The sequence below is a fragment of the Pseudomonas sp. DCB_AW genome (assembly GCF_026240895.1).
GTDB lineage: Bacteria > Pseudomonadota > Gammaproteobacteria > Pseudomonadales > Pseudomonadaceae > Aquipseudomonas > Aquipseudomonas kermanshahensis.
The window spans coordinates 109012-166423 of sequence record NZ_JAPFCE010000004.1 but is presented as its reverse complement, the minus strand read 5'-3'; the positions used below and the strand labels follow the sequence as shown (position 1 = coordinate 166423).

Below are 57412 nucleotides of genomic sequence, written 5' to 3'. Positions count from 1 at the left end.
GGCGTTGTTGTTGCCATGCTGGGTGCGGCTGAATTCGTCGCCAGCGACTATCATCGGCGTGCCCTGGGCGAACAGCAGGGTGGCGAAGAAGTTGCGCATCTGGCGCATGCGCAGGGCGTTGATTTCAGGGTCTTCGGTAGGCCCTTCGGCGCCGCAGTTCCAGGACAGGTTGTTGTCGGTGCCGTCCTGGTTATTCTCGTCGTTGTCCTCGTTGTGCTTGCCGTTGTACGACACCAGGTCGCGCAAGGTGAAGCCATCGTGGGCGGTGACGAAATTGACCGAGGCATAGGGGCGCCGACCACGGTTGTTGAACATGTCCCCTGACGCGGTCATGCGCGAGGCGAAGTCGGCCAACTGGCCTTCGTCACCTTTCCAGAATGCCCGCACGGTGTCGCGGAAGCGGTCGTTCCACTCTGCCCAGCCCGGCGCGAAGTTACCCACCTGATAGCCGCCAGGGCCGCAGTCCCAAGGTTCGGCAATCAGTTTGACCTGGCTCAGCATCGGGTCCTGGCGGCACGCGACGAGGAAGCCGTGGCGTTCGCTGTAGCCGTCGTGGTAGCGGCCGAGGATGGTTGCCAGGTCGAAGCGGAAGCCATCCACATGCATCTCGCCGGCCCAGTAGCGCAGCGAGTCGGTGACCAGCTGCAGCACGCACGGGTGGCTCAGGTCGAGGGTATTGCCGGTGCCGGAGTCGTTGATGTAATAACGCTTGTCGTCGGGCATCAGCCGGTAGTAGGAGGCGTTGTCGATGCCGCGCATGGACAGCGTCGGGCCCCGCTCGTTGCCCTCGGCGGTGTGGTTGTAGACCACATCCAGGATCACCTCCAGCCCGGCGTCATGCAGGTGCGCGACCATCTCCTTGAACTCGGCGATCTTGCCGCTGGCGAGGTAACGGGGGTGCGGTGCGAAGAAGGCGATGCTGTTGTAGCCCCAGTAATTGTTCAGGCCTTTGTCCAGCAGGTGCTGGTCGTTGACGAAGGCATGGATCGGCAGCAGCTCGATACTGGAAACGCCCAGCTCTTTGATGTGCTTGAGCAGCTCGTCGTTGGCCAGGCCAGCGAAGGTGCCGCGCAGTTCTTCCGGCACCGCCGGGTGGCGCATGCTGATGCCGCGGGTGTGGGCTTCGTAGAGGATGGTGCGCTCCCAGGGCACCTGCACACGCTGATCGCGGCCCCAGGTGAAGGCCGGGTCGATGACTTTGCATTTGGGCACGAAGGGCGCGCTGTCGCGTTCATCGAACGACAGGTCACCGTCGGGGTGGCCGATGGTGTAGCCGAACAGTGCCTCGGACCATTTCAGGCTGCCGACCAGTTGTTTGGCGTACGGGTCGATCAGCAGCTTGTTGGGGTTGAAACGGTGGCCGTTCTCGGGCTCGTAAGGGCCGTAGACGCGGTAGCCGTAGACCAGCCCCGGGTGCGCGTCGGGCAGGTAGCCGTGGTAGATCTCGTCGGTGTATTCCGGCAGCTCGATGCGTTCGATTTCCTGCTCGCCGGTGGAGTCGAACAGGCACAGCTCGACCTTGGTGGCGTTGGCCGAGAACAGGGCGAAGTTGACCCCAAGCCCGTCCCAGGTGGCGCCGAGGGGGAAGGGCATGCCTTCGCGAATGCGCGAGGGGGCGACCGAGCGGGTTTTCTTCGGGGTACGGGGGCTCATGGCAGTCCTCGAGTGACCGTGGTGGAAGGGGGCTTTGGTTCTGTGTGGTTCTGTGCTGGCCTCTTCGCGGGCAAGCCCGCTCCCACAGGACCACCACTACACATGAGGCTGTTATGGTCCTGTGGGAGCGGGTTTACCCGCGAAGAGGCCGGTGCAGGTTTAACCGGCAGAGGGCTTTTTCACCGCTCTTGGCTTTTTCGCAGCGGCTGGTTTTACCCCAGGCAACGCGGCCACCTTGGGCTCGGCGGGGGCCTTCGGCTTGGCTGCGGCTTTCTTGCGCGGTGCTGCCTTGGGGGCAAGTGCTTCAGCTTCGGCAAGCTTGCGCGCCATCTCCCAGTGGCGTTCCTCCTCACCCACAGGCTTACCTTCCGATTCCCAGATCTGGTAGGCAAATTCACGGATACGTTTCTCATCGACACTCATCATGACGCTCCTGATGCTCAAGATTGTTGTATCAACACATTGACCGGAAATTCCGACAGTACGGCGCTCAACAGCAGCTCCTTTGTAGGGCTGACCGCAGCACTGGGGAAAAGTCCCGTCGAGTTGGCAGGCGACAAGGCAAACGGCAGTATCAGCCGGGTGTCGTCCCAGTTATGGGCCGGGATCAACGGTGTAGGGGCGCCGCCGAGTAGGCTGCTGGCCAGGCGTGGCGCAATGACAATGGCGCGTTCGTCGTCACCCAGGCGGGCAAACGCCAGCACCTTGTCGGCATGCCGACCCTGCACGGTCAGCGGCAGGTAAGCGCCACGCCGGAACAGCTCGGCATGCGCCTGGCGGCAGTCCAGCACCCGCGCGATCAAGGCCTGCTTGATGCGGCCGTCGCGCCAGTGCGCCAGCAGCTCGGCGGGGGTAGTGGCGTCGTCCAGGGTGCGGCGCCTGAGCGCGTAATCGACGGGGCGGCGGTTGTCCGGGTCGACCAGGCTGAAGTCCCAGTATTCGTTACCCTGGTACAGGTCGGGCACGCCGGGCACGGTCATGCGCAACAGCGTCTGGACCAACCCATTGAGTGCGCCAGGGCAGGCGATGAGCTGGGCGGCATCGGCCACGGACTTGCGCAACTGCTGGTTCTCCTCATCCAGCAGCAGGCCGTCGATGTAGCTGGCGCAGGCGGCCTCGTAGGCCTCGTTCGGGGCATTCCAGCTGCTGCGCAACTTGGCTTCACGCAGGGCCTTTTGTTGCCATTGCCGCAGGCGCTCGGCGTACTGGCGCAGGGCGCCGTCATCGTGCGGGTCCAGGTCCAGCGGCCAACTGCCCAGCAGCGTCTGCAGCAGCATCAGCTCATCGCCAGGGCTGGGGGCCAGGCCGTCGTCCAGTTGCGCCCGCAGCGGCGCCGCCAACTCGCGCCAGTGCTCCACGCGGCTGGCCAGCCACGGGCCGCGTTCGCTGAGCACGGCCAGGCGGGCGCGGGTGTCTTCGCCGCGCTTGTGGTCGTGGGTGGCGGTGGCCAGCAGGCTGTCGGGGAAGTCGCGCAGGCGCCGCTGGGCTTCGTTGTGGAACACTTCGCTGCCTGCGCTGAAACGCTCGGCCTCGAAGCCCACATCGTTGCGCGACAGCAACCGGGCGCTGCGGTAGAACGCCGTGTCTTCCACGGCCTTGGCGGCGCTGGGCGCGGTCAATTGCTGGAAGCGCACACAGGCATGGCGCAAGTGCTTGCGTGGCCGGCCCGGTGGCAGGCGGCGCCAGGGCTGGCCACCGAGCCATTGTTCGAGCTGGTCGAGCAGCGGCCAGTCCGCTTCGCTGAGGTCTTGGCGGGCATTGGCCAAGGCTTGCTGGAAGAAGGCTTCATCTTCTGCAGGGCGGCCGCAGGCGTTGAAGTAGGTGCGGTACACCGGGTAGTGCGCGACCAGCGCCTGCAACGCCCGGCGGATTGCGCCTAGGGTCAGGTCGCGGGTCATCAGGTCGTCGCGGGCCACCTGCAGCAGGGCCTGGGCCACCGATTCGCAGTCACCGGCCAGGCTGGCATTGAGCACCAGGTGGCGTGCCAGGCGCACTTCCTCGGGGAAGTCTGGGCGCTCGCTGACGTTGGCCCACAATTCGGTTAACGGCGCCTCGCCGGCCGGGTCGTGCTGCAACAGCGAGACCTGGTTCATGAACTCGTAGCCGGTGGTGCCGTCGGTATGCCAGTCCTGGTGCAGGTGCTCGTCAGCGCCGAGGATTTTTTCCACGTAGAGGGGGAAGTGTTCCAGCGCCGCGTTCAGCGGCCGCTGCGCCAACAGGCTGTCGACCCGGCGGCGCAGTTTGCGGCAATAGCCGCGGGGGTCGGCCAGGCCGTCGATATGGTCGATGCGCAGGCCATCCACCAGGCCGCGCTCGATCAGCTCGAACAGCTTGGCGTGGGTGGCCTCGAACACCGCTGCGCGCTCGACCCGCAGGCCGCCCAGCTCGTTGATGTCGAAGAAGCGCCGCCAGTTGATGTCGTCGGCGGCAGTGCGCCAGCTGGCCAGGCGATAGGTCTGGCGTTCAAGCAGCAGGTGCAGGCGTTTGAGGCCCGCTTCGCTGCGGCTATCGAACGCGATCAGGGCCGATTCGAGGTCGGCGCCGTCGTTTACCAGGCGTGCCAGCTCAGCCTGCAAGGGCAGGGCATCGTTCAGCGGTTGGGCACTGTCGCTCAGCGCGGTGAAATGCGCAGCCAACGCCTGCAAGGCCGGCTCAGGGCTTTGCGCAAGGATCCAGCCATAGTCGATTGGGCAGATCGGGAAGCGATGGTCGTAATGGGCAACTTCCAGCACGCCGTGCTGCTTGTCGAAGGTCAGCGGGATCTCGCCTTGCTTCAAGGCTGCGCCGTAGTCGCTGCCGAGGAAGGGCAGCAGTAACTGGCCGGCCAGCAGCGGGTCGCTGGAGTGCCACTGAATGTCGAAAAACTCCGCATACGGGCTGCGCCGGCCCCAGGCCAGCAGGCTTTGCCACCAGGGGTTGTCGGCACCGCCCACGGCCATGTGGTTGGACACCGTGTCGAGGATCAGCCCCATGCCGTGCTGGCGCAGGGCAGCGACCAGGCGCTGCAGCGCCGCCTCGCCGCCGAGCTCCGGGTTGACCTGGGTCGGGTCGACCACGTCGTAGCCATGGCGTGAGCCGGCGCGGGCTTTGAGGATCGGCGAGGCATACAGGTGGCTGATGCCCAACTGGGCGAAGTACGGCACCAGCGGCACCGCGTGGTCGAGGGTGAAGTCGCTGTGAAATTGCAGGCGTAAGGTCGCGGTCAGGGGTTTCATCGGTCACGCTCCCAGGCTTGTTCGCGGGCCTGGGCCAGCAGTTCCAGACGCCGTGCGGCATCTTCGTCGTCGAGCAGTTCGCGCACCGGCAGGGCAAAGCGCCGGCGCCAGTTGGGGTGGCCTGCGGTGGTGCCAGGCAGGTTGGGTTGCTCGTCGCAGCCCAGCAGGTCTTCGAGGGGCACCAGCACCAGCGGGGCGCGGGTGTGGCCGACGTAGCGGATGGCGGCGTCGATCACGGCGTCGTTATCGGGTAGCGGGCCGTAGTTGGTCTCCAGGGTACGGCGCAGGCCGTTGTGTTCTTTTTGGCGGTCGTGACGCCACTGCAATTCGGTGGCGGCATCGATCAAGTGCAGGCGATGGAACCAGTCGATGTCGCGGTTTTCCAGCCAGCCGGCCAGCGGCGCCAGGTCATGGGTGCCGGTGGTGGCCAGGGCGCTGTCGGGCCAGTCGAGAATGGGCTTGAAGTGGCCAGGTTGGGTCTGTTCGAAAGGCAGCACGCGCATGCCCAGCACGGCCTTGTCGGCCAGCTGTTCGCGCAGGCCTTCGGGCACGGTGCCGAGGTCTTCGCCGAGGATGACCGCCTGGTGCCGAACCGATTCCAGCGCCAGCAGGCGCAGCAGGTCGTCGAGCGGGTAATTCAGGTAAGCGCCTTCGCTGGGTTTGGCGCCACGCGGGATCAACCACAGCCGGCGCAGGCCCATGACGTGGTCGATGCGCAGGCCACCGGCGTGGGCGAGGTTGGCCCGCAGCATCTCGATGAACGCGCGGTAGCCGTTGCGTTTGAGGCCTTCGGGCGAGAAGGCGCAAATGCCCCAGTCCTGCCCCGAACGGTTGAGAATGTCGGGCGGCGCGCCGACCTTGAGGTTGGCCAGCAACTCGTCCTGGCGGCTCCAGGCCTGGCTGCCGGCGCCGTCGGCACCCACCGCCAAGTCGGCGATCAGGCCGACCGACATGCCATTGCCACGTGCGGCCTCCTGGGCGCGCTGCAGGCTACGTTCGGTCAGCCACTGGCAAAAGGCGTGGAACTCGACCTTGGCCGGGTAGGCGTTGGCGAAGGCCTCGACTTCGGGGTGGTAGGGGTCGTGCCAGGCGCGGGGCCAATTGCGCCAGTCAGCACCCAGGCCATGCTCCACCGCTTGCGCTTGCAACACTTCGAAGCGGCAATGGTGTTCCAGGGCTTGGCCAGCGGCCGTGCGGTAGCTGTCGAAGTCCTTGCGCAGCGGGTGGTCGCCCTGGCTGAAGTCCTGGTACAGGACTTCGAGCAGGCGCAGGCGAGCAGCAGCGGCGCGCGGCCAGTCGACCAGCGGCTGCTGCTCCAGGTCTTCGAGCACCTGTTCCAAGCCGCAGGCTTCGATCGCCATGCGCACGGCGCGCTCGCCGAACAGGGCGGCTGGGCTGGCATAGAGGGTATTGAGCAACAGGCGGCTGGAGGGCGAGTAGGGGCTGTAGTGCTCCTGGTCGATGGCCGACAGCGCGTGAATCGGGCTGATCGCCAAGGCATCGGCGCCGCGCTCGGCGGCGGTGCGCGCCAGTTGTTCCAGTGCCAGGCAGTCGCCATAGCCACCATCGCCAGTGCGCCGCAGGCTGTACAGCTGCACGGCCAGGCCCCAACAGCGTGGGGGCGGTTGGGCCACGCTGTCGGCCAGGCTGTAGCAGCGTGAAGGCGCCACGGCCACGGTGCAGGTGCGGCCGTCGATTTCCAGTGCGTGGTAGCCGAGGGGCAGCTCGGCAGGCAGGCGCCCCTGGTTGTCCAGGGTGAGGGTGCGCTGGCTGTTGTCTTCCAAGGTGCAACGCACGGTGCTGTTGGCGCTGAAGTAGCGGCCCAGCGCCAGGGGTTGGCCAAGCTCGACGGTCAACAAGGGCGGCAGGTGTTCGCTGTCTTCGGCGGCCTCCACGGCGCGCAGGCTGGCTTGGATGGCGTTTTCGTCAGCGGCGGGGTGGCCGAGGCCTTCGAGGACATTGCGCAGTACGTCATCGCTGACTTGCTGCGGCCGGGCATTGGCATCGATCCAGTCGCGGCTAAGACCGACGCGGGCCGCCAAACGGTGCAGGGCGGTTTCGCTCATGGGCGCTCCTGGCCAGGGGAAAGCAGGCTGACCACGCAGCTGTACGCGGCCAGGGACGTATCGGGGTGGCGGGTGTCACTGCTGTCGAACAGCCGGCTTTCGGCGGGCGGCAGCGCGACGGCTTGGGGGCTTGCAGACAGGTTGAGGTCAATGCGCAAGGTGTTGCCGTCGCCCAACTGCCAGCGTGCGGTCAGCGCTTTGTCGCCGTGCACGTCAGCGCCCAGCGCACGGCTGCCCGGCAAGTACGGGATAACGTGGCGGCGGCGCAGGTCGAGCAACTGATGATAGAGGCCATGCCAACCGGCAATGACGTCCTTGTTTTGCGGCCGTGACGAGGCGAAGGTCTGTGCGGCATTGGGGTCGGGGATGCGTTCACGCTGCTCGGGGTCGGCGAAGGCGGCGAAGTGGGCGAATTCGCCCCGCCGGCCTTCGCGCACCGCATCGGCCAATTCGTCATGGAAGTCGGTAAAGAACAGGAAGGGGCTGCAACTGCCATCATCCTCACCCATGAACAACAACGGGATCATCGGCGCCAGCAGCAACAGGCCGGTGGCTGCCCGCAAAGCCTGCGGCGGGCAGAGGCGGGTCAGGCGCTCACCCAGTGCGCGATTGCCGATCTGGTCGTGGTTTTGCAAGAACAGCACGAATGCGCTGGGCTCGAGATGCCCGCTTGGCTCGCCACGCGGTGTGCCATGGCGGTTGGCCTGGCCCTGGAACACGAAGCCTTCCGACAGGCAGCGGGCCAACTGGTCGATGGGGCGCTGTTTGTAGTCGGCGTAGTAGCCTTCGGTCTCTCCGGTGAGCAGCACGTGCAGGGCGTTGTGGCCATCGTCGTTCCACTGGGCATCGAAACCCTGTTCCAGCAAAAAGGCTTGGTTGTGCTCGTTTTCCAGCACCAGCCAGATATGCCGGCCGGGCGCCACGGCAGCACGCACCCGTTGCGCCAGCTCGACCAGAAAGTCCGGCTGGTCGATGGCATGCACCGCATCCAGGCGCAGGCCGTCGCAGCGGTAGTCGCACAGCCACATCAAGGCGTTCTGGATGAAAAACTCACGCACTTCTGCGCGGCGGAAGTCGATCGCCGCGCCCCACGGCGTTTGCCGGTCTTCGCGAAAGAACGGGCTGGCGTACTGGTGCAGGTAATTGCCATCCGGGCCAAAGTGGTTGTAGACCACGTCCACCAACACCATCAACCCTTCGCCGTGCGCCTGGTCGACCAGCGCGCACAGTTGCTGCGGGGTGCCGTAAGTGTTTTGTGGCGCGAACGGCAGCACGCCGTCGTAACCCCAATTGCGTTCGCCTGGGAACTGCCCCAACGGCATCAGCTCGATAGCGCTGATGCCGATTTCGGCCAGGCGCGGCAACTGCCGGGCAACCCCGGTGTAACCGTCCAGCACGCCGACGTGCAATTCCTGGATGACCGCCTCATGCCACGGCCGGCCCTGCCAGGGGTGCTGCCAGGCATAGCTGGCAACATCCACCACCTCACTGGGCCCTTTCACCCCTTCAGGCTGGTAGCGCGAAGCGGGGTCGGCAACCAGCAATGTGCCGTCGACCCGGTAACGATACCGATCACCGGCCTGACACGGGGCAACCCCCGTGTACCAGCCATCATTGTCGGGCAGCAGTGCTACAGCAGGCTGCTGCTCCAGTTCCACGCTCACGCTGCGCGCATCCGGCGCCCAGAGGGCGAAGCGCGCCGACGTGGCGTCCAGCAAGTGTGCGCCATGCCTGTGCATCTTCGGTTCTCCGCTCAGTAATGGCTGACCTGTGCCTGCTTGACCAAGTCCTCGTAAAGGCGGGCGTAGGGTTCCACCGCCTGGCACCAGTTGAACGGCTGGGTCATCGACAGGCAGCGCATGGCGTTGAGCAGGTCTTTCTTGCCGTAGACATAGAAGGCGCGGCTGAGCGCCTCGCGGTAGCTCTCGACGGTCGATTCGTTGAACAGGAAGCCGGTGACACCGCACTCGATGGTATCGGCCAGGCCACCGGTATTACGCGCCACCGGCAGCGAACCAAAGCGCTGCGCGTACATCTGGCTGAGGCCGCATGGCTCATACCGCGAGGGCATCAGCAGGAAATCACTGCCGGCAAACATGCGCCGGGCATCGGTTTCGTTGAAGCCGATGCGCACGCCGATGCGGCCTGGGTGACGCAGCGCCAGTTCGCGCATGGCCTGTTCTTCTTCCGGCTCGCCACGGCCGATAATCGCGATCTGCCCGCCTTGCTCGACGATGTAGTCGGCCACGCCCAGGGTCAGGTCCAGGCCTTTCTGGTAGACCAGGCGCGAGACCACGGCAAACAACGGCCCTTCGGAAGGTTCCAGTTCGAACAACTGGCGCACCGCTTCGGCGTTACGCGCCTTGCCGGCCCAGTCGTTGATGCTGAAGTTGTGTTGCAGGTGTTTGTCGGTGGCCGAATCCCAGCTTTCGTCGATGCCGTTGGGGATGCCACCCAGCAGGCCTTGCTGGGCCTTGGCCGAGAGGAAACCATCCAGGCCGCAGCCAAACTCCGGCGTGGTGATTTCCCGGGCATAGGTAGCGCTGACCGTGGTGATGTGGCTGGAGTAGGCCAGGCCCGCTTTAAGGAACGACAACTTGCCGTAGAACTCCATGCCTTCTTGCTGCATGGCATGCTCGGGGATAGCCAGTTCCGGGCTGCAGCCACGGCTATAGACGCCCTGGTAGGCCAGGTTGTGAATGGTGAACAACGTCGGCGTGTTCAGCCCGCGCCAATGCATGTAGGCCGGGGCCAGGCCGGCGGGCCAGTCGTGGGCGTGCACCACTTCGGGCTTCCAGTGGATCATGCCTTCGCCTGCGGCAATTTCGGCGGCGGCCAAGCCCAGGCGGGCGAAGCGGATGTGGTTATCGGGCCAGTCGCGACCATTGTTGGCACCATAGGGAGTGCCGTCACGCTGGTACAACTCAGGGCAGATCAACACATAGATGACCAGGCCGTCAGCCAGGTCCATGCGCCCGATCTTGCACGGCGGCAGCGCCGCATGGCCGCCCAGTTCGCCGACAATGTGAATCGGGTTGTCGCTTTCCATCACCTGGCGGTAGCCGGGGATCAGTACCCGTACATCATGCAAATGCGCCAAGGCGCGGGGCAGGGCGGCGGAGACATCGCCCAGGCCGCCGGTCTTGACCAGGTCGGCGATCTCCGAGGTGACGAACAGAATCTTGCGTTTGTTCGGGTTGTGCTGGCGCTGGGCGCCGGGTGCCTTGCCTGTCGTGGCGAAATCCGGGGTAAGCGGCTCGCGGTTGTCCGGGTTGAATGAATCTACGTGAGGCTCGACAGCGGCACTGATCATACTTCTCTCCGTCCCTATGCTTGGCCGGGTGCTGGCACCCGTGGTGTTATCTCGTGTTGGTTCTCTCTAATACAAAACTGTGTAGTGCTATCCATGCCCCTGAGTCGTGCGCACAGGCTCAACGCGATCAGCATTCCGGCCGACGGCGATTGGACTGATTGGGGTTGGCGGGCCCTGGCTGGGGAAGCCCCCTTTGCACGTGCCCTACTTAATTCCTGACCCACCGCCGTTTGTGAAAGTTCGACTTTTCTACGTCACTCTTCCTCTGAGCAAATGGCGGGCCGAAAGCTGAGTGTAGGAGAGAAGAAGTAAAAAAGGTGACCCACTGGTCACTTTCGTTATGGCTGATTTAGACGCAAACGTTGGCGAATGTGACTGGATGTGAACAGAGTGGTCGAGGGTGGGGCAGGCGGGGAGGGCGGCGCGTCATCATGGGGCGGGTGCGTGTTTTTTCGCCCTCTAATGGGGCGGGTAAAACACGCACGTTGCAGGTGTCTTGCTAACGCGACCTCAGCGTTGTGGCAACAGTGAGGAATGGTGGTGGCTGATCAGCCAGGCCTGGCCGTCCCAGCGGTAGGTGAAGGTGTAGCGCGCTGGTACCTGCTTGCCGTTGGCGGCAAAGTCGAAGGTGTACAGCCCTGCCAGGGTCATCTTGTTGCAACCAGGGGTCAGGTGAAGCGTGTCCAGCGTGCCACTTGGCCGATCAGCAAGAAAGTGCTGAAAGTAGTCGATTCGCGCGTCGGGGGTCAGCCGAGGCACCTTCGACACCGTGGGCAGCAATACCGCATCGTCGCTGTACAGTTTGGCGACGGCCGCCGCATCGCCAGTCTGCAGGCTGGCATTCCATTGCTCGAACAAGGCGCGGGATTCGGTCTCAGTCAGCGTCTGGCATTGTTGTGGCGGGTTTGTTTGTGGCGTGCTCGCCTGCGCCGGCAGGCAGGCGATGAGCAGGGCGGCAGGGAGCAAATAGGCAACGGGGGACATACGCGTATCCATCGGCGGATGCAGGCTCCGGAGCGGGCCTGCGGCGGATGCTACGGTAAGGAGGGCGTGCCCCCGTCAACGAGTAGAAAGTTCGTCAGCGGCTGACGGATTTTTCGCCAATATTGGCTTGTTCCAGCATTTGGCTGAGTTGCGCGACACGTTGTTGCAGCTGATCGCGTTCTTGCTTCAGGCGGGCCAGTTCATCACGGCGCACTGAGACGTAGAGTGTCTGGATGGGAGTCGCTGGCATCAAAGTACCCATTGCACACCTCGCAATTGGTGGAGACATTTTCAAGCGTAGTCGCTTCATGCGGGGCGCATTCTGAATTCTTTCACCGCCCTTGGGAACTTTTTTGTTTATCGTGGTCTTGCCGTTCGTCGCTGAACCCTTCGGCGGTACGCTGGACTAATCTGAAACGCTGAACTGTAGTCGTCATCTATTTCGCAAGGGGAGCATCGGCTCATGCAACTGGGAATCGTCGGGCTGGGCCGCATGGGCGGCAATATTGCAAGGCGCCTGATGCGCGCCGGCCACCGCACCGTGGTGCACGACCGCAACCGTGACGCTATCGTGGGGCTGGAGGGCGAGGGAGCCCAAGGTGCGCACGACCTCGGTGCACTGGTACAGAAACTCAAGGCACCGCGCGCGGTGTGGGTGATGCTGCCGGCCGGGGAGCCTACCGAGCAGACCATCGCGCAACTGGCCGAACTACTGGAACCGGGCGATGCGATCATCGACGGTGGCAACACTTTCTATAAAGACGACATGCGCCGTGCGGGCGAACTGGCCAAACGTGGCCTGCATTACCTGGACGTCGGTACCTCAGGTGGTGTGTGGGGGCTGGACCGTGGCTACTGCATGATGATCGGTGGCGAAAAGGACGTTTTTGAACGCCTGGAGCCGCTGTTCAAGGCGTTGGCACCCGGCGTCGGCGACATCCCGCGCACCCATGGCCGCGAAGGCGAGCACCAGCGCGCCGAGCATGGCTACATTCACGCAGGCCCGCCCGGCGCCGGTCACTACGTGAAAATGGTCCACAACGGCATCGAATACGGCCTGATGCAGGCCTACGCCGAAGGCTTCGATTTGCTGCGCAGCAAAGGCGGCAACGAGCTGCCGGAAGAACAACGTTTCGACCTCAACGTGGCCGAAATCGCTGAAGTCTGGCGTCGTGGCAGTGTGGTGACCTCGTGGCTGCTCGACCTCACCGCTGACGCCTTGGTGGCCGACCCGCAGTTGGCGCAGTTCAGTGGTTCGGTGTCGGACAGTGGCGAAGGCCGCTGGACCATCGACGCCGCCGTTGAGCAAGCCGTGCCAGTGCCAGTGCTGTCTAGCGCGCTGTTCGCCCGCTTCCGCTCGCGCCAGCAGCAGGGTACTTACGGTGACAAGATCCTCTCGGCCATGCGCCTGGGCTTCGGTGGCCATGTCGAGAAGAAAGGCGAATGACTAAACAGACGATCCCTGCTGCACCGCCTTGTACCTTGTTCCTGTTTGGCGCCAATGGCGACCTGGTCAAGCGCCTGCTGATGCCGGCGCTGTACAACCTTAGCCGCGACGGGTTGCTGGACCGCAACCTGCGCATTGTCGGCGTCGACCACAATGCGGCCACTGCCGAAGCGTTCGCCGACCGCCTGCACGCGTTCATGCTGGAGCGGGACAAGGGCAGTGAGGGGGGCGCCAAGTGCCTGGACGAAAAGCTCTGGGCGCGCCTGGCCAAACAGCTGGACTACCAGACCGGCGACTTCCTGGACCCGGCCACTTACCAGGCCATCGCCAAGCGCATCGACGCGACCCGGCATGGCAACGCGATTTTCTACCTGGCAACATCACCACGCTTCTTCCCCGAAGTGGCCCAACGCCTGGGCCAGGCTGGCTTGCTCGATGAGTCCGGCGGGGGCTTCCGTCGGGTCGTGGTGGAGAAACCTTTCGGGACCGACCTTGCCAGCGCCGAGGCACTCAACGCCTGTTTGCTGAAGGTGATGGGCGAGCGGCAGATCTACCGCATCGATCATTACCTGGGTAAAGAGACGGTGCAGAACATCCTGGTCAGCCGCTTCTCCAACGGCCTGTTCGAGTCGTTCTGGAACAACCACTACATCGATCATGTGCAAATTACCGCCGCCGAGACCGTTGGCGTCGAGACCCGGGGTGCGTTCTATGACAACACCGGGGCCCTGCGCGACATGGTCCCCAACCACTTGTTCCAGTTGCTGGCGATGGTCGCCATGGAGCCGCCGGCCGCCTTTGGCGCCGATGCGGTACGTGGTGAAAAGGCCAAGGTGATCGGTGCCATTCGCCCGTGGTCGACGAAGATGGCGCTGAAGAACTCCGTGCGTGGTCAGTACAGCGCTGGCAAGCAGGGGCGCAAGCGCTTGGCCGGTTACCGTCAGGAGGCCAACGTAGCGGAAAACAGCCAGACCGAAACCTACGTGGCGCTGAAGGTGATGATCGACAACTGGCGCTGGGCCGGCGTGCCGTTCTACCTGCGTACCGGCAAGCGCATGAGCGTACGCGACACCGAGATCGCCATCTGCTTCAAGCCTGCGCCGTATGCGCAGTTTCGCGAGTCGGAGCTGGAACGGCCCAAACCCAACTATCTGAAAATCCAGATCCAGCCCAATGAGGGCATGTGGTTCGACTTGCAGGCCAAGCGCCCAGGGCCGGAGCTGGTGATGGAGAATGTCGAGCTGGGTTTTGCCTACAAAGACTTCTTCAAGATGACCCCGGCGACGGGCTACGAGACGCTGATCTACGACTGCCTGACCGGCGATCAGACGTTGTTCCAGCGCGCCGACAACATCGAGAACGGCTGGCGCGCGGTGCAGCCGTTTCTCGATGCCTGGGCCAAGGAAGGGGAGGTGCATGAATACCCGGCGGGTGAGGATGGGCCCGAGGCAGGCAATGAACTGCTGACCCGGGACAAGCGGGAATGGCACCGCCTGGGGTGACCTGATCAAGCGGTGTTGCCTGTGCCGGCCTCTTCGCGGGCAAGCCCGCTCCCACAGTCTTGAGCACTGTGCAGAACCTGTAGGAGCGGGCTTGCCCGCGAAGAGGCCAGTACAGGCAACAGACCCGGCTCAATTGAAGGAGATCCAATGCCCGCAGCTATCGAAGACTACGCCCTGCTCGGCAATTGCCGCAGCGCCGCCCTGGTCAGCCGGGATGGCTCGCTCGACTGGTTGTGCCTGCCGCGCTTCGACGCCCCGGCGGTATTCGCAGCGCTGTTAGGCAACGATGAAAACGGCCGTTGGCGCCTGGCCCCCTGCGACCCAGTCGAACACACCAGCCGGCAATACCTGGACGACACCCTGGTGCTGGAAACCACCTGGGTCACCGCCTCAGGCCGGGCCCGCGTGCTGGACTTGATGCCTTTGGGCGAGGCCAACTCGGTCATCCGCATCGTCGAAGGCCTGGCTGGCGAAACCAACTTCGAAATGGACCTGGTGATGCGTTTCGACTACGGCCGCAGCGTGCCGTGGGTGGAGCGGCTCGACCCCTTGACCCTCAGCGCCGTCGCCGGCCCAGACCGGCTGATCCTCAGCAGCACCGTGCCCCCGCATGCCCGCGACCACCACACCGTCGCTCGTTTTCGCGTGCGTGCCGGTGAACGCCAGGTCTTCAGCCTGCGCCACCAGCCCTCGCACCTGCCTGTTCAGCCCGATTGCGATGTCGACACCGCGCTGGGGCAAACCATCGACCAATGGCAGGCCTTTGCCGCCCGCTGCCCGGAGGTCGGCCCCTATACCGCCCTGGTGCGTCGTTCGCTGCTCACGCTCAAGGCGATGACCTACGCGCCCACCGGCGGGATCGTTGCCGCGGTTACCACGTCGCTGCCCGAACGTATCGGCGGTGAACGCAACTGGGACTACCGCTTCTGCTGGCTGCGCGACGCCACCATGACCTTGTTGGCGTTCATGAACCTTGGCTACTTCGACGAAGCCCAGGCCTGGCGTGAATGGCTGCTGCGTTCAGTCGCCGGCAACCCCGAGCAGATGCAGATCATGTACGGCCTGGCCGGCGAGCGCGACCTGCAGGAATACACCTTGCCGTGGTTGGCCGGTTACGAGCACTCCGAGCCGGTGCGGGTGGGCAACGCGGCGTCGGGGCAGCGGCAGCTGGATATCTACGGCGAACTGGCCGATGCCATGAGCCAGGCAATCAAAGGCGGTTTGCCCCGCCACCCACGCAGCGCCGCGATTGCCCGGTTGATCCTGCCGTATGTCGAGCGCATCTGGCGCGAGCCCGATGAAGGTATCTGGGAAGTGCGCGGCGGCAGGCAGCATTTCGTGCACTCCAAGGTGATGGCCTGGGTGGCATTCGACCGAGCCGCAGGGTTGGCCGACACCACCGAAGAAGACCGCGCGCGCGGGCGGCATTACCGCCAGGTGGCGGATGAGATCCATCGGGAAGTGTGTGAGAACGGGCTGGACCCCAGCGGCACATTTTTCGTGCAGGCCTATGGCGCCATCGAGTTGGACGCCAGCCTGCTGCACATCGCCTTGACCGGTTTTTTGCCAGCGGATGACCCTCGTTTTCTGCGTACCCTGCAGGAAATCGAGCAGCGTCTGCTGAAAAATGGCCTGCTGTTGCGCTATGACACCGACAGCTGCAGTGATGGCCTGACCCCGGGCGAGGGCACCTTCCTGGTGTGTTCGTTCTGGCTCGCCGACGTCTATGTCCTGCTGGGCCGGCAAGCGCAGGCGCAAGCCTTGTACGAACGGCTGAGCGGCCTGTGCAACGACCTGGGTTTGCTGGCCGAACAGTACGACCCGGCCGGCAAGCGAATGTTGGGCAACTTCCCACAGGCGTTCAGCCATATCGGCATCATCAACACGGCACTGAACCTGCACCGTGCGCAGTGCCCGGCGCGGGACCGGGCGCGGTGTGGATAGTGTGCTACCTGCATGTGTTCTGGTCTCAATCAGTGTGTGATGCATAGGGTCACGCTATGCCTGTCCCCAAATGGACGCGGCGAGCTACCCATGATCATCAGTCAGTCAGTGTTTCGGGTAACTGGCGGCTGATTTTTCGTTTTGTGGGTTCGGATGTCGAACTGGTTGATTACCTTGATTATCACTGAACAGGAGGGCTGATCATGCCTTTGCACAATCCGCCACACCCCGGCGAAACCTTGCGTGAGGACGTTCTGCCGGCGTTGGGCCTGACGGTGAAAGCCTTTGCGTCGCACCTGGGGTTCTCGCGTGAAGCGCTTTCTCGGGTGTTGCATGGTCGTGCCGCAATGTCTCCAGACCTCGCATTACGCCTGGAAATGGCCGGTATCAGTACGGCCAGGCTCTGGCTTGCCATCCAGGCCGATTACGACATTAGGCAAGCGCGTCACCGTCAGCAGCCCGTGGTCACGCGATTGTTCCAGACTGCCTGATTCGATTGGGCGAAACGACCGGAGTAGACTGGGGCAATTACCTCTCTCAGCAAGGACTATGCATGAGCGTTCGTGGCCACGATCGGCAGATCGACAACATCGAATTCAACGTCGGCGATATCGCACGGAGCAAGGCTTTTTACGGCAGCGTGTTTGGCTGGCGTTTCACCGATTACGGGCCCAGTTACACGGAGTTCAGCGATGGTCGCCTGACCGGGGGCTTTACCACGGGTGAGCCGGTGCGCCCGGGTGGCCCGCTGGTCATCCTGTATGCGGACGATCTGCAGGCAACGCAGCAGCGGATCGAGGCGGCGGGGGCGGTGATCAGCCGGGCGACGTTTGCGTTCCCGGGGGGGCGCCGGTTCCATTTCGTGGACCCGGACGGCTATGAGCTGGCGGTGTGGACGGCCCAACCTTAATGGCCAACCACAAAATCGAGATCCGTCGGCGCAATATCGAGAAAATTCTTCAGGCGGCGGAAAAGGTGTTCGCCGAAAAAGGCTACGGCGCTACTTCTATGGGTGATATCGCCGAGCAAGCTGAGTTGCCGCGCTCCAACCTGCATTACTACTTCAGTACCAAGGACGAACTGTTCCGCGCGGTGCTGCAGGACCTGCTGGACGTGTGGAAGCAGGACGCGCTGTGCTTCGAAAATTTCGATGACCCACGGGTGGTGCTCACCAGTTACATCCGGGCCAAGATGGGCCACTCGCGCTCTCGCTCGCTGGGTTCCAAGATCTGGGCTGAAGAAATGCTGCACGGGGCGCCTGTGCTGGGCGTGAGCCTGGATGAAAGCCTCGTGCCGTGGGCAAAGCTGAAGGAGGCCAAGATCCGCCGTTGGGTGGAAGAGGGCCGCATCCTGCCGGTGGAGCCGTCTGCACTGCTGTACATGATCTGGGCATCGACCCAGCATTATGCGGACTTCGGTTATCAGGTGGCGTTGCTCAATGGCGGCGAGGCATTGTCGGACAGGGCGTTTGAAAACGCGGTGCAGACGGTGACCAGCGTCATCCTGCGCGGCATTGGGTTGGAACCTTGAATATGAGCTTGAGTGAACGGGCTGTACGCAGCATCCACGATGTACATGATCTGATCCATGCGGTATTCACCCGGCCCGCTGCGCAGACCGAGGCGCTTCGCAGCGAGTTGATGGCGGTGTTTGCCGACAACTTCAGTATGGTCACCACGGCGGGCGCGATTGTTAATCGCCAGCAGGTGGGGCAGTTGTTCGAGCGGGGGGGCGGCGCTCGGCCAGGGCTGGAAATCGAGGTCAGTGACGTGCAGGTAGTCTGGCAGGCGGGTGCGAGTGTGGCGGTGCGCTACAAGGAGACCCACTGGTTGCAGGGGCAGGAGACTGCGCGGTATTCGTTAGCGATTGTTGAGTGTGGCGAGCAGCGGGTGGTGTGGGTGTACCTGCATGAGACGGCGGTGGTTTGACCAGAGTTGGGGCCGCTTCGCAGCCCTTCGCGGGGCAAGCCCGCTCCCACAGGATTTCTGCCTGCCTGAAAAAACACACAACGCCTGTGGGAGCGGGCTTGCCCCGCGAAGGGCCGCGCAGCGGCCCCGGCCTTTTCAGCCTCAGCTCGCCTCGCGATAGGGGTTACGCGGATCCTGTGTCCAGTTCAGGTAAGGCTTGCCGGTATCCTGCGCCACCATGTCGATGCAGTTTTCCACCGGGCAGGTGATCTGGCACAGGTTGCAGCCCACGCATTCCTCCTCGATCACGCTGTAGACGTGGGTGCCGTCGGCCTTGGCCGTGCTGGCAATGGCCTGGTGCGAGGTGTCTTCGCAGGCGATATGGCAGCGACCGCACCCAATGCAGGCGTCTTGGTCAATGTGCGCCACTGACTTGTAGTTGATATCCAGGTACTTCCAGTCGGTGGTGTGCCCCACCGCCTGGCCTCTGAACGCTTCCAGGCTGCGGTGCCCATGCTGGTCCATCCAGCGCGCCAGGCCATCTTTCATGTCTTCGACAATGCGGAAGCCGTGCAGCATCGCTGCCGTGCACACCTGCACGGCGCCACTGCCCAGGGCAATGAACTCGGCCGCGTCTCGCCAGTTGCCGATGCCGCCGATGCCACAGATGGGCAAGCCGCGTGTTTCCGGGTCGCGGGCGATTTCCGCGACCATGTTCAGCGCGATCGGCTTGACCGCCGAACCGCAATAGCCGCCATGGGTGCTCTGGTCGCCGACAATGGGGTGGGCCACCATGCGGTCCAGGTCCACGCTGGTGATCGAGTTGATGGTGTTGATCAACGACACCGCATCCGCCCCGCCACGGTGCGCGGCGCGGGCCGACTGGCGAATGTCGGTGATGTTGGGCGTGAGCTTTACGATCACCGGCAGGGCGCAATAGGTCTTGCACCAGCGGGTGACCATTTCCACATACTCCGGCACCTGGCCGACTGCCGCGCCCATGCCGCGCTCAGGCATGCCGTGGGGGCAGCCGAAGTTCAGTTCGATGCCGTCAGCGCCCGTGGCCTCCACCAGGGGCAAGATGAACTTCCAGGATTCTTCCTCGCACGGCACCATCAACGACACGATCAGCGCACGGTCGGGCCAGTCCTTCTTCACCTGGGTGATCTCGCGCAGGTTGATTTCCAGCGAGCGGTCGGTGATCAGTTCGATGTTGTTGATCCCCTGCACCTGGCGGTTGGGGCCGTAGTGCGCCGAGTAGCGCGACGACACGTTGACCGCCGCCGGGTCTTCGCCCAGGGTTTTCCAGACTACACCGCCCCAGCCAGCCTCGAAGGCGCGGACCACGTTGTAGGCCTTGTCGGTGGGGGGCGCCGAGGCCAGCCAGAACGGATTGGGTGCCTTGATGCCGGCAAATTCGATAGACAAGTCGGCCATTTACGCTGCCTCCACGTTGAGCATGAGTTGGGCATGGATGGCTTCAGCGGCCAGCTTGCCGTGCTGCACAGCCTGGACGGTGAGGTCCTGGCCCAGGGCGGTGCAGTCGCCGCCCGCGTAGACGCCCGCCAGGCTGGTGCGCATGTGCGCATCGACGCGGATGCGTTCACCCTCGCGGGCCAGTTGCGCCGCCACGGGGTCGGCGAGGCTGGCGTCATCGAAGCGTTGGCCGATGGCCTTGAAGATCGCATCGGCGGCCAGCTCGAAGGTTTCGCCAGTGTCGCGCAGGCGCCCGTCGGCAAGCTCGGTGCGGGCGAAGCGCATGCCGCGCACCTGGCCGGCATCGTCCAGCAGTACCGCCTCGGGGCGCGCCCAGGTGTGCAGGCGCACTTGGTTGGCCTTGGCGATGTCTTGCTCGTGGTCGGTGGCGCCCATGTCGGCGTGGCCGCGGCGGTACACCAGGTTGACGTCACGGGCACCCAGGCGGCTCATCTGCACGGCCATGTCGATGGCGGTGTTGCCGGCGCCAATCACCAGGCAGCGGTCGGCCAGCGGCAGTTGGCTCAGGTCATCGGCCTGGCGCAGTTCGCGGATGTACTGCGTGGCGGCGAGCACCCCAGGTGCCTCTTCATCGGCCAAGCCGAGCTGGCGCACCGCATTCAGGCCCAGGCCCAGGAACACCGCGTCGTATTGATCGCGCAGCTCGCCCAGGCCAAGGTTGTCACCCAGGCGTTGGCCGTGGCGGATTTCGATGCCACCGATGCCCAGCAGGAATTCCACTTCGCGCTGGGCGTAGTCGTCTACCAGTTTGTAGCGGGCGATACCGTATTCGTTGAGGCCACCGGCTTTTTCGCAGGCTTCGAACACCACCACGTCATGCCCATGCATGGCCAGCCGGTGCGCGCAGGACAACCCCGCAGGGCCGGCGCCGACCACGGCGATGCGCTTGCCGGTAGCGGGGGAGCGGGTGAAGGGGTGCTCGGTGAAGTGCGCGTTGTCCAGCGCATAGCGTTGCAACTGGCCAATCAGCACCGGTGCGCATTCTTGGGCGTTGTTGCGTACGCAGGCCTGTTGGCAGAGGATTTCGGTCGGGCAGACACGGGCGCAACTGCCGCCGAGAATATTGGCCGAGAGAATGCGTTCGGCGGCGCCTTGCAGGTTCTCGTCACTGATGCGGTGGATGAACGAGGGGATGTCGATTTCGCTGGGGCACGCATTGACGCAGGGCGCGTCGTAGCAATACAGGCAGCGTGCGCTCTCCACGGCGGCCTGGCGGGCGGTGAGGGGAGGGGCGAGATCGCCGAAGCGCTCGGCCAGCTGGTCGGCGCCGGCCCGGGGGCGCGGCAAGTGGTTCAGGGCATCGATCACGGTTGTAGCCTCTCTTTTCTTTTTTGGATGTGGCAGTCAACGGCAATACGGCGCCGCCCGGCCTCTTCAGGGCCGGTACGGCAGTGCAGGTGCAGTGCGGGTAATGCTCAGCGCTGAACGGGTGTCGGGCGCTGTTGCTCGGCGCGGCGGCCCAACACCTCGTACACCGAGGGGTAGGCCGGGCGCTCCACGTAACGACCGGCGCCAGGTTCGGCGCGCAAGTCGCCATCGGCCCACAGCACACGGCCCTGGCTGATGGTGTGGCTGGGGATGCCGCGAACGGTGCGGCCTTCGAAAATGTTGAAGTCCACGCGCTGGTGGTGGGTTTGCGCCGAAATCGTCCGCGTGCCCTGCGGGTCCCACAGCACCAGGTCAGCGTCGGCACCGACGCGTATCGCGCCCTTGCGCGGGAACAGGTTGAAGATCTTGGCCGTGTTGGTGGAGGTCAGCGCGACGAACTCCTGCATCGACAGGCGCCCACTGTTGACCCCCGCATCCCACAGCACCGCCATGCGGTCTTCGATACCGGCGGTGCCATTGGGGATGCGGCTGAAGTCGTCGCGGCCCATGGCCTTTTGTTCGGCGCAGAAGCAGCAGTGGTCGGTGGCGGTGGTGTGCAGGTTGCCCGACTGCAGGCCGCGCCACAGGGCTTCCTGGTGTTCCCGCGGGCGGAAGGGCGGGCTCATCACATAGCCTGCGGCCGTGGCCCAATCCGGATTGCGGTAGACGCTGTCGTCGAGCAGCAGGTGGCCTGGCAGTACCTCACCGTACACCGGCTGGCCTTTGGCCCGGGCGTAGGTGATCTCGTCCAGGGCTTCGCGGCTCGAGATGTGCACCACATAAAGTGGCGTACCGATGGTTTCGGCAATACGGATAGCCCGGCTGGCCGCCTCGCCTTCGACCTGCGAAGGGCGCGACAGCGGGTGTGCCTCTGGCCCGGTCAGGCCTTGGGCCAGCAGCTTTTTCTGCAGGTGGTAGACCAGCTCGCCGTTCTCGGCATGCACGGTTGGCACCGCGCCCAGTTGCAGGCAGCGCTCGAAGCTGGCGACCAAGGTATCGTCGGCCGCCATGATGGCGTTCTTGTATGCCATGAAGTGCTTGAAGCTGTTCACCCCGTGGTTGGCGACCAGTTCGCCCATCTCTTCTGCGACCTGCTCGCTCCACCAGGTAATGGCGACGTGGAAGCCGTAGTCGCAGGCACTCTTTTGCGCCCAGCCACGCCAGGTGTGAAAGGCCTCCAGCAATGACTGCTGCGGGTTGGGGATGACGAAGTCGATGATCGAGGTGGTACCACCGGCCAGGCCGGCAGCGGTGCCGCTGAAGAAGTCTTCGCTGGCCACGGTGCCCATGAAGGGCAGCTGCATGTGGGTGTGCGGGTCGATGCCGCCGGGCATCAGGTACTGGCCACTGCCGTCGAGGATTTCGCAGTCGGTGGGCGGTTCGAGGTTTGCGCCTATGGCCGCTATCAGGCCATCGACACACAGGACATCGGCGGTGTAACGCTCTTCGTGGGTGATCACGGTGGCACCACGGATCAACAGGGACATGCCGTCTTCCTCGCAGGCTGACCGGTCTGGGCCGGTTCTTGAATTGTTATACGCCAGTGACTGCCGGTGATCGAAGGGTAGCCTACAATCCTGTCAGACCTGACAAGAATGGAATCTAGATGGTGATTTGGGATTGTTCAAGAAAATAATTTATGAGCTTATAACTTCAATAACTCATTGATATTTAAGTAATTATTGTTTTAATCACCAAAATGGTGAGGCCTTTCACCATTTTGACGCACTTGACAAGAAGCCAAATTGGTCAAGATTTTCCATGCAAAATCAGCTGCTTGATAGCGGGCCAGAAGACGCCTGCCGCGCGGTTGAAAAAACAGGCTGCACCGGTTTGAAACACGCGCCGGGCGCAAGCCTGGCTTGAGCGGGCGCAACAGGCAGGCGAAGGGATAACCGTGCTTTCGCTTTGCGTCGATAAATGCCTTGCAGTTCAGTTGATTACCTCCGGTCGGCGGCGGCCACCCGGGACGGCTCAGGCCAACCCGGCACGTAATTTGAGTACGGCCACAACCGCCAGGCCGGACCGGAGGAGCAGTACTGGTGGTGTGTGTACTCCGGCCATCGCTTTAGCCCGATGAGCAAACAATTAGAAAAACCTGGAGAAGGCCCCATGCAACAGAGCAGATCGCAAGTGATCGAGCAGGATGGCCTGTTCGAGCTGGAGGCAGGCACTGACGTGCTCGACAGCTCGCGCTACAACCACGACATCGCACCCACCAAGGTGCACCAACGCACCTGGAACAAATGGCACATCACCGCCCTGTGGGTGGGTATGTCCATCTGCGTGCCCACCTACACCCTCGGCGGCGTGCTCACGGCCTACTTTGGCCTGAGCGTGGGCGAGGCGCTGCTGGCGATCCTGCTGGCCAACCTCATTGTGCTGATCCCGCTGACCCTCAACGCGTTCCCTGGCACCAAGTACGGCATCCCGTTTCCGGTGCTGTTGCGTTCCTCGTTTGGCATTCTCGGCTCGAACGTGCCGTGCTTGATTCGCGCGGTGGTGGCTTGCGGCTGGTTCGGTATCCAGACGATGTTCGGCGGCCTGGCCATTCACCTGTTCCTCGGCTCGATGTTCGATGGCTGGAAGGCCCTGGAGGGCACCGGGGAGGTGATCGGTTTCATGATCTTCTGGGCCCTCAACCTGTGGGTGGTACTGCGCGGGGCGGAGTCGATCAAGTGGCTCGAAACGCTTTCGGCGCCGTTGCTGGTGGCGGTGGGCGTGGGCCTGCTGGTCTGGGCACTGCCGCACATGTCGATGACTGAGTTGCTGGCGCAGCCGCCCAAGCGGCCAGAGGGCGCCAGCGTGGTCAGCTACTTCTGTGCCGGGCTCACCGCCATGGTCGGTTTTTGGGCCACGCTCTCGCTGAACATTCCCGACTTCAGCCGGTACGCCAAAAGCCAGAAGGACCAGATACTGGGGCAGATCTTCGGCCTGCCGCTGACCATGTTCCTGTTCGCGGCATTGGGCGTAGTGCTGACCGCAGCGTCCGCGTCGCTGGTGGGTGAAACGGTGTCTGACCCGGTCAGCCTGATCGGCAAGATCCAAAGCCCGGGCTGGGTGGCGCTGGCGATGGCGTTGATCGTGATCGCCACGTTGTCGACCAACACGGCGGCGAACATCGTCTCGCCCACCAATGACTTTCAGAACATCGCGCCACGCCTGATCGGGCGTAGCCGCGCAGTGTGGCTGACCGGGTTTATCGGCTTGGCGCTGATGGGCCATGAACTGCTCAAGAAGCTGGGCTGGATCGTCTCGGACCTGAGCCTGGAAAGCGTTTATTCGAACTGGTTGCTGGGTTACTCGAGCCTGCTCGGGCCGATTGCCGGGATCATGGTGGTGGACTATTTCCTGATCCGTCGCCAGCGCCTGGATTTGGCTGGGTTGTACCGCGATGACGTGTATCCGGCCTGGAACTGGGCTGGGTTCGCCGCCTTCGGCGTCCCGGTGGCGCTGACCGTGATGTCGATCGGCAACAGCAGCTTCAGCTGGTTCTACGACTATGGCTGGTTCACCGGCTCGCTGCTGGGTGGGGCGTTGTACTACGTCCTCGGTGGCTTGGCGGCGCGCAGCCCGGCGCGGTTGGCCAAGCCGTTACCGTGATACCGAGTATGCCTCTTCGCGGGCAAGCACGCTCCCACAGGCCACGGCACGTTCAATGTGGGAGCGGGCTTGCCCGCGAAGAGGCCCTGATAAACAACAAAAAAGCCTGAGGGGAAAACCCATGACTCCAGTCCACGATATCCTCAAGACCACCGCCCGCCACGTCGACAGCGCACGCCTGTGGCAATCGCTGATGGACCTTGCCCGCCTCGGCGCCACGGCCAAAGGCGGTGTTTGCCGGCTGGCGCTGACCGACCTCGACCGCCAGGCCCGCGACCTCTTCGTCGAGTGGTGCGAGGCAGCCGGTTGCACCGTGAGTGTCGATGCGGTCGGCAATATTTTCGCCCGCCGCCCGGGGCGCAACCCCAAGCTGCCACCGGTGATGACCGGCAGCCATATTGATACCCAGCCCACCGGCGGCAAGTTCGATGGCTGTTATGGGGTGATGGCCGGGCTGGAGGTGATCCGCACCCTCAACGACCTCGGGGTGGAAACCGAAGCGCCGCTGGAAGTGGTGGTGTGGACCAACGAGGAGGGCTCGCGCTTTGCCCCCTGCATGATGGGCTCTGGGGTGTTCGCCGGTAAGTTCACGCTGGAAGAGACGCTGGCCAAGCGTGATGCACAGGGGGTGAGTGTTGGCGAGGCGCTCGATGCCATCGGCTACGCCGGCCAGCGCGCGGTACTCGGCCACCCAGTGGGGGCTTATTTCGAAGCGCACATCGAGCAGGGGCCGATCCTTGAAGACCAGGCCAAGACCATCGGCGTGGTGTTGGGTGCGCTGGGTCAGAAGTGGTTCGACCTGACCTTGCGCGGGGTCGAAGCCCATGCCGGCCCAACGCCTATGCACTTGCGCAAGGATGCCTTGGTGGGCGCAGCCGCCGTGGTCGAGGCAGTCAACCGTACGGCCCTTGGGCACCAGCCACATGCCTGTGGCACGGTGGGTTGCCTGCAGGCCTACCCGGGGTCACGCAACGTGATCCCGGGTGAGGTGCGCATGACCCTGGACTTCCGTCACCTTGAAGGCGAGCAACTGGACGCGATGATTGCCGAAGTGCGCGGGGTGATCGAAAGCACCTGCGCCAAGCATGGCCTGGCGCATGAGCTGATCCCTACGGCGGATTTCCCGGCGCTGTATTTCGACAAGGCCTGCGTCGATGCCGTGCGCGATTCGGCAGGTGCGCTGGGCCTGCCGCACATGGATATCGTCAGTGGAGCGGGGCATGACGCGATCTTCCTGGCCGAATTGGGGCCAGCGGGGATGATCTTCGTGCCTTGCGAGAATGGCATCAGCCACAACGAAATCGAGAACGCCACACCGGAGGACCTGGCGGCGGGGTGTGCGGTGTTGTTGCGGGCCATGCTGGCGGCGTCGGAGGCGATTGCCAGTGGGCGGTTGGCGGCGTAGGGGCGGTATGTCTTGAGGGGGTGGTTCGGCTGACGGGTGCCTGGCGTGAGGGTTTCATCGCCTGTGAGATCGAGCGCCGCCCGCGCGTCGCTTCGCAGCACAAGGCTGCTCCCACATTTGTTTCGGGCCAGTGAGGCCTGTGAAGTCTGCGCGCGACCGCCTTGTTTGTCCGACTCGATATCAAGGTGGGCACCAGGGGCCGCGCGCTCATGCCTCAGGAATAACTGGCCCGAAACAAATGTGGGAGCAGCCTTGTGCTGCGAAGCGCCGCGCGGGCGGCGCTCGATCTCATAGGCGCCACAGCCCTAACGGCATGCACCTATCAGCCGCAACCCTATCTACCCCACCACCACAAGACACCCATCCCGCCCAATGTGATACCGCTGCAGGTCCTGCGCCAAGGTCAGATGCCCGCTGTAATGCGCCAGGGCCTCCACACGTATATCGTCGATGCACGGGCTGCGCCGCGGATCACCCTGGTAGCGTGCACTGAAATGCGTGAGCACCAGGTTGCGCACACCCGCCACCTCGGCAAACCGTGCCACTTGCGCTGCTGTGCTGTGGCCGAAGGTAGCCCCCGTGCGCTCGACGACCGCCTGGGTAAAGGTCGCTTCATGCACCATCACATCCGCGCCCTTGGCTGCCTCCGCCAACAGCTCGGGGTTGTCGTTGTCACCGCATACGATCACCCGCCGCGCCGGCCGCGATGCGCGCAGGTAGTCCTGGCCGTGCAGGGTCCGCCCCTCATGCTCGACCGACAGCCCTTTGGCCAGGTCGCCCCACAACGGCCCGCGTGGAATGCCTTCGGCATCCAGGCGCTGCACGTCCAAGCGCGGTTCAGGGTTGAGCTCGGTGAACACGAAGCCCACGCTCGGCACCCGGTGCGACAGCTGCACGGTACTGACCTGCAGCGTGTCGCTACGCCAGTCAGTCAGGCTTTCAACGGCCAGCAGGCGCACCTCGAAAGGCAGGTAAGTGTCGCTGGCGGTCAAGCCCAGGCGCACCCAGCCATGCAGGGCGGCGGGCAGGATGATATCCAGCGGCTGGGTACGCCCGCTCATCCCGGCGCTGGCCAGCAGGCCGGGCAGGCCGAAGCAATGGTCGCCGTGTACATGGGTGATGAAGATGCCGCGCAGGTCGCGTATCGACAGCGGCGTCTGCAGCAGCCGATGCTGCGTGCCTTCGCCGCAATCGATCAGGTACCAGTGGCTGCCGCTGGCCTCGATGAGGGCCGTGGCACTGACGTTGCGGGCCTTGGTCGGCACCCCGGCGCTGGTGCCTAGAAACAGCAGGTCCATGATCAGGCTCCTTTGCTTCAGCCCAGCAGCGACAGGTCGCGCAACAACGCTTGCAGGCCCTGCGGCACAAGCGGGCCGATGCGGTCGAAGTCGGCGCTGTCGCACCACCGGGCGCGGAAGGGGCTGCCGTCGGACTCGCGGCCTTCTACCCAGGTCTGCTGGTAAAGGCTGGCGTCGTCCAAGCGTGCATCGAATACCTGCACAATCTCATGCCCCGGCGTATCGGCATAGTGGAACAAGCTCTCCAACGTGCCGAGCAACCGCACATCGCTGATCGACTGCCCCAGTTCTTCTTCGATTTCCCGGGCGATGGCGTCACGGCCCCGCTCACCAAACTCGATACCACCCCCGAGTGGGCGGCACAGCGTCTGCTGCGTCACCGGGTCGTCGAAGACGTTGACCAGAATCTTCCCTTGGTGATGGAAAACGCACAGCGCCAGCGAGCGAATGCGCGGTTCGAGCAGCGGCTTGAGGAAGCTGCGTTCATAGCTGAGGATGAACCGTTGCTCAGTGGCCAGGGCGACTGCAGCGATGCATTCCGGGTCGGTCTCTGCCTGCTTGCGGTACTGCTCGTAGGCGGCCAGGCTTGAAAAACTGAACAGGCAGTAGGCGATGTTGTTGGCACCTTCGGCAGGCAGGAAATAGCCATGGTGCTTGCCGCCCATGCGCGTGACCAGGCGCATCCACAGGCGCGAATAGGCTTCGAAGGCCGGCAGCTGGTAAGGGTCGACGGTGTATTTGACGTGGCAGGTGATCAACGGCTCGTTCCTTCGAGGGGAGGCGGGGCGCACACCTTAGCCTGATTGCCCCGCGTCGTCGACGTGCCAGCCGTGCAGCGGGCTAGCCTTCCTGGCGCCAGATCAGCTTGCTGGTGTCGTAGCCTTGCTTGCGGGCAATCGACAGCAGTTGCTCGCGTTCCTGGTCGGTGATTGCCGGCGTGCGCGAGAGCAACCACAGGTACTCGCGGTTGGGGTGCCCGACCAGGGCCACGCGGTAGTCTTTGTCGTGATAAAGCACCCAGTACTCACCCTTGGTCAGGCCCGGTGCCAGCCGGCTGAACCAGTTGTCGAACTGCACCCAGAGCTTGTCAGTCTTGCCCGGTTGCTGGGCTTCGGCGATGCCCTTGGCCTCGTTCCACTGGCCGTCCTTTTCCTTGCAGCGGTTGTTGACGTCGATGCGCCCGTCCTCGCGCAGGCCGTAACGCGCTTCGGATTGCACGCAGTTGCGCTGGAAGAACATCGGCAGGCGCGCCAGCTCATACCAGGTGCCCTGGTAGCGTTGCAGGTCGACCTGCTGGGTGGTCGGCGGCGTGCGGTGTTCATCGTTCGAACCCGCGCAGCCGACCAGGGCAAGGGTCATGCAGGAAAGCATCAGTGCCGTGCGCATCGCCATAGCGAACCTCCTTGAAGCGGATGGGGATTTACCTTTGCTTCGATGCAGGCGTGGGGGAAAAGTTGTATCGAATATCCCCACGCCGCCAGGTTTTACAGCCAGTAAGTCACCGCCCACCAGCCCAGGCCACCCATGACCACGGTATAGGGCAGCGCCATCCACACCATGCGCCCATACGACAGGCGGATCAGTGGTGCAATCGCCGAGGTCAGCAGGAACAGGAACGCCGCCTGCCCATTCGGCGTCGCCACGCTTGGCAGGTTGGTGCCGGTATTGATCGCCACCGCCAGCGTCTCGAAATGCTCGCGGCTCATGCCGCCGTTCATGAAGGCCTGCTTGACCTCGGTAATGTAGATGGTGGCGACGAACACGTTGTCGCTGATCGCCGACAGCAAACCGTTGGCCAGGTACAGCATGCCCGGTTGTTGTTCGGCAGGCAGTGCCAGTACCCAGGCAATCAGCGGGCTGAACAACTGCTGCTGATGGATCACCGCGACCACGGCGAAGAACACCACCAACAGCGCGGTGAACGGCATGGCATCCTGGAAGGCCCGGCCCAGGCGGTGTTCGTCGGTGATGCCGGTGAACGCAGTGATCAACACGATCACCAGCAGGCCGATCAGGCCCACTTCGGCAATGTGCAGGCCCAGGCAGATGATCAGGATCAGCGCGGCGCTGCCTTGTACCCACAGCGCGGCACGCTGGGCCGGCGTACGCGCGGCGTCATCTTCGGCGGCGTAGGCAGCCAGCACCTGGCGCACGCGTTCAGGCATCAGTGTGCCGTAGCCGAACAGGCGTAGTTTTTCCAGCGCTACGCAGGTCAGCAGCCCGGCGCCGAGCACTGGCAACGACACCGGGGCGACCTTGAGGAAGAAGTCGGCGAAGTGCCAGCCCATCTCATGGCCGATCAGCAGGTTCTGTGGTTCGCCCACCAGCGTGCATACGCCGCCCAATGCAGTGCCGACCGCACCGTGCATCAACAGGCTGCGCAGGAAGGCGCGGAACTGGTCGAGGTCTTCACGGTGCAGTTGCGGGATATGCTGGTCGCTGTCGAGCGCGCTTTCTTCACGCGGGTTGGCGCCCGAGGCAACGCGGTGAAAGACCGCGTAGAAGCCCACGGCAGCGCTGATGATCACCGCCGTGACTGTCAGCGCATCGAGAAAGGCCGAGAGGAACGCTGACAGCACGCAGAACAGCAGCGACAGAGCCGCCTTCGAGCGCACACCGAGCAAGATCCGCGAGAACAGGAACAGCAGCAGCTCTTTCATGAAGTGAATGCCGGCGACCATGAACATCAACAGCAGGATCACCGGAAAGTTGTGCAGCAGCTCTTCGTACAGGGCCTGCGGGGTGGTCATCTCGAGCAGCAGTGCTTCGACCAGCAACAAGCCACCCGGCATCAACGGGTAGCACTTCAGCGCCATGCCCAAGGTAAAGATGAATTCGATCACCAGCACCCAGCCCGCCGTGACCGGGCCTGCAGTCAGCAGCAGCAAAGGGTTGAGCACCAGGAACAGGCCGATGACAGCCTTGTACCAAAGCGGTGACTGGCCCAGGAAGTTGTGGGCGAGCGCACCGGGCAGGGAGCGGGGCATGAATATGTATCCTTATGATTCAGCGATGGCGCACGGTGCCGGATCGTGCCGACTTAGGCAAGATTTGCCGTCCTGCTTTTGGCACAAGTGCGGCCTCCTGGCTGGGTTAACATCCTGCGTTATGACCCTTTCCCAGCAGGAGTGCCGCCCGTGACCGAGTACAGCGCGTTCAAGGTTGAACTGACTGATAGCATCGCCCACGTCCAGATCAACCGCCCCGAGAAAGTCAACGCGATGAACGCTGCCTTCTGGGAGGAGATCATCGACATCTTCCAGTGGGTCGACGACACCGATGCGGTGCGCGCCGTTGTCATCAGCGGTGCGGGCAAGCATTTCTCTGCCGGCATCGACCTGATGATGCTGGCCTCGCTGGCCGGCCAGTTGGGCAAGGACGTTGGCCGTAATGCGCGCTTGCTGCGCAGCACCATCCTGCGCCTGCAGGCGTCGTTCAATGCCGTCGACAAATGCCGCAAGCCGGTGCTGGCGGCAGTCCAGGGCTACTGCATTGGGGGCGCCATCGACCTCATCTCGGCGTGCGACATGCGCTACTGCAGCCAAGATGCGCAGTTCTCGATCAAGGAAATCGACATGGGCATGGCCGCCGATGTCGGCACGCTGCAACGTTTGCCACGTATCATTGGCGACGGCATCATGCGCGAGCTGGCATTCACCGGGCGCAACGTCGAGGCCGATGAGGCGCTGCGCATCGGCCTGGTCAACCGGGTCTATGATGATCAGGCCGCGCTGCTTGACGGGGTCTTTGCCATCGCCCGTGAGATTGCCGCAAAATCGCCGATCGCCGTGGCCGGCACCAAGGAAATGCTCAGCTACATGCGTGACCATCGCATTGACGATGGCCTGGAATACATCGCCACCTGGAACGCCGCGATGCTGCAGTCCGAAGACCTGCGCGTGGCCGTGGCGGCGCACATGAGCAAACAGAAACCGACGTTCGCCGACTGACTGGGTCGGGGGGCGCGCAGCAAGGAACCCCGACATGTCAGCACGCTGGACTACCGCAGTACTCGACCCGCAGATCACCGGGGGCTTGGCCGTCGCCCGCAGCCCGGAAGGGTTCCTGGTGGACGACAATGGCGCGCTGTTCCCCCGCGAATGGCTCAAGCGCCAGGACCTGGACGTGCTGTGCGAGCATGGTATCGGTCACTTCGATGGCGAGCCGGTGTTCCTGCTTGAGCTGCGCAGCGCCACCGACCTGCCGGGTTGCAGCTGGCGTGGCCTGCGCGCGTTCATGCTCGAAGGCGACTTCGACCTGTACAAGGTGCTGGGTTATGCCGCGCAGATCGGTACCTGGGCCCGCGAGCACCGTTTTTGCGGCAGCTGCGGCCAGGCGATGACGCAAATCCGCTGGGAGCGGGCGATGTACTGCCAGCCCTGCGACCTGCGCAGCTACCCGCGCATTTCGCCGAGCATGATCGTGCTGGTCACCCGCGGTGACGAGATTCTGCTGGCGCGCTCGCCGCGTTTCGTCACCGGTGTCTACAGCACCTTGGCGGGTTTTGCAGAACCCGGCGAGTCGGCCGAGGATTGCCTGGTGCGCGAAGTGCGCGAAGAGGTGGCGGTCGAGGTACAGAACATCCGTTACGTCGGCAGCCAGTGCTGGCCGTTCCCGCATTCGATGATGCTGGGGTTCCATGCCGAGTACGCGGGCGGCGAGATCGTCATGCAGCCCGACGAGATCGAGGATGCCCAGTGGTTCAGCGTGCATGACCTGCCGCCGCTGCCGGCCGGGCGTTCCATCGCCCGGTACCTGATCGATTTGTACGTGGCTGAACGCTTAGGCCTGCCCGAACCAGTGCTGCCACGCTAGGCGCACTGTAAGTGCCAGCACCACGGTGATGAAGACTGGGCGGATGAACTTGCTGCCGCCGCTGATCGCCGTGCGTGCGCCGAAGAACGCACCCACCATCACCGACAGGCCCATGCACAGGCCGACGACATAATCCACCTGCCCGGAAATGATGAACACCGTCAGCGCCGCGATGTTGCTGACGAAGTTCATGCTGCGCGCCACACCGCTGGCGCGCACCAGGTCGATCGGGTACAGCAGCAGGGTGCTCACGGTCCAGAACGCGCCAGTGCCGGGGCCTGCCACGCCATCGTAGAAACCCAGGGTGAAGCCTTGGGGGACCTGCCATTTCTTCTTGATCGGTGCGTCGGCATCCAGTGGCGCCTTGGGCGTGCCGCCGAACAGCAAGTAGACGCCGCAGGCGAAGACCACGACTGGGAGCATCTTGTTTAGCCATTCGGCGGGCAGGTAGTGGGCGATCACCGCGCCCAGCGAGGCGCCTACCAGGGTAGCGAACAACGCCGGGCGCCACTGCGCGGGGTGGAACAGTTTGCGCTTGTAGTAAGTGAAGCCGGCCGTGGCCGAGCCGAAGGTGGAACTGAGCTTGTTGGTGCCCAGCACCAGGTGTGGCGGCATGCCGGCGGTGAGCAGGGCCGGGGTGGTGAGCAGGCCGCCGCCGCCGGCGATGGCGTCGATGAAGCCGGCGACGAAGGCGACCAGGGCTAGGATGAGTAGGGTGAGGGGTTCTACGGTGAGTTCGAAGGGCATTGGTTTTTTGTGCACACAGGAAGGCAAGGGCGCGGCAAACAGCCGCGCTAGAAGTGCCACATGTTAGTCCTGGCGGCTGTATGTTGCCAATGCGGGCCCTTTCGCGGGCAGGCCCGCTCCCACAGGTTTTCACCGGTTCGAAGGCAGTGAAAATCGTGTGGGAGCGGGCTTGCCCGCGAAAGGGCCGCTACAGGGGATTACATCAACTCCGAATAAACGCCAGCAAATCCGCATTGATCACATCGGCATGGGTGGTCGGCATGCCGTGCGGATACCCTTTGTAGGTCTTCAACGTGCCATTAGGCAGCAACTTGGCCGACAACGGGCCCGCGTTCTCGTAAGGCACGATCTGGTCATCGTCACCGTGCATGACCAGCACCGGTTGGGTGATGCGCTTGAGGTCCTCGGTGAAGTCGGTCTGCGAAAACGCCACGATGCCGTCGTAGTGCGCCTTGGCACTGCCGATCATGCCTTGGCGCCACCAGTTGCCGATGATGCCTTCCGACGGTTTGGCCCCGGGCCGGTTGTAACCGTAGAAAGGCCCCGTGGGCACGTCGCGGTAGAACTGCGCCCGGTTACTCGCGACCTGGGCCTGGAAGCCGTCGAAGACCGACTTGGGCAGGCCGCCTGGGTTGGCCGGTGTCTGCACCATCAGCGGTGGCACTGCTGCAATCAGTACTGCCTTGGCCACCTTGTCGCCGGGGTAGCGTGCCATGTAGCGCACCACTTCGCCGCCACCCGTGGAATGGCCGACATGCACGGCGCCCTGGATGCCCAGGTGGTCGACCACGGCGGCTACGTCATCGGCGTAGTGGTCCATGTCATGGCCATCCCACACCTGGCTGGAGCGCCCATGGCCGCGGCGGTCGTGGGCGACTACGCGAAAACCCTGGGCCAGGAAGAACAGCAACTGGGCATCCCAGTCATCGGCACTGAGCGGCCAGCCGTGGTGGAAGTGGATGACCGGCGCGTCGCGCGGGCCCCAGTCTTTGTAGAAGATCTGAACGCCATCCTTCGTGGTTACGTAGCTCATGGTCGCGTCTCCTCTGTGCAGGGGATTGCCAAGTGAGCTATTGAGAATAGGAGAGATTTCTGTGTTGTCAGTACCGGCCTCTTCGCGGGACAAGCCCGCTCCCACAGGAATACCACCGTCTCTAACCTGCTAGTAAACCTGTGGGAGTGAGCTATTGAGAATAGGAGGGATTTCTGTGTTGTCAGTACTGGCCTCTTCGCGGGGCAAGCCCGCTCCCACAGGAATACCACCGTCTTTAACCTGGTAGTAAACCTGTGGGAGCGGGCTTGCCCCGCGAAAGGGTCGGCACTGGCAGTCAAGCCATTACAGGAACCAGCGGTACTCCCTGGCGCTGACTTCTTGCATGAATGCCAAGTGGTCTTGCCGCTTGTTCTCGCAATACACCATCACGAATTCTTCCCCCAGCCCCTCATTCACTGCGGGGTGGCTGCGCATCGCGGTGACTGCGCTGAGCATGTCCTTGGGGAAGTCGATGCCGCTGCCGCGGTCTTCGTTCAGCGGTGTGATCGGCTCCTGCGCCGCATCCAGCCCATGCTCCATCCCGCACAGGATCGCCGCCAGCACCAGGTAGGGGTTGGCATCCGCGCCAGCCAGACGATGCTCAATGCGCAAATTGCGAACATCGGACTCGGGAATGCGTATGCAGGCATCGCGGTCTTCATAGCCCCAACTCGCACGGCTGGCGGCGTTGACCATGGCGCCGTAGCGACGGAACGCATTGTGGTTGGCAGCGAATATCGGCATGCAGTGCGGCAGGACCGCCAGGCAACCCGCCACCGCATGGCGCAGCGGGCGTTGCCCATCGGCAGCCAGCAGGTTGTTGCCGTCGTTGTCGTACAGGCTGACGTGTACATGCATGCCGCTGCCTGGGGCGTGCAGGTAGGGTTTGCTCATGAACGAAGCACGCAGCCCGTGCTTGAGCGCCACGCCACGGGTGCTGCGGCAGAACAGGGCAGCCCAGTCGGCGGCGCGCAGGCCGTCGTCGCAGTGGCCGAAATTGATCTCGAACTGGCCCGGCCCCAGCTCGGCCGTGATGACGTTGGCATCCACCCCTTGCGCGTTGGCTGTTTCGACCATGTCGCGCAGCACGTCGCTGAAGCGTGACAGGCGCTCGATGTGCATGTTGGGCTGATCGTCCGGGTCATCGCTGAACGGGTCGCGGGGGAACTGCGGCAGCCCTTCCTTCAGTGCCCGCTCGAACAGGTAAAACTCCAGCTCGAACGCCACCACCGGGCGAATGCCACGCATCGCCAGGCGTTGCAGTACGCGGGCGAGCACTTCCCGGGGCTCGAACTCGATGGGGGCGGCGGTGCCGTCGGAGCTGATCAGCATCTGCCCCAGTGGCTCGCGCTCCCAGGTGACTGGTTTGAGGGTGCCGGGGATCAGGCGCCGCACGGCATCCGGGTCGCCGTCGCTGAAACAGTAGTCACCAATCGGGAACAGCCCGCCCTGTACCCCTAGCAACACGCAGTTCTGCGGTAGTTTCAGCGGGCTGCCGGCGGCGACCTTTTCCAGCATGTCGACGGGGTAGCGCTTGCCGTAGAAATGCCCGGGGATGTCCAGGCTCAGCAGGTCGACATAGCGTACTTCGGGGTAGCGGGCACGGAAGGCGCGTACTTCACTGAGCAGATCGGGAAAACCTGTTGTGATGGTCATGCTGTGCTCTCATCGGAAGACCCAGAGAACCCGGGTCGTCTGGTCGGTCAGGTTGGCGTAGCGGAACTGGCTGTGCGGCGGCAGCTGAAAACTGTCGTTGCGCCGGAGTGTGACGGCCTCGGCGTGGCCATCGCGCCACAGCGTCAGCTCACCTTCCAGGACGAAACCGCCTTGCTCGGAACTGTCGTTCAGGTGCCCCTCGCCACTGCTGGCGCCGGGCGCCAAGTGGCTTTCGAGCATGGAAAAGCCGCCATTCAAGGTAGGCGACACCAGCACGTCGCTGATGCCTTCGGCGTAGTAGATGGTGCGCCGCTCGCCCGGTCGGGTAACCCAGTCCAGCGGCCGGGGTTGGCCGGCCTGGTAGAAGTAGGTGGTCGGTACGTGCAGCGCTTCACTGATTGCGGTCAGGTCGGCCACGGTCGGCCGTGACAAGCCGCGCTCGACCTGGGACAGAAACCCCAGTGAGCGCTTGACCTTGCCGGCCAGATCGTCGAGCGTCAGCCCGCGGTGCTTGCGCAGGTCGCGAATCAGCAGCGCCAGTGTTTGAACTTCATCAGACAAGGTCGCGCAACCTGTACCAAGCTTTGGCTGCGGCTTCCAGCGGTGCGGCCATCAAGTCGCCGCCTGGGAAGCGGCCGTTATCGATACCCTGGTACAGCGTCAGCAGGTCATCGTTGCCAAGGATCGCATCGCTGACCGCCCGCGCCCCGGCCAGGGTCGGCAGCACGCCGTGGCCCGAGAAGCCTTGTAACCAATAGCGCTCGCCGTCCCGGCCGATGTCGGGGGTGCGCTGGATGCTGCAGTCGATGTGGCCGCCCCAGGCATAGTCGATGGCCACGCCGGCCAACTGCGGGAACACCCGTTCAAGGTAGGGGCGGGTGGCGCTGGCCACATCCTTGGGGATGCCGCCCAGGTAGGTGCAGCCGCCCCCGAACAGTAGGCGGTTGTCGGGGGTAAGGCGGAAATAGTCGGGTACGAACTGGTTGTCGATCACGCAGCTGTTGCGCGGCAACAATGACTTGGCGACGTCAGCTTCCAGGGACGCGGTGGCGACCTGGTAGGAGCCGACGGGCAGCAAGCGGCGCGACAGGGCCGGGTCGAGGCGGTCGATGTACGCGTTGCAGGCCAGTACCAGGATTTGGCTGTGTACCTCGCCATGCTCAGTGCGGGTCACATAACCGTTGCCGGTCTGCTGGTAGCCGAGCACCTGGCTTTGCTCGAAAATGTGGCCACCGGCTGTCTCGATATTGCTGGCAAGGCCTTGGGCAAGCTTGAGGGGGTTGAGGTGGGCGCCTTTGGCGTCATACAGCGCGGCTTGGTAGCGTGGGCTGTCGATCCACTGGGGCAGCTCGTCGGGCCCTATCAGGCGCAGGGCGTCATAACCCCATTTGGTTTTGGCGTCGTGCAGGGCTTCTTCAAGCATTTTTACGCGGCGCGGCAGCACGGCTGTCCATAAGCTGCCAAGCCGGTAGTCGATATCGAAGCCATGGCGCTGTGGCAGCTCACGCATTTCATCGGCGGCCCAGCACATGCTGTCCCACAAGCGCCGGGTGCGTTCTACACCAAGGGCCTTCTCCAACGGTGGCATGTCGCACGACCAGCCCAGCAACGCCTGGCCGCCGTTGCGGCCGGAAGCGGCCCACGCCACACGGCTGGCTTCCAGCAGCGTGACACGCTTGCCGGCCATGGTCAGTCTCAGGGCGGTGTGCAGGCCGCTGAAACCTGCGCCGACAATGAGGATGTCGGTGTCGTGGCGGCTTTGCAGGGTGGGGCGCAGGGGTATGCGGGTGGGGTAGGTCTGGGCGTAATAGCTGGCGATGTGTTGCGCGGATTGCTTGAACATGCCGGTGCCTCATGAAAATTATTGTGATTATTTTCATGAAAATTTAGCAGGTAAATTTCACGGCGCCAGTTCGCTGGTCGGGTTTTGTGCTTTTACAGTGTTTTGCTGCTGCCTGTGACGGCCTCTTCGCGGGCAAGCCCGCTCCCACAGGTACTGTGCAGGCTTCAGGTCGCTGCCTTTTTACGAGGTTGCCTTGGCTTGCCTGCTGCTGGTTTGCTTCCGGTGGCTTTACTTTTGCTGCCGCCCCGGCGCTTCTTTTTCCAAGGTGGCGCGGCGCCGGCCGCAGGCGCGGTAATAGTCATGCGCATGCCGCTGCAGCGCTCGACCAGCTTGCCCATCCAGGCTGACTGCCGGGCGACGAACTCTTCCAGGCTCATTTCACCGCTCTGCACCATGTCCAGTGCCTGCTCCCAGATGGCCGTGGTCCCGGGGTCGGCAATGGCCCTGGGTACGGCGTCGATGAGGCTGAAGGCTGCGGGCGTCGCGGACAAGGCCTTGCCGTTCTTGACCAGATAACCACGGTCGAGCAAGCCCTGGATGATGCTGGCCCGTGTCGCTTCGGTGCCGATGCCGGTGGTTTCCTTGAGCTTCTGCTTCAACCGCGGGTCATCTACCAGTTTGGCGACGTTTTTCATGGCCTTGATCAGGTCGCCTTCGGTAAAGGGCTTGGGTGGCTGGGTCCACATGTCCTTGAGTTGCAGCCCTTGCACGTTGCAGTCCTGGCCTTCGCGGAGGGCTGGCAGAACCTGGGCCGGCGGCGCCTCGCGGCCTTTGGCCGGGGCCAGCGCCTCGGGCAAGGCACGGCGCCAGCCAGGCTCGACGATTTGCTTACCCACGGCACGCAAGGCATGGCCTGCACAGTCGAAATCGGCCTGGGTGCGGTCGTACTCGTGGTTGGGCAGGAACTGCGCCAGGTAACGGGCACGGATGAGGGTATAGACTGCCTTGTACTTGGCGGGCAGGCGCGAGGGGTCGCTGGCCGCGGCAGTGGGGATGATGCCGTGGTGGGCACTGACCTTGGCGTCGTTCCAGGCGCGGGAGCGTCGCTGGGGCTCCAGGTGAGCCTGCAGCGGCGCCAGGCTGGCATCGGCGCGCTGCAGGGCGGCAAGGATGGCGGGGGCCTCGGCGTGCTGGCTCAGCGGCAGGTAACCACAGTCGCTACGCGGGTAAGTGATCAGTTTGTGGGTTTCGTACAGGGCCTGGGCGATGTCGAGGGTTTCCTGGGCGCCGAAGCCGAACTTCTTTGAGCACAGCTCCTGCAGGGTGCCCAGGTCGAAGGGCAGGGGGGCGGCTTCGCGTACGCGTTCAGTCGCCACCTTGGCCACGCGGGCAGTGCCCGCATTGCCCATGTCGGCGGCAGCCTGTTGCGCCAGCGCCTGGTTGAGGCACCGGCCCTGGTCGTCACAGGCATCTTCCGGGGCCCGCCACTGAGCGTTGAAGCCCTGGCCAGCCTGTTCGAGTTGCACGTCGATGGCCCAGAACGGTACCGGGACGAAGTCGGCGATGCTGCGATCACGGTCCACCACCAGGCGCAGGGTCGGGGTCTGTACCCGTCCTACCGGCAGTACGCCCTGGTAGCCGGATTGGCGCCCGAGCAAGGTGAACAGCCGGCTCATGTTCATGCCGATCAGCCAGTCGGCGCGGGAGCGGCCCAGCGCCGAGTGATAAAGGCTGAAGGTTTCCTGGCCCGGCAGCAGGCGTGCCAGGGCCTTGCGGATGGATGCGTCATCGAGGGCCGACAGCCACAGGCGCTGGATCGGCCCGCGGTAACGGCAGTGCTCGACCAGTTCGCGGGCGATCATTTCGCCTTCGCGGTCGGCGTCGGTGGCGATGACCAGCTCGCGCGCCTCGCCTAGCAGGCGTTTGACGGCCTTGAACTGGCTGGCGGTCTTAGGCTTGACCAGCATCTTCCATTTTTCGGGAATGATCGGCAGGTCGGCGAGGTTCCAGCGCTTGTAGCGTTCGTCATAACTGTCGGGCGGGGCGGTTTCGAGCAGGTGGCCGATGCACCAGGTGACGCAGACGTCGGTGCCTTGCCAGCAGCCGTCGGCCTTGCGGTTGGCGCCGAGCACTTTGGCGATGTCTTTTGCCTGGGAGGGTTTTTCGCAGAGGAACAGGCGCATGGCCGAGCACGCTTCATCGGGGGTGATGGGCACTAGGATGCGCAAGCAGGGGCGCAGAGGCAAGTTTTATCTGGATGGATGTACAGGTTTTTGTCAGTGGAGATGTATTGTCTTTGCTGGCCTCTTCGCGGGGCAAGCCCGCTCCCACAAGCCCTCCACTGCATTCAGGATCAGTGCAAGACTTGTGGGAGCGGGCTTGCCCCGCGAAGGGGTCAGTGAAACCACTGCTTATGGATCAGGCGCGCGAGTCGCGCACCATGTCCACATGCGGGATGCCGGCTTCAAGGAACTCTTCGCTGACTACGCGAAAGCCCAAGCGCTCGTAGAACGGCGTGGCGTGTACCTGGGCACTGAGCATCTGCTGCTTCAGGTCGCTGTTCTGGGCCTCGACGATGACCGCATTCATCAGTGCATCGCCAACCTTCAGGCCGCGCCAGTCCTTGAGCACCGAGACCCGGCCAATGGTGCCGTCAGGCAGCAGGCGGGCGGTACCGATCGGGTAGTCACCCTCCAGGGCCAGGAAGTGCACCGCGGTCGGATCGTCCGAATCCCACTCAAGCTCCGGTGGTACGTGCTGTTCGGCAATGAACACCGCCTCACGGATGCGGCGGATGTCGGCGTTGTCCTTATGCCAGTCGGCGAGGCGCACACGAATCTTATTCATTGGCGAATCCCAGGCTTCCTTGTTTGATCAGCTGCTGTACCAGCATAAGGCCATCTTCATCCTGCAGCCACTCTGCAAGGTTTTCGATGTGTAACGCATCGGCAGCACAGACCAGCTTCAGCAGCTCACGCAGTTTGGCCGGCAATGGGCAGCTGCGGCCGCTGGCGAACAGCATCAGGTCGTCGTTGAGCTCGGACCAGGCCATGCGCGCGCTTGGGTTGCGGATCAGGATGGCGCCATCTTCCAGCGCTTCGATCAGCTGTTCCTCAGTGAGCTCTTCACCCACGACCTGCTCCGGGTAGCGCGGCTCGGTCATGAACTGGCCGAACCAGGTCAGCAGCAGGTCTTTGTCACCCATGTGCTTGTCGAGCAGGCCTTTGAGGCGGTCGAGGGCGTCGTGCTGAATCTGGTGCGGGTCGCTGACCGGCTGGGCGTCGGCGTCGCTGTAGCGCTCTTCGTCCGGCAGGAACTGGCCGAGGAAGTCGGTGAAGTGGGTCAGCACTTCGGCAGCGCTTGGCGCGCGGAAGCCGACCGAGTAGGTCAGGCAGTCGTCTTCGGCTACGCCGTAGTGGGCCAGGCGCGGCGGCAGGTAGAGCATGTCGCCAGGTTCCAGGGTCCACTCACCGCTTTGTTCGAATTCGGCGAGGATGCGCAGGTCGGCGTGCTCGATCAGCGGGCTGTCGCTGTTGCACATCTGGCCGATCTTCCAGTTGCGCTTGCCGTGGCCTTGCAGCAGGAACACGTCGTAGTTGTCGAAGTGCGGGCCGACGCTGCCACCTGGGGCGGCGAAGCTGACCATCACGTCGTCGATGCGCCAGCTGGGCAGGAAGCGGAATTCTTCCAGCAGTTCGGCCACTTCCGGTACGAACTGGTCCACGGCCTGTACCAGCAAGGTCCAGTCACGCTCGGGCAGGGTGGCGAAGACTTCTTCTTCGAACGGGCCGCGGCGCAGCTCCCACGGGCGCTCGCCGTGTTCGAGCACCAAGCGCGATTCGACTTCTTCTTCAAGCGCCAGGCCGGCCAGTTCGTCGGGCTCGATCGGGCTGATGAAGTCGGGGAAGGCCTGGCGTACCAGCAGGGGCTTCTTCTGCCAGTAGTCGCGCATGAATTCGCGGGCCGAGATGCCGCCCAGCAGCTGCAGTGGAGTATCAGGATTCATGTTCAACCTATTGAAAAAACGTAATTTTCGTACGGGAATAAAAACGCCCGGCTAAGCCGGGCGTTGAACGCGTCGGTCAGCTTAGATGCGTTTGGCCTGCGCTGCCGCGTTACCGATGTAAGTGGCAGGGGTCAGCTGCTTGAGCTCGGCCTTGGCGTCGGCTGGCATGTCCAGGCCGTCGATGAAGGTCAGCAGCGCCTCAGGGGTGATGCCCTTGCCACGGGTCAGCTCTTTGAGCTTCTCGTACGGGTTCTCGATGTTGAAGCGGCGCATGACCGTCTGGATCGGCTCGGCCAGGACTTCCCAGCAGGCGTCCAGGTCGGCGGCGATACGTGCGGTGTTGACTTCCAGCTTGCCGATGCCCTTCAGGCTGGCTTCGTAGGCGATGACGCTGTGAGCGAAGCCCACGCCCAGGTTGCGCAGCACGGTGGAGTCGGTCAGGTCGCGCTGCCAGCGCGAGATCGGCAGCTTGCTGGCCAGGTGCTGGAACAGCGCATTGGCGATACCCAGGTTGCCTTCAGAGTTCTCGAAGTCGATCGGGTTGACCTTGTGCGGCATGGTCGACGAGCCGATTTCACCGGCGACGGTCTTCTGCTTGAAGTAGCCCAGGGAGATGTAGCCCCAGACGTCGCGGTCGAAGTCGATGAGGATGGTGTTGAAGCGGGCGATCGCGTCGAACAGCTCGGCGATGTAGTCGTGCGGCTCGATCTGCGTGGTGTACGGGTTGAACTGCAGGCCCAGCTCGTCTTCGATGAAGGCGCGGGCGTTGGCTTCCCAGTCGATCTGCGAGTAGGCCGACAGGTGGGCGTTGTAGTTGCCCACGGCGCCGTTGATCTTGCCCAGCAGTGGCACGGCGGCTACCTGAGCGATCTGGCGCTCCAGGCGGTACACGACGTTGGCCAGCTCTTTACCCAGGGTGGTCGGCGAAGCCGGTTGGCCGTGGGTGCGCGACAGCATCGGCACGTCGGCCAAGGCGTGGGCCTGGGCGCGGATGGCGTCGGCGATCTGGCGCATCAGCGGCAGCAGCACGTCGTCGCGGCCAGCGCGCAGCATCAGGGCGTGGGACAGGTTGTTGATGTCCTCGCTGGTGCAGGCGAAGTGGATGAACTCGCTAACCTTGGCCAGCTCAGGCAGTTGGGCAGCCTGCTCTTTGAGCAGGTACTCGATGGCCTTGACGTCGTGGTTGGTGGTGCGCTCGATTTCCTTGACGCGTTCGGCATGCTCGAGCTTGAAGTCGGTGGCCAGGGTGTCCAGCAGGGCGTTGGCTTCGGCGGAGAACGCCGGCACTTCGCCGATCTGCGGGTGGGCGGCCAGGCGCTGCAACCAGCGCACTTCGACCAGGGCGCGGAAACGGATCAGGCCGTATTCGCTGAAAATGGGGCGCAAGGCCTGGGTTTTGCCGGCATAACGGCCGTCTACAGGGGAAACCGCAGTGAGCGAGGAAAGCTGCATGGGGTGTTCTCGGACAGTCAGGCTTTTGGAAGGGCGCATATCATACATGAAAAAAGCGCCCGGGTCGGGTGGCTGACCAAAGGTCGGGCCTATAAAAACATCTCGCAGTGCCTTTGTGGGAGCGGCCTTGTGTCGCGAAAGGGTTGCGCAGCAGCCCCGGCAATCTTTGAGAGGCTGGGGCTGCTGTGCAAGCCCATTCGCAGCGCAAGGCTGCTCCTACAAGGGTCGGCGTTGCCTTCAGGAAGGCGTACGCATCATGTCGTACAGTTCGTTCAGCAGCTTGCGACGGCTGAACACCAGCTGCCAGCGATGGCCACCCAGCTGGCGCCACAGGCGCGCGGCGCGGATGCCGGCCAGCAGCAGGGCGCGGATTTTGGAGGCATTGCTGGCCTGCTGCAGGAAGCGCATGTCGCCGTGTACCTGGATACGCTGGCGCAAGGTGCTCAGGGTGTCCTGGTACAAGGCGCCACTGGAGGCGATGACGTTTTCATGAACCAGGCCAAAATGGTCGGCCTGTGACTGGATTTGCGGCAGGCGGTTGCCGATGGTGTCGAGCAGGTCGCCGCGCTTGGCCAGTTGGCGTTCCAGGCCCAACATGGACAGGGCATAGCGCAGGGGCTCGCGCTGCAGGCTGCTGGGGTCGCGCTCCAGGGCGCCGACCAGGGCGCGGTAGCCGTCCCGCAGGTTGAGGTCGTCACCGCCGAACACCTCCAGGGTGTCCTTGGGGTCGCGCACCAGCAGGCTACCCAGCATGCAGCCGATGTTGGCTTCGCTGGCCTGGCCGGTGCGGGCGATGCGGTCGACCAGCACGGCGGCCTGGAACACGCCGCCCAGGGCAATCAATTGCTCCTGCAGGTTGCTCATGCGCGCGGGCTCCAGGGCTCGGCAGTCTCGATCACGCCGCCGCCCAGGCACACCTCACCGTCATAGAACACCACCGACTGGCCTGGGGTGACCGCGCGTTGCGGTTCGTCGAACACGGCGCGGTAACCGCTCTCGGTCAGTTCCAGGGTGCAGTGCTGGTCGCTCTGGCGGTAGCGCACCTTGGCGGTGAGCTTGCGCGGGCTGCTGAGGTCGATCGGGTTGACCCAGTAGATTTCCGAGGCGAGCAGGGCGCGGGAGAACAGCCAAGGGTGTTCATTGCCCTGGCCGACCACCAACACATTGCGGGCCAGGTCCTTGTGCAGCACGTACCACGGCTCGTCGCCAGCGTCCTTCAGGCCGCCGATACCCAGGCCCTGGCGCTGGCCGATGGTGTGGTACATCAGGCCATGGTGGCGGCCGATGACTTCGCCGTCGGTGGTCTGGATTTCACCGGGCTGGGCTGGGAGGTACTGCTTGAGGAAGTCGCTGAAGCGGCGCTCGCCGATGAAGCAGATACCGGTGGAGTCTTTCTTCTTGGCGGTGGCCAGGCCATGCTTTTCGGCAATGGCGCGCACCTCTGGCTTTTCCAGCTCGCCGACCGGGAACAGGGTGCGGGCGATTTCTTTGCCGCCAACCGCATGCAGGAAGTAGCTCTGGTCCTTGTTCGGGTCGAGCCCCTTGAGCAGCTCGGTGAGCGCGCCGGTGTCGCGACGGCGCACGTAGTGGCCGGTGGCGATCAGGTCGGCGCCCAGCGACAGGGCGTAGTCGAGGAACGCTTTGAACTTGATTTCGCGGTTGCAGAGGATGTCCGGGTTGGGCGTGCGGCCGGCTTTGTACTCTTCGAGGAAGTGCTCGAAGACGTGGTCCCAGTACTCGGCGGCGAAGTTGGCGGTGTGCAGCTTGATGCCGATGCGGTCGCACACGGCCTGGGCGTCGGCCAGGTCTTCACGGGCTGTGCAGTATTCGGTGCCGTCGTCCTCTTCCCAGTTCTTCATGAACAGCCCTTCCACCTGGTAGCCCTGCTCCATGAGCAGAAGGGCGGAGACGGAGGAGTCCACGCCGCCGGACATGCCGACGATGACGCGGGTCTTGGCGGGGTCTTTGAGTGCTGGGCTGGTCATGGCTACCGATGTGTATCAGAGGGGAAAAACGCCGATTCTATCAAACCCGAGGCTGCACGTCAGTCGCGCAGCAGCGTGAGGCTGTGCAGCGGGCCGGCGAGGTAGTCGTCGAGGCAGCGCGGCACCAGCTCGCTGCGCCAGCGGGTGGGGTCGGCCAGCAGCTCGTCGCGGGTCAGCCAGACGGCGCGGACGATGTCGCTGTCCAGTGCCAGGTCGGCATGGTGGCGCACGGGGCGGGCGGCGAAGCAGATGCGCTGATAAGTCACGCCATTGCTGGGGGCGGTGTACAGGTAGATGCCGACCACGCCGGTCAGTTCGACTTCCCAGGCGGTTTCTTCGAGGGTTTCGCGCAGGGCGGCCTGGGGCAGGGTTTCGTTGGGTTCGAGGTGGCCGGCGGGTTGGTTGAAGACGTGCTGGCCGGCTTTGAATTCTTCGACGAACAGGAATTTACCTTCGTGCTCGACGAGGGTGGCGACGGTGATGTGGGGTTGCCAGGTCATTGAAGTGTCCTTGTCGATTGCCGGGACCGCGTTGCGGTCCATCGCCGGCAAGCCAGCTCCCACAGGTGATGCATAAAACTCAGGGTATGCACATTGCCTGTGGGGGCTGGCTTGCCGGCGATGGGCTGCAAAGCAGCTCCCAAGATCCAGAAAGCACAAACCCCGGTGCGTGGCCGGGGTTTGTGGGGTTACTTCAAGCGGACCTTACAGGGCGGCAATGGCGCTGTTGAAGGTCTGGCTTGGGCGCATCACCTTGGCGGTCAGCTCGGCATTCGGGGCGTAGTAGCCACCGATGTCGGCCGGCTTGCCTTGAACGGCGTTGAGCTCGGCGACGATGGTCGCTTCGTTCTCGGCCAGGGCTTTTGCCAGCGGTGCGAAGCGCGCCTGCAGGGCAGCGTCGTCAGCCTGAGCAGCCAGGGCCTCGGCCCAGTACAGGGTCAGGTAGAAGTGGCTGCCGCGGTTGTCGATACCACCGACTTTGCGCGAAGGCGACTTGTTGGTGTCGAGGAACTTGCCGGTGGCCTGGTCCAGGGTGTTGGCCAGGACTTTGGCGCGCGGGTTGTCGTAGGTGTTGCCCAGGTGCTCCAGGGAAGCGGCCAGGGCCAGGAATTCACCCAGCGAGTCCCAACGCAGGAAGTTCTCTTCAACCAGCTGCTGCACGTGCTTCGGTGCCGAACCGCCAGCGCCGGTTTCGAACAGGCCACCGCCGTTCATCAGCGGGACGATCGACAGCATCTTGGCGCTGGTGCCCAGCTCCATGATCGGGAACAGGTCGGTCAGGTAGTCGCGCAGCACGTTGCCGGTCACCGAGATGGTGTCCTTGCCTTCGCGGATGCGAGCCAGGGAGAACTTGATGGCATCGACCGGTGCCAGGACACGGATGTCCAGGCCAGCGGTGTCGTGATCCTTCAGGTACTTCTGGACTTTCTCGATCATCACGCCGTCGTGGGCGCGAGCCGGGTCCAGCCAGAACACCGCCGGGGTGTTGCTCAGGCGGGCACGGTTGACGGCCAGCTTGACCCAGTCTTGGATCGGCGCGTCTTTGGTCTGGCACATGCGGAAGATGTCACCAGCTTCGACGTTCTGCTGCAGCACGACCTGGCCTTTGCCATCGACCACACGAACCACGCCATCGGCCTGGATCTGGAAGGTCTTGTCGTGGGAGCCGTACTCTTCGGCTTTCTGCGCCATCAGGCCAACGTTCGGCACGCTGCCCATGGTGGTCGGGTCGAAGGCACCGTTGACTTTGCAGTCTTCGATGGTGGCCTGGTAGATGCCGGCGTAGCAGCGGTCCGGGATGATCGCCTTGGCGTCTTGCAGCTCACCGGCGGTGTTCCACATCTTGCCCGAGTCACGGATCATGGCCGGCATCGAGGCGTCGACGATGACGTCGCTCGGCACGTGCAGGTTGGTGATGCCTTTGTCGGAGTTGACCATGGCCAGGGCCGGGCGAACAGCGTACAGGGCCTGGATGTCGGCTTCGATCTCGGCCTGCTTGTCAGCTGGCAGGTCCTTGACGCGGGCGTACAGGTCGCCGATGCCGTTGTTGGCGTTGAAGCCCACTTCAGCCAGTGCAGCGGCGTGCTTGGCCAGCACGTCGTTATAAAACTCTTCGACGATGACGCCGAACATGATCGGGTCGGAGACCTTCATCATGGTGGCTTTCAGGTGCACCGACAGCAGCACGCCGGAGGCCTTGGCATCGGCGATCTGCTCGGCGATGAAGGCTTTCAGGGCTTTGCGGCTCATGGTCGCGCAGTCGACGATTTCGGCAGCCTTGACCGCGGTCTTGGCTTTCAGGACGGTGGTGGTGCCGTCTTTGGCGACCAGCTCGATGCGCAGGCTGTCGTCAGCCTCGATCAGGGCGGCCTTTTCGCTGCCGTAGAAGTCGCCTTGGGTCATGTGGGCAACGTGCGACTGCGAGTCGGCAGCCCAGGCGCCCATCTTGTGCGGGTGCTTGCGTGCGTAGTTCTTGACCGACAGCGGCGCGCGGCGGTCAGAGTTGCCTTCGCGCAGTACCGGGTTAACGGCGCTGCCTTTGATGCGGTCGTAACGGGCGCGAGATTCTTTTTCGGCCTCGGTGGACGGCTCGTCGGCGTAGTCAGGGATGTTGAAGCCCTTGCCTTGCAGTTCCTTGATCGCGGCCTTGAGCTGCGGTACCGAGGCGCTGATGTTCGGCAGCTTGATGATGTTCGCTTCAGGCGTGGTAGCCAGTTGGCCCAGTTCCGCCAGGTGATCGCCTACTTGCTTCTCGGCGCCCAGTTGCTCCGGGAAAGCCGCGAGGATACGGCCAGCCAGGGAGATGTCGCGAGTTTCGACGGCGATGTCAGCGGAAGCGGTGAAGGCTTCGACGATCGGCAGCAGCGAGTAGGTGGCGAGGGCGGGGGCTTCGTCGGTGAAGGTATAGATGATCTTGGAACGGGTGGGCATGCGGGTTAACTCTCTATGTGCTGAGCGTACTCGAGTCTCGAGGTGCGCAGGGTAGGCGCTTCGCCCTGGCGACGCCATGAGCGGAAAGTCGAGAGGCTGCGAGCGGTGATGGTGGATGCATCAGTCGAGCGTCAAGTGCTGAGCTGCGGTAACAGCCCAGGCTTTGTGGCCGTTCTTGGCCAAGGGCGAGCCGCATTTTCCTAGGGATCGCCCCAATGACCCTTCGGTCGCGGCGGAGTATATCAAACCCTTTGGGCTAATCAGCAAGGCCAAGTGACATCGGCGCCATTTATAAGACCAAAGACGTAGGGGCAATGTGGCGCGATGTCGCAGCCCTTGCAGGTCAGCAGATGTGGTTTAGGCTCATTGGATTGCAGGATGTCCAATCACACCCGAAAGCGGAGTAGTGCAAGCATGGGATACCAGAAAATCAAGGTTCCGACCGACGGCACCAAGATCACCGTCAATGCAGACCATTCGCTCAATGTGCCCGATAACCCCATCATTCCTTATATCGAAGGCGATGGGATTGGCGTCGATGTCTCGCCGGTGATGATCAAGGTCGTGGACGCCGCCGTGCAGAAGGCCTACGGCGGCAAGCGCAAGATTGCCTGGATGGAGGTGTACGCGGGCGAGAAGGCCACCCAGGTCTATGACCAGGACACCTGGCTGCCGCAGGAAACCCTCGATGCAGTGCGCGAGTACGTGGTGTCGATCAAGGGCCCGCTGACCACGCCGGTTGGGGGCGGTATCCGCTCGCTGAACGTGGCGTTGCGCCAGCAGCTTGACCTGTACGTGTGCCTGCGCCCGGTGGTGTGGTTCCAGGGCGTGCCGAGCCCGGTGAAAAAACCGGGCGATGTCGACATGGTGATCTTCCGCGAGAACTCCGAAGACATCTACGCCGGCATCGAATGGAAAGCCGGCTCGCCCGAGGCGAACAAGGTGATCAAGTTCCTCAAGGAGGAAATGGGCGTCACCAAGATCCGTTTCGACCAGGACTGCGGTATCGGCGTCAAACCCGTTTCCCGCGAGGGCACCAAGCGCTTGGTGCGCAAGGCTCTGCAATACGTGGTGGACAACGACCGCGAGTCGCTGACCCTGGTGCACAAGGGTAACATCATGAAGTTCACCGAAGGGGCCTTCAAGGATTGGGGCTACGAGGTGGCCCGTGACGAGTTTGCTGCCGAGCTGCTCGACGGCGGCCCCTGGATGACGTTCAAAAACCCCAAGACTGGGCGTAAGGTCATCGTCAAGGATGCCATCGCCGACGCCATGCTCCAGCAGATCCTGCTGCGCCCGGCCGAATACGACGTGATCGCCACCCTCAACCTCAACGGCGACTACCTGTCCGACGCCCTGGCGGCAGAGGTGGGTGGTATTGGCATTGCGCCGGGTGCCAACCTGTCGGATACCGTGGCCATGTTCGAGGCCACCCACGGCACCGCGCCCAAGTACGCCGGGCAGGACAAGGTCAACCCGGGGTCAGTGATTCTGTCTGCAGAGATGATGCTGCGCCACATGGGCTGGACCGAGGCGGCCGACCTGATCATCAAGGGCACCAATGGCGCGATTGCCGCCAAGACCGTGACCTATGACTTCGAACGCCTGATGGACGGGGCGACGCTGGTGGGCAGCTCGGGCTTTGGCGATGAGATGATCAAGCATATGTAAGGCAAGAGAAAACCGGTCGCCTGGCTAAAGAGGCGACCGGTTTTTTCGTATACCCACACGGAGCAGTGGTCAGGCTCTGGCGGTTTCGCTTGCGGTCTGGCCTTGGGCCTTGGCAGCCGCAGTGGCAGCGGCGTCCTTTATGTTGACCGCGTGCAGGCCTTTGGGGCCCTGGATGATGTCGAACTCCACGGACTGGCCAGCCTTCAGCGTCTTGTATCCGTCCATCTGGATGGCCGAGTAATGAGCGAAAAGGTCATCGGATTTACCTTCCTCGTTGATGAATCCGTAGCCCTTGGCATTGTTGAACCACTTGACTTTACCGCTTGCCATCCCTATGTCCCTCTGCAAAGGACTCCATCACTGGAGTATCATCCACTTCATCCGCATACGAACCATGCGAAAAATCTGGTTGACTGCGCGGATCTTTATCGACCACGGTGGGTTCTTATTGGTTGTAACACCGTTTTGCCGATAGTCAAGGTCATGCGGCGCGTGCGCCGGAGGCTGACTTTGCGCTCAACCCACAACTTTAACCTGTCGATCATGATGAAATTCTTTCCATGCATGCACCTAGTGAGATTCGACTAACATTCAATCAGGATCGCCCGCAATCGAATGAGGACGACGGCTCAGGTCTTGCTGTCCAGGAAGCCAAGCCGATCCTGCAGGCGCCACCGATGTACAAGGTGGTTTTGTTCAACGATGACTACACACCAATGGATTTCGTCGTCGAAGTGCTCGAGACGTTCTTCAGTCTGAACCGCGAGCTGGCGACCAAGATCATGCTGACCGTCCATACCGAGGGGCGGGCAGTGTGCGGATTGTTTACCCGTGACATCGCCGAAACAAAGGCCATGCAGGTCAACCAATACGCCAGGGAAAGCCAGCATCCGCTACTCTGTGAAATCGAGAAGGACGGTTAATCGCCGACCACTTGGGTATGAGGTGAAGCTATGTTAAACCGCGAGCTCGAAGTCACCCTCAATCTGGCCTTCAAGGAGGCTCGTTCGAAGCGTCATGAGTTCATGACCGTCGAACATCTGCTGCTGGCGCTCCTTGACAATGAGGCTGCTGCGACCGTTCTGCGCGCCTGTGGCGCCAATCTCGACAAACTCAAGCACGACCTGCAAGAGTTCATCGATTCCACCACACCCCTGATTCCGGTCAACGACGAAGACCGCGAAACCCAGCCGACCCTGGGCTTCCAGCGTGTGCTGCAGCGTGCCGTGTTCCATGTGCAGAGCTCCGGCAAGCGCGAAGTGACCGGCGCCAATGTGCTGGTGGCGATCTTCAGCGAACAGGAAAGCCAGGCTGTGTTTCTGCTCAAGCAGCAGAGCGTGGCCCGTATCGACGTGGTCAACTACATTGCTCACGGTATTTCCAAGGTGCCGGGCCATGGCCCCAACACCGAAGGCGACCAGGAGATGCAGGACGAGGACGGTGGCGAAACGTCATCGTCGAGCAACCCGCTGGATGCCTATGCCAGCAATCTGAACGAACTGGCACGTGCCGGGCGCATCGACCCGCTGGTGGGCCGTGAGCAGGAAGTCGAGCGTGTTGCGCAGATCCTGGCGCGCCGGCGCAAAAACAACCCGCTGCTGGTCGGTGAGGCCGGGGTGGGCAAGACGGCCATCGCCGAAGGCCTGGCCAAGCGTATCGTCGACGGCCAGGTGCCTGACCTGCTGGCCCAGAGCGTGGTGTATTCCCTCGACCTGGGTGCACTGCTGGCCGGTACCAAGTACCGCGGCGATTTCGAGAAGCGCTTCAAGGCGCTGCTCGGCGAACTGCGCAAACGCCCGCAGGCGATCCTGTTCATTGACGAGATCCACACCATCATCGGCGCCGGTGCGGCTTCCGGTGGGGTCATGGATGCGTCCAACCTGCTCAAGCCGCTGCTGTCGTCTGGCGACATTCGCTGCATCGGTTCGACCACCTTCCAGGAATTCCGCGGCATCTTCGAGAAGGACCGTGCCCTGGCGCGGCGTTTCCAGAAGGTCGATGTCAGCGAGCCTTCGGTGGAAGACACCGTGGGGATCCTGCGCGGGCTCAAGGGCCGGTTCGAGAGCCACCACAACATCGAGTACAGCGACGAAGCCCTGCGCGCCGCTGCAGAGCTGGCCTCGCGCTACATCAACGACCGGCACATGCCGGACAAGGCCATCGACGTGATCGACGAGGCGGGTGCCTATCAGCGCCTGCAGCCTGAGGCAAACCGAGTCAAGCGTATCGAAGTGCCACAAGTCGAAGACATTGTCGCCAAGATCGCGCGGATTCCGCCGAAGCATGTCACCAGTTCAGACAAGGAGCTGCTGCGCAACCTTGAGCGTGACCTGAAGCTGACCGTGTTCGGGCAGGACGCGGCCATCGACTCGCTGGCGACGGCGATCAAGCTGTCCCGTGCGGGGCTCAAGGCGCCCGACAAGCCGGTGGGTTCGTTCCTGTTCGCCGGGCCTACCGGTGTCGGCAAGACCGAAGCGGCGCGGCAGTTGGCCAAGGCGCTGGGTGTGGAGCTGGTGCGCTTCGACATGTCCGAGTACATGGAGCGGCATACCGTTTCGCGCTTGATCGGTGCACCGCCTGGCTATGTCGGGTTCGACCAAGGTGGCCTGTTGACCGAGGCGATCACCAAGCAGCCGCATTGCGTGTTGCTGCTGGACGAAATCGAGAAGGCGCACCCTGAAGTCTTCAACCTGCTGCTGCAGGTGATGGACCACGGCACGCTGACCGACAACAACGGGCGTAAGGCAGACTTCCGTAACGTGATCCTGATCATGACCACCAACGCCGGGGCAGAGACTGCGGCGCGGGCTTCGATCGGGTTTACCCATCAGGACCATGCGTCCGATGCCATGGAAGTCATTCGCAAGAGCTTCACGCCGGAGTTCCGCAACCGCCTGGACACCATCATCCAGTTTGGCCGCCTGAGCCACGAAACCATCAAGAGCATCGTCGACAAGTTCCTTATCGAACTGCAGGCGCAGCTGGAAGATAAACGTGTGCTGTTGGAGGTCAGTGATGAAGCACGCGGCTGGCTGGCGGCGTCGGGCTACGATGTGCAGATGGGGGCACGGCCGATGGCGCGGCTGATCCAGGACAAGATCAAGCGGCCGCTGGCTGAAGAGATCCTGTTCGGTGAGCTGGCCGAGCATGGCGGCGTGGTGCACGTCGACTTGCGCGATGGCGAGTTGGTGTTTGACTTCGAGACCACGGCTGAGGTGGCGTGACAGCGGGGGCCGCTTTGCGGCCCATTCGCAGCGCAAGGCTGCTCCTACAGGGTGTCACATTCCCAGGTAGGAGCAGCCTTGCGCTGCGAATGGGCTGCAAAGCAGCCCCAACCATTCTTGCAGGCACAAAAAAGCCCGGCACTTGGCCGGGCTTTTTCATGGCTTGGGCTTAGCGCGCACGATACGTGATGCGGCCTTTGCTCAGGTCGTAAGGTGTCAGTTCGACGCGGACCTTGTCGCCAGTGAGAATACGGATGTAGTTCTTGCGCATCTTTCCGGAGATGTGCGCGGTTACGACGTGCCCGTTTTCCAACTCCACGCGGAACATGGTGTTGGGCAGGGTGTCGACGACAGTACCTTCCATTTCGAAGCTGTCTTCTTTCGACATGCAGTTGAGCCCTCGGTGTCCAGTGTTGGCCCGACGCATAACCGCACCGGGCAAAAAAGTGGCGTGGATTATGCCGGAAAATAGTATTTCAAGCCAATGCTTTCAGTTGAGGGTGACCCAGCGCTGGTTGATCAGCAGCTCGATGGGGCGATACTGGGTCTTGTAGTTCATCTTCTTGCAGTTCTTGATCCAGTACCCGAGGTAAACCGCCTCCAGGTTCTGCCGAAGGGCTTCGGTGATCTGCCAGAGGATGGCGAAACGGCCCAGGCTGCGGCGCTCTTCATCGGGCTCGTAGAAGGTGTAGACCGCCGACAAGCCGTTGGGCAGCAGGTCGCATACCGCCACCGCCAGCAGGCGCCCTGCCAGGCGGAACTCGTAGAACCAGCAGAAGGGCAGGTCACGTACCAGGAAGGTGGAAAACTGATCACGGCTGGGCGGGTACATGTCGCCGTCGGCATGACGGGTTTCGATGTAGCGCCGGTACAGGTCGAAATACTCTTCCTTGAACGCCGGGCGTGCGGCGGTCACGGTCAAGTCGGCGTTGCGCTTGAGAATGCGCCGTTGCTGGCGGTTGGGGATGAAGCGCGCCGCCGGAATGCGTGCTGGCACACAGGCGTTGCAGTTTTGGCAATGGGGGCGGTACAGGTGATCGCCACTGCGCCGAAAACCCATCTCCGACAGGTCGGCGTACACGTTCACGTCCATTGGCTGGCTGGGGTCGAGAAACAGCGTGGTTGCCTGCTCCTCGGGCAGGTAGCTGCAGGAGTGGGGTTGAGTGGCATAAAACTTCAACCGCGCCAACTCTGTCATGATCAACCCCTTCGGTGAGACTTTGCCTTAAGTGTAAGCCAGCTCTGAGAACTCGCCTAGGGAACCCAGGTGGCGCTGTTGGGCTGGTCGAGGTAGCGGGCCAGGTAGTCGGCAAAGTCGGCGCGGCTGATGGCGCGCGCGCCCAGGCTGTGCAGGTGGTTGGTCGGCATCTGGCAGTCGATCAGCACAAAACCGGCCTGGCGCAGGTGTGCGACCAGCGTCACGAAGCCGACCTTGGAGGCATTGTCGGCGCGGCTGAACATCGATTCGCCGAAGAACAGGCGGCCCATGGCCAGGCCGTACAGGCCGCCGACCAGCTCACCGTCCTGGCGCACCTCCACCGAATGGGCGTAGCCAAGCCGGTGCAGCTCGCAGTAGGCCGCGCGCAGGGTGTCGGTGATCCAGGTGCCGTCGGCGTAGTCACGCGGCGCGGCGCAGGCGGCGATCACGCCGGCGAAGTCGGTGTCGAAACTGACCTGGTAATGGCCCTGTCGCATGAACTTGGTCAGCGAGCGCGAGACGTGCAGTTCGTCTGGCAGCAGCACGGTGCGAGGGTTGGGTGACCACCAGAGGATCGGCTGGCCGTCCTGGTACCAGGGGAAGCAGCCGTGGCGATAGGCCTGCACCAGGCGCTCGGGGCTCAGGTCGCCGCCGGCGGCGAGCAAGCCGTTGGGTTCGTGCAGGGCCTTTTCCAGGGGCGGAAAGGTCAGCGAGTCGCGGGTCAGCCAGGTAAGCATGGTCTATCGTGCGGTGGGGGAGGGGGGTGGTCAGCATGGCGTGGCTGAAAAGCAGGGTCAATCACTGCGGTTCATTCGCCGTAGCGCAGGCAGCCCTTTAGGCATTTTCCTACACATTCATGAGGCCTCAGGCACCATCCGAGACATTTGCTGTCACACCTGTGCAAAAACACAGCATAAGCCTTTGTCACAAAAGAAAATGCATGCTCAAATTGCAGCTAAGTGAAAGCAGCCCCCTCAAGCCCATGTGCGGCGCGCCGCCATGGCGGCTGGCGGGCAGTAATGTTAAAAGTAGTGGTTCATTGGCCAGACACCGGCCGATCACTATTGGACGCGCAGCACGCGCAGGAATAGACGCGTTTTGAAGAAATCCACCGCAACTCCAGCTCCCTTGCCAGTGCCTATGTGGCGGCAGCAGCTGCACTATCGTCTCAAGGAAGGTGCGTTGATCGCTGTCGGCGCCCTGTGCCTGTACCTGTGGATGGCGCTGCTGACCTACGACACTTCCGACCCTGGCTTCAGCCACACCAGCAACATTGACCAGGTGCAAAACGCCGCCGGGCGAGCAGGGGCCTACTTCGCCGACATCCTGTTCATGGTGCTGGGCTATTTCGCCTACATCTTCCCGCTGCTGCTGGCGATCAAGACCTGGCAGATCTTCCGCGAGCGCCACCAACCCTGGGAGTGGAGCGGCTGGCTGTTCTCCTGGCGCCTGATCGGGCTGGTGTTCCTGGTGCTGTCGGGCGCAGCCCTGGCGCATATCCATTTCCACCCGCCGGCGAGCATTCCGTTCTCCGCGGGCGGTGCCCTCGGCGAAAGTCTGGGCGAACTGGCGCGCAGCCTGTTGAACGTGCAGGGCAGCACGTTGATGTTCATTGCCCTGTTCCTGTTTGGCCTGACGGTGTTCACCGACCTGTCCTGGTTCAAAGTGATGGACCTTACCGGCAAGATCACCCTCGACCTGTTCGAGCTGGTGCAAGGCGCCGCCAACCGCTGGTGGGAAGCCCGCAACGAGCGCAAGCGCCTGGAGGCGCAATTGCGTGAGGTGGATGAACCGAGTTTCAACACCGCGCCAGCGGCTGCGCAGAAGCGCGAGCCGGTCAAGCCTCAGCTGCGTGAGCGTAGCGTCGAGCGCGAAGAGGCGCCCGCCCGGCCTGCCCCGACACGCGAACCCGTGGTGGCGCGCGAGACAGTGGTGCCCCGCGAGCAACCTGCGGCGCCAGTGATCATCCCGCCAGCCCCGGCCAAGGCGCCGGAGCCGAGCAAGCGGGTGATGAAGGAAAAACAGACCCCGCTGTTCGTCGACAGCGCTGTGGAAGGCACGTTGCCGTCGATCTCCATTCTCGATCCGGCCGAGCAGAAAAAGATCGAGTACTCGCCAGAATCCCTGGCCGGTGTTGGCCAGTTGCTGGAAATCAAGCTCAAAGAATTCGGCGTGGAAGTCTCGGTGGACTCCATCCACCCAGGCCCGGTCATTACCCGCTACGAAATCCAGCCCGCGGCAGGGGTCAAGGTCAGCCGTATCGCCAACCTGGCCAAGGACCTGGCGCGCTCGCTGGCGGTGACCAGTGTGCGCGTGGTCGAGGTGATCCCGGGCAAGACCACCGTGGGTATCGAGATCCCTAACGAAAACCGGCAGATGGTGCGCTTCTCTGAAGTGCTGTCGTCGCCGCAGTTCGACGAGTCCAAGTCGCCGGTTGCATTGGCCTTGGGCCATGACATCGGTGGCAAACCGGTGATCACCGACCTGGCCAAGATGCCGCACCTGCTGGTGGCCGGTACTACCGGTTCTGGTAAGTCGGTGGGTGTGAACGCGATGATCCTGTCGATCCTGTTCAAGTCTGGCCCGGAAGACGCGCGGCTGATCATGATCGACCCGAAGATGCTCGAACTGTCGATCTACGAAGGCATCCCGCACCTGTTGTGCCCGGTGGTCACCGACATGAAGGACGCCGCCAACGCGCTGCGCTGGAGCGTCGCCGAGATGGAGCGGCGCTACAAGCTGATGGCCGCGATGGGCGTGCGTAACCTGGGCGGCTTCAACCGCAAGATCAAGGACGCTCAGGAGGCCGGCGAGGTCATCCACGACCCGCTGTACCGTCGCGAGAGCATGGACGACGAGCCACCCGCGCTGAAGACCCTGCCGACCATCGTGGTGGTGGTCGACGAATTCGCCGACATGATGATGATCGTCGGCAAGAAGGTCGAAGAACTGATCGCCCGTATCGCCCAGAAAGCGCGGGCCGCCGGTATTCACCTGATCCTCGCCACCCAGCGCCCGTCGGTTGACGTCATCACCGGCCTGATCAAGGCCAACATCCCGACGCGCATGGCGTTCCAGGTGTCGAGCAAGATCGACTCCCGCACCATCATCGACCAGGGTGGCGCCGAGCAGTTGCTCGGTCACGGTGACATGCTGTACATGCCGCCCGGTACCAGCCTGCCGATCCGCGTGCACGGTGCGTTCGTTTCCGATGACGAAGTGCACCGCGTGGTGGAAGCCTGGAAGCTGCGTGGTGCGCCGGACTACAACGACGACATCCTCAACGGCGTCGAAGAGGCCGGCAGCGGCTTCGAAGGCGGCGGCGGTGGTGGTGACGGCGACGATTCGGAAAGCGATGCACTGTATGATGAAGCCGTGCAGTTCGTGCTCGAGAGCCGCCGTGCCTCCATTTCCGCTGTGCAGCGCAAGCTGAAGATCGGCTACAACCGTGCCGCACGCATGATCGAGGCAATGGAGATGGCCGGCGTGGTCACCCCGATGAACAGCAACGGCTCGCGGGAAGTGATAGCCCCAGGCGGCCCGCGCGATTGATGAACACCTTGCCGGGCGCCTGCTGGGCGCCTGGCTCATTTACTGTCCTACGAGGATTTCCATGCGCGCGATTCGCATGCTGTTGGTTTCTGCCCTGGCCATGGGCTCTGTGTCGGCCCATGCCGGCGAGTTGGACGTGAAGCGCCTGACCCAGTTGC

The 57412-nt window shown here is 63.4% G+C and carries 48 protein-coding genes and 1 pseudogene (2 of these 49 running past the window's edge); 17 read left to right on the top strand and 32 right to left on the bottom strand.

The window, feature by feature from the left end:
• From glgX to OO306_RS05185, 8 genes are all read right to left on the bottom strand, one after another.
• Nucleotides 1-1653 carry the 5' portion of a glycogen debranching protein GlgX gene (glgX, locus tag OO306_RS05220; RefSeq protein ID WP_085272612.1) on the bottom strand. 501 nt of this gene lie to the left of the window's left edge, so the window shows 1653 of its 2154 coding nt (coding positions 1-1653); it begins with the start codon at nucleotides 1651-1653; its stop codon lies beyond the left edge, outside the window.
• Nucleotides 1654-1812: 159 nt separating this feature from the next.
• Complete coding sequence (locus OO306_RS05215; RefSeq protein ID WP_258703075.1) at nucleotides 1813-2079, bottom strand: DUF2934 domain-containing protein; 267 nt, start codon at nucleotides 2077-2079, stop codon at nucleotides 1813-1815.
• 14 nt (nucleotides 2080-2093) lie between these two features.
• Entirely contained in the window at nucleotides 2094-4868 is a 2775-nt protein-coding gene (locus OO306_RS05210) for a malto-oligosyltrehalose synthase (protein ID WP_265967921.1), read from the bottom strand.
• Nucleotides 4865-6934: a 4-alpha-glucanotransferase gene (gene malQ, locus OO306_RS05205; protein ID WP_265967920.1), complete on the bottom strand. Its 2070-nt coding sequence runs from the start codon at nucleotides 6932-6934 to the stop codon at nucleotides 4865-4867. Before malQ ends, OO306_RS05210 begins: the two co-directional genes overlap by 4 nt.
• The gene (gene treZ, locus OO306_RS05200; RefSeq protein ID WP_265967919.1) at nucleotides 6931-8673 is read right to left on the bottom strand and encodes a malto-oligosyltrehalose trehalohydrolase; all 1743 of its coding nucleotides are present in this window, start codon (nucleotides 8671-8673) and stop codon (nucleotides 6931-6933) included. Before treZ ends, malQ begins: the two co-directional genes overlap by 4 nt.
• A gap of 14 nt (nucleotides 8674-8687) precedes the next feature.
• Nucleotides 8688-10247 carry a glycogen synthase GlgA gene (glgA, locus tag OO306_RS05195; protein WP_027592769.1) on the bottom strand — a complete coding sequence of 520 codons (1560 nt, stop codon included), beginning with the start codon at nucleotides 10245-10247 and terminating at the stop codon, nucleotides 8688-8690.
• 510 nt (nucleotides 10248-10757) lie between these two features.
• Nucleotides 10758-11231 carry an SgcJ/EcaC family oxidoreductase gene (locus tag OO306_RS05190; RefSeq protein ID WP_265967918.1) on the bottom strand — a complete coding sequence of 158 codons (474 nt, stop codon included), beginning with the start codon at nucleotides 11229-11231 and terminating at the stop codon, nucleotides 10758-10760.
• A gap of 94 nt (nucleotides 11232-11325) precedes the next feature.
• Nucleotides 11326-11493: a DUF6026 family protein gene (locus OO306_RS05185; RefSeq protein ID WP_177323874.1), complete on the bottom strand. Its 168-nt coding sequence runs from the start codon at nucleotides 11491-11493 to the stop codon at nucleotides 11326-11328.
• Nucleotides 11494-11694: 201 nt separating this feature from the next.
• Here OO306_RS05185 and gnd point away from each other — a divergent pair, with 201 nt between their 5' ends.
• The 8 genes and pseudogenes from gnd (at nucleotide 11695) to OO306_RS05145 (ending at nucleotide 18052) form a co-directional block, all read left to right on the top strand.
• A complete protein-coding gene (gnd, locus tag OO306_RS05180; RefSeq protein WP_099428794.1) occupies nucleotides 11695-12678 on the top strand; it encodes a phosphogluconate dehydrogenase (NAD(+)-dependent, decarboxylating) in 984 nt (327 codons plus the stop codon).
• Complete coding sequence (zwf, locus tag OO306_RS05175; protein ID WP_027592766.1) at nucleotides 12675-14180, top strand: glucose-6-phosphate dehydrogenase; 1506 nt, start codon at nucleotides 12675-12677, stop codon at nucleotides 14178-14180. The genes gnd and zwf overlap by 4 nt, the downstream gene beginning before the upstream one ends.
• 147 nt (nucleotides 14181-14327) lie before the next feature.
• A complete protein-coding gene (locus OO306_RS05170) occupies nucleotides 14328-16124 on the top strand; it encodes a glycoside hydrolase family 15 protein (RefSeq protein WP_265967917.1) in 1797 nt (598 codons plus the stop codon).
• Nucleotides 16125-16219: 95 nt separating this feature from the next.
• Nucleotides 16220-16312 (top strand): annotated as a pseudogene (locus tag OO306_RS05165) (type II toxin-antitoxin system RelE/ParE family toxin); the annotation flags it as partial.
• Nucleotides 16313-16327: 15 nt separating this feature from the next.
• On the top strand, nucleotides 16328-16615 hold the full coding sequence (locus OO306_RS05160; protein WP_265967916.1) for a HigA family addiction module antitoxin: 288 nt from the start codon (nucleotides 16328-16330) through the stop codon (nucleotides 16613-16615).
• 62 nt (nucleotides 16616-16677) lie between these two features.
• Nucleotides 16678-17034, top strand: coding sequence for a VOC family protein (locus tag OO306_RS05155; RefSeq protein ID WP_252825086.1), 357 nt, complete (start codon nucleotides 16678-16680; stop codon nucleotides 17032-17034).
• On the top strand, nucleotides 17034-17654 hold the full coding sequence (locus tag OO306_RS05150; protein ID WP_027592763.1) for a TetR/AcrR family transcriptional regulator: 621 nt from the start codon (nucleotides 17034-17036) through the stop codon (nucleotides 17652-17654). The genes OO306_RS05155 and OO306_RS05150 overlap by 1 nt, the downstream gene beginning before the upstream one ends.
• Before the next feature lie 2 nt (nucleotides 17655-17656).
• Complete coding sequence (locus tag OO306_RS05145; protein WP_265967915.1) at nucleotides 17657-18052, top strand: DUF4440 domain-containing protein; 396 nt, start codon at nucleotides 17657-17659, stop codon at nucleotides 18050-18052.
• A gap of 141 nt (nucleotides 18053-18193) precedes the next feature.
• Here the strand turns inward: OO306_RS05145 and preA are convergent, their stop codons facing one another.
• The 3 genes from preA to hydA form a co-directional block, all read right to left on the bottom strand.
• Nucleotides 18194-19468 carry an NAD-dependent dihydropyrimidine dehydrogenase subunit PreA gene (gene preA, locus OO306_RS05140; RefSeq protein ID WP_265967914.1) on the bottom strand — a complete coding sequence of 425 codons (1275 nt, stop codon included), beginning with the start codon at nucleotides 19466-19468 and terminating at the stop codon, nucleotides 18194-18196.
• Nucleotides 19469-20836 (bottom strand): NAD(P)-dependent oxidoreductase, encoded by a 1368-nt coding sequence (locus OO306_RS05135; RefSeq protein WP_085272990.1) that lies wholly within the window; start codon nucleotides 20834-20836, stop codon nucleotides 19469-19471. It lies immediately after the preceding gene.
• A gap of 107 nt (nucleotides 20837-20943) precedes the next feature.
• Nucleotides 20944-22383, bottom strand: coding sequence for a dihydropyrimidinase (gene hydA / locus OO306_RS05130; protein ID WP_265967913.1), 1440 nt, complete (start codon nucleotides 22381-22383; stop codon nucleotides 20944-20946).
• Between the two features lie 625 nt (nucleotides 22384-23008).
• Here hydA and OO306_RS05125 point away from each other — a divergent pair.
• Nucleotides 23009-24499 carry an NCS1 family nucleobase:cation symporter-1 gene (locus OO306_RS05125; protein WP_099428800.1) on the top strand — a complete coding sequence of 497 codons (1491 nt, stop codon included), beginning with the start codon at nucleotides 23009-23011 and terminating at the stop codon, nucleotides 24497-24499.
• A 121-nt stretch (nucleotides 24500-24620) separates the two neighbouring features.
• A complete protein-coding gene (locus OO306_RS05120; protein WP_186703736.1) occupies nucleotides 24621-25904 on the top strand; it encodes a Zn-dependent hydrolase in 1284 nt (427 codons plus the stop codon).
• A gap of 338 nt (nucleotides 25905-26242) precedes the next feature.
• Here OO306_RS05120 and OO306_RS05115 read toward each other — a convergent pair whose 3' ends face one another.
• The 4 genes from OO306_RS05115 to nhaB form a co-directional block, all read right to left on the bottom strand.
• A complete protein-coding gene (locus OO306_RS05115; RefSeq protein ID WP_265967912.1) occupies nucleotides 26243-27202 on the bottom strand; it encodes an MBL fold metallo-hydrolase in 960 nt (319 codons plus the stop codon).
• Nucleotides 27203-27219: 17 nt separating this feature from the next.
• Nucleotides 27220-27993: an NIPSNAP family protein gene (locus OO306_RS05110; protein ID WP_265967911.1), complete on the bottom strand. Its 774-nt coding sequence runs from the start codon at nucleotides 27991-27993 to the stop codon at nucleotides 27220-27222.
• A 49-nt stretch (nucleotides 27994-28042) separates the two neighbouring features.
• A complete protein-coding gene (locus OO306_RS05105; RefSeq protein WP_099428804.1) occupies nucleotides 28043-28594 on the bottom strand; it encodes a lipocalin family protein in 552 nt (183 codons plus the stop codon).
• 92 nt (nucleotides 28595-28686) lie between these two features.
• Nucleotides 28687-30189 (bottom strand): sodium/proton antiporter NhaB, encoded by a 1503-nt coding sequence (gene nhaB, locus OO306_RS05100; RefSeq protein WP_027592754.1) that lies wholly within the window; start codon nucleotides 30187-30189, stop codon nucleotides 28687-28689.
• A gap of 150 nt (nucleotides 30190-30339) precedes the next feature.
• On the opposite strand from nhaB, the gene OO306_RS05095 reads away from it, so the two are divergent.
• Nucleotides 30340-31152 (top strand): crotonase/enoyl-CoA hydratase family protein, encoded by an 813-nt coding sequence (locus tag OO306_RS05095; protein WP_099428805.1) that lies wholly within the window; start codon nucleotides 30340-30342, stop codon nucleotides 31150-31152.
• 34 nt (nucleotides 31153-31186) lie between these two features.
• On the top strand, nucleotides 31187-32017 hold the full coding sequence (gene nudC / locus OO306_RS05090) for an NAD(+) diphosphatase (protein WP_027592752.1): 831 nt from the start codon (nucleotides 31187-31189) through the stop codon (nucleotides 32015-32017).
• Here nudC and OO306_RS05085 read toward each other — a convergent pair.
• The 13 genes from OO306_RS05085 to OO306_RS05025 all read right to left on the bottom strand — a co-directional run bounded on the left by OO306_RS05085 (nucleotide 31985) and on the right by OO306_RS05025 (nucleotide 47609).
• Nucleotides 31985-32764, bottom strand: coding sequence for a TSUP family transporter (locus OO306_RS05085; RefSeq protein WP_027592751.1), 780 nt, complete (start codon nucleotides 32762-32764; stop codon nucleotides 31985-31987). The two genes, nudC and OO306_RS05085, sit on opposite strands and share 33 nt — an antisense overlap.
• A 202-nt stretch (nucleotides 32765-32966) precedes the next feature.
• The gene (locus OO306_RS05080) at nucleotides 32967-33797 is read right to left on the bottom strand and encodes an alpha/beta fold hydrolase (RefSeq protein WP_186681216.1); all 831 of its coding nucleotides are present in this window, start codon (nucleotides 33795-33797) and stop codon (nucleotides 32967-32969) included.
• A 303-nt stretch (nucleotides 33798-34100) separates the two neighbouring features.
• Nucleotides 34101-35447 (bottom strand): glutamine synthetase family protein, encoded by a 1347-nt coding sequence (locus tag OO306_RS05075; protein WP_265967928.1) that lies wholly within the window; start codon nucleotides 35445-35447, stop codon nucleotides 34101-34103.
• A gap of 15 nt (nucleotides 35448-35462) precedes the next feature.
• Nucleotides 35463-36014, bottom strand: a complete 552-nt coding sequence (locus OO306_RS05070; protein WP_265967910.1) for a helix-turn-helix domain-containing protein — start codon at nucleotides 36012-36014, stop codon at nucleotides 35463-35465.
• On the bottom strand, nucleotides 36007-37296 hold the full coding sequence (locus OO306_RS05065) for an FAD-binding oxidoreductase (protein WP_265967909.1): 1290 nt from the start codon (nucleotides 37294-37296) through the stop codon (nucleotides 36007-36009). Before OO306_RS05065 ends, OO306_RS05070 begins: the two co-directional genes overlap by 8 nt.
• A gap of 164 nt (nucleotides 37297-37460) precedes the next feature.
• The gene (locus tag OO306_RS05060) at nucleotides 37461-39419 is read right to left on the bottom strand and encodes a DNA topoisomerase III (protein WP_265967927.1); all 1959 of its coding nucleotides are present in this window, start codon (nucleotides 39417-39419) and stop codon (nucleotides 37461-37463) included.
• A 235-nt stretch (nucleotides 39420-39654) separates the two neighbouring features.
• Nucleotides 39655-40083 (bottom strand): GNAT family N-acetyltransferase, encoded by a 429-nt coding sequence (locus OO306_RS05055; RefSeq protein WP_027592744.1) that lies wholly within the window; start codon nucleotides 40081-40083, stop codon nucleotides 39655-39657.
• A complete protein-coding gene (locus tag OO306_RS05050) occupies nucleotides 40076-41242 on the bottom strand; it encodes a cupin domain-containing protein (protein ID WP_252825065.1) in 1167 nt (388 codons plus the stop codon). Before OO306_RS05050 ends, OO306_RS05055 begins: the two co-directional genes overlap by 8 nt.
• Nucleotides 41243-41323: 81 nt before the next feature.
• On the bottom strand, nucleotides 41324-42694 hold the full coding sequence (purB, locus tag OO306_RS05045; RefSeq protein ID WP_027592742.1) for an adenylosuccinate lyase: 1371 nt from the start codon (nucleotides 42692-42694) through the stop codon (nucleotides 41324-41326).
• A 237-nt stretch (nucleotides 42695-42931) separates the two neighbouring features.
• Nucleotides 42932-43558: a high frequency lysogenization protein HflD gene (gene hflD / locus OO306_RS05040; protein ID WP_027592741.1), complete on the bottom strand. Its 627-nt coding sequence runs from the start codon at nucleotides 43556-43558 to the stop codon at nucleotides 42932-42934.
• A complete protein-coding gene (mnmA, locus tag OO306_RS05035; RefSeq protein WP_027592740.1) occupies nucleotides 43555-44679 on the bottom strand; it encodes a tRNA 2-thiouridine(34) synthase MnmA in 1125 nt (374 codons plus the stop codon). The genes hflD and mnmA overlap by 4 nt, the downstream gene beginning before the upstream one ends.
• Before the next feature lie 59 nt (nucleotides 44680-44738).
• The gene (locus OO306_RS05030) at nucleotides 44739-45179 is read right to left on the bottom strand and encodes an NUDIX hydrolase (protein ID WP_027592739.1); all 441 of its coding nucleotides are present in this window, start codon (nucleotides 45177-45179) and stop codon (nucleotides 44739-44741) included.
• A gap of 204 nt (nucleotides 45180-45383) precedes the next feature.
• Nucleotides 45384-47609, bottom strand: a complete 2226-nt coding sequence (locus OO306_RS05025) for an NADP-dependent isocitrate dehydrogenase (RefSeq protein WP_265967908.1) — start codon at nucleotides 47607-47609, stop codon at nucleotides 45384-45386.
• 414 nt (nucleotides 47610-48023) lie between these two features.
• On the opposite strand from OO306_RS05025, the gene icd reads away from it, so the two are divergent.
• Entirely contained in the window at nucleotides 48024-49280 is a 1257-nt protein-coding gene (icd, locus tag OO306_RS05020; RefSeq protein ID WP_099428813.1) for an NADP-dependent isocitrate dehydrogenase, read from the top strand.
• Nucleotides 49281-49349: 69 nt separating this feature from the next.
• Here the strand turns inward: icd and cspD are convergent, their stop codons facing one another.
• Nucleotides 49350-49610 carry a cold shock domain-containing protein CspD gene (gene cspD, locus OO306_RS05015; protein WP_265967907.1) on the bottom strand — a complete coding sequence of 87 codons (261 nt, stop codon included), beginning with the start codon at nucleotides 49608-49610 and terminating at the stop codon, nucleotides 49350-49352.
• Between the two features lie 230 nt (nucleotides 49611-49840).
• Between cspD and clpS the strand changes: the two genes are divergently transcribed.
• Together clpS and clpA are read left to right on the top strand one after the other, a co-directional pair.
• Nucleotides 49841-50203 carry an ATP-dependent Clp protease adapter ClpS gene (gene clpS / locus OO306_RS05010; RefSeq protein ID WP_003251220.1) on the top strand — a complete coding sequence of 121 codons (363 nt, stop codon included), beginning with the start codon at nucleotides 49841-49843 and terminating at the stop codon, nucleotides 50201-50203.
• Between the two features lie 30 nt (nucleotides 50204-50233).
• A complete protein-coding gene (gene clpA, locus OO306_RS05005; protein ID WP_027592735.1) occupies nucleotides 50234-52504 on the top strand; it encodes an ATP-dependent Clp protease ATP-binding subunit ClpA in 2271 nt (756 codons plus the stop codon).
• Nucleotides 52505-52673: 169 nt separating this feature from the next.
• Here the strand turns inward: clpA and infA are convergent, their stop codons facing one another.
• From infA to aat, 3 genes are all read right to left on the bottom strand, one after another.
• Nucleotides 52674-52892: a translation initiation factor IF-1 gene (gene infA, locus OO306_RS05000; protein WP_002553999.1), complete on the bottom strand. Its 219-nt coding sequence runs from the start codon at nucleotides 52890-52892 to the stop codon at nucleotides 52674-52676.
• A gap of 102 nt (nucleotides 52893-52994) precedes the next feature.
• Nucleotides 52995-53702, bottom strand: a complete 708-nt coding sequence (locus OO306_RS04995; RefSeq protein WP_027592734.1) for an arginyltransferase — start codon at nucleotides 53700-53702, stop codon at nucleotides 52995-52997.
• A 56-nt stretch (nucleotides 53703-53758) separates the two neighbouring features.
• Nucleotides 53759-54439, bottom strand: coding sequence for a leucyl/phenylalanyl-tRNA--protein transferase (gene aat / locus OO306_RS04990; protein ID WP_265967906.1), 681 nt, complete (start codon nucleotides 54437-54439; stop codon nucleotides 53759-53761).
• Nucleotides 54440-54842: 403 nt separating this feature from the next.
• On the opposite strand from aat, the gene OO306_RS04985 reads away from it, so the two are divergent.
• The gene (locus OO306_RS04985; protein WP_172960345.1) at nucleotides 54843-57254 is read left to right on the top strand and encodes a DNA translocase FtsK; all 2412 of its coding nucleotides are present in this window, start codon (nucleotides 54843-54845) and stop codon (nucleotides 57252-57254) included.
• 61 nt (nucleotides 57255-57315) lie between these two features.
• Nucleotides 57316-57412, top strand: partial view of an outer membrane lipoprotein chaperone LolA gene (lolA, locus tag OO306_RS04980; RefSeq protein WP_027592731.1) — the beginning only. 527 nt of this gene lie beyond the right edge of the window; 97 of the gene's 624 nt are visible here — the first part of the coding sequence; the start codon lies at nucleotides 57316-57318; its stop codon lies beyond the right edge, outside the window.

Excerpts from the sequence above, each read along its gene's own strand:
- OO306_RS05215 (WP_258703075.1), bottom strand. The coding sequence starts at position 2,079 with ATGATGAGTGTCGATGAGAAACGTATCCGTGAATTTGCCTACCAGATC.
- OO306_RS05210 (WP_265967921.1), bottom strand. The coding sequence starts at position 4,868 with ATGAAACCCCTGACCGCGACCTTACGCCTGCAATTTCACAGCGACTTC.
- malQ (WP_265967920.1), bottom strand. The coding sequence starts at position 6,934 with ATGAGCGAAACCGCCCTGCACCGTTTGGCGGCCCGCGTCGGTCTTAGC.
- treZ (WP_265967919.1), bottom strand. The coding sequence starts at position 8,673 with ATGCACAGGCATGGCGCACACTTGCTGGACGCCACGTCGGCGCGCTTC.
- glgA (WP_027592769.1), bottom strand. The coding sequence starts at position 10,247 with ATGATCAGTGCCGCTGTCGAGCCTCACGTAGATTCATTCAACCCGGAC.
- OO306_RS05190 (WP_265967918.1), bottom strand. The coding sequence starts at position 11,231 with ATGTCCCCCGTTGCCTATTTGCTCCCTGCCGCCCTGCTCATCGCCTGC.
- OO306_RS05185 (WP_177323874.1), bottom strand. The coding sequence starts at position 11,493 with ATGGGTACTTTGATGCCAGCGACTCCCATCCAGACACTCTACGTCTCA.
- gnd (WP_099428794.1), top strand. The coding sequence starts at position 11,695 with ATGCAACTGGGAATCGTCGGGCTGGGCCGCATGGGCGGCAATATTGCA.
- zwf (WP_027592766.1), top strand. The coding sequence starts at position 12,675 with ATGACTAAACAGACGATCCCTGCTGCACCGCCTTGTACCTTGTTCCTG.
- OO306_RS05170 (WP_265967917.1), top strand. The coding sequence starts at position 14,328 with ATGCCCGCAGCTATCGAAGACTACGCCCTGCTCGGCAATTGCCGCAGC.
- OO306_RS05160 (WP_265967916.1), top strand. The coding sequence starts at position 16,328 with ATGCCTTTGCACAATCCGCCACACCCCGGCGAAACCTTGCGTGAGGAC.
- OO306_RS05155 (WP_252825086.1), top strand. The coding sequence starts at position 16,678 with ATGAGCGTTCGTGGCCACGATCGGCAGATCGACAACATCGAATTCAAC.
- OO306_RS05150 (WP_027592763.1), top strand. The coding sequence starts at position 17,034 with ATGGCCAACCACAAAATCGAGATCCGTCGGCGCAATATCGAGAAAATT.
- OO306_RS05145 (WP_265967915.1), top strand. The coding sequence starts at position 17,657 with ATGAGCTTGAGTGAACGGGCTGTACGCAGCATCCACGATGTACATGAT.
- preA (WP_265967914.1), bottom strand. The coding sequence starts at position 19,468 with ATGGCCGACTTGTCTATCGAATTTGCCGGCATCAAGGCACCCAATCCG.
- hydA (WP_265967913.1), bottom strand. The coding sequence starts at position 22,383 with ATGTCCCTGTTGATCCGTGGTGCCACCGTGATCACCCACGAAGAGCGT.
- OO306_RS05125 (WP_099428800.1), top strand. The coding sequence starts at position 23,009 with ATGCAACAGAGCAGATCGCAAGTGATCGAGCAGGATGGCCTGTTCGAG.
- OO306_RS05120 (WP_186703736.1), top strand. The coding sequence starts at position 24,621 with ATGACTCCAGTCCACGATATCCTCAAGACCACCGCCCGCCACGTCGAC.
- OO306_RS05115 (WP_265967912.1), bottom strand. The coding sequence starts at position 27,202 with ATGGACCTGCTGTTTCTAGGCACCAGCGCCGGGGTGCCGACCAAGGCC.
- OO306_RS05105 (WP_099428804.1), bottom strand. The coding sequence starts at position 28,594 with ATGGCGATGCGCACGGCACTGATGCTTTCCTGCATGACCCTTGCCCTG.
- nhaB (WP_027592754.1), bottom strand. The coding sequence starts at position 30,189 with ATGCCCCGCTCCCTGCCCGGTGCGCTCGCCCACAACTTCCTGGGCCAG.
- nudC (WP_027592752.1), top strand. The coding sequence starts at position 31,187 with ATGTCAGCACGCTGGACTACCGCAGTACTCGACCCGCAGATCACCGGG.
- OO306_RS05085 (WP_027592751.1), bottom strand. The coding sequence starts at position 32,764 with ATGCCCTTCGAACTCACCGTAGAACCCCTCACCCTACTCATCCTAGCC.
- OO306_RS05080 (WP_186681216.1), bottom strand. The coding sequence starts at position 33,797 with ATGAGCTACGTAACCACGAAGGATGGCGTTCAGATCTTCTACAAAGAC.
- OO306_RS05065 (WP_265967909.1), bottom strand. The coding sequence starts at position 37,296 with ATGTTCAAGCAATCCGCGCAACACATCGCCAGCTATTACGCCCAGACC.
- OO306_RS05060 (WP_265967927.1), bottom strand. The coding sequence starts at position 39,419 with ATGCGCCTGTTCCTCTGCGAAAAACCCTCCCAGGCAAAAGACATCGCC.
- OO306_RS05055 (WP_027592744.1), bottom strand. The coding sequence starts at position 40,083 with ATGAATAAGATTCGTGTGCGCCTCGCCGACTGGCATAAGGACAACGCC.
- OO306_RS05050 (WP_252825065.1), bottom strand. The coding sequence starts at position 41,242 with ATGAATCCTGATACTCCACTGCAGCTGCTGGGCGGCATCTCGGCCCGC.
- purB (WP_027592742.1), bottom strand. The coding sequence starts at position 42,694 with ATGCAGCTTTCCTCGCTCACTGCGGTTTCCCCTGTAGACGGCCGTTAT.
- hflD (WP_027592741.1), bottom strand. The coding sequence starts at position 43,558 with ATGAGCAACCTGCAGGAGCAATTGATTGCCCTGGGCGGCGTGTTCCAG.
- mnmA (WP_027592740.1), bottom strand. The coding sequence starts at position 44,679 with ATGACCAGCCCAGCACTCAAAGACCCCGCCAAGACCCGCGTCATCGTC.
- OO306_RS05030 (WP_027592739.1), bottom strand. The coding sequence starts at position 45,179 with ATGACCTGGCAACCCCACATCACCGTCGCCACCCTCGTCGAGCACGAA.
- OO306_RS05025 (WP_265967908.1), bottom strand. The coding sequence starts at position 47,609 with ATGCCCACCCGTTCCAAGATCATCTATACCTTCACCGACGAAGCCCCC.
- icd (WP_099428813.1), top strand. The coding sequence starts at position 48,024 with ATGGGATACCAGAAAATCAAGGTTCCGACCGACGGCACCAAGATCACC.
- cspD (WP_265967907.1), bottom strand. The coding sequence starts at position 49,610 with ATGGCAAGCGGTAAAGTCAAGTGGTTCAACAATGCCAAGGGCTACGGA.
- clpS (WP_003251220.1), top strand. The coding sequence starts at position 49,841 with ATGCATGCACCTAGTGAGATTCGACTAACATTCAATCAGGATCGCCCG.
- clpA (WP_027592735.1), top strand. The coding sequence starts at position 50,234 with ATGTTAAACCGCGAGCTCGAAGTCACCCTCAATCTGGCCTTCAAGGAG.
- infA (WP_002553999.1), bottom strand. The coding sequence starts at position 52,892 with ATGTCGAAAGAAGACAGCTTCGAAATGGAAGGTACTGTCGTCGACACC.
- OO306_RS04995 (WP_027592734.1), bottom strand. The coding sequence starts at position 53,702 with ATGACAGAGTTGGCGCGGTTGAAGTTTTATGCCACTCAACCCCACTCC.
- aat (WP_265967906.1), bottom strand. The coding sequence starts at position 54,439 with ATGCTTACCTGGCTGACCCGCGACTCGCTGACCTTTCCGCCCCTGGAA.
- OO306_RS04985 (WP_172960345.1), top strand. The coding sequence starts at position 54,843 with ATGTGGCGGCAGCAGCTGCACTATCGTCTCAAGGAAGGTGCGTTGATC.